At 74.9% G+C, this 49,091-nt stretch carries 41 protein-coding genes and 1 tRNA gene; 24 read left to right on the top strand and 18 right to left on the bottom strand.

The features are described 5' to 3' along the window. Positions 1–175: 175 nt before the first annotated feature. From ACIPW5_RS19510 to ACIPW5_RS19500, 3 genes are read right to left on the bottom strand one after another with little or no spacing between them, the layout of a single operon-like run. Positions 176–1,087 (bottom strand): LysR family transcriptional regulator, encoded by a 912-nt coding sequence (locus ACIPW5_RS19510; protein ID WP_401246177.1) that lies wholly within the window; start codon positions 1,085–1,087, stop codon positions 176–178. A gap of 9 nt (positions 1,088–1,096) precedes the next feature. Then, entirely contained in the window at positions 1,097–2,056 is a 960-nt protein-coding gene (locus ACIPW5_RS19505) for a DMT family transporter (protein ID WP_401246175.1), read from the bottom strand. A gap of 45 nt (positions 2,057–2,101) precedes the next feature. Then, complete coding sequence (locus tag ACIPW5_RS19500; RefSeq protein WP_401246172.1) at positions 2,102–3,100, bottom strand: EamA family transporter; 999 nt, start codon at positions 3,098–3,100, stop codon at positions 2,102–2,104. Positions 3,101–3,268: 168 nt separating this feature from the next. Here ACIPW5_RS19500 and ACIPW5_RS19495 point away from each other — a divergent pair, with 168 nt between their 5' ends. Then, the gene (locus ACIPW5_RS19495) at positions 3,269–3,778 is read left to right on the top strand and encodes a MarR family winged helix-turn-helix transcriptional regulator (RefSeq protein ID WP_401246170.1); all 510 of its coding nucleotides are present in this window, start codon (positions 3,269–3,271) and stop codon (positions 3,776–3,778) included. A gap of 114 nt (positions 3,779–3,892) precedes the next feature. On the opposite strand, the gene ACIPW5_RS19490 is transcribed toward ACIPW5_RS19495, so the two are convergent. The 3 genes from ACIPW5_RS19490 to ACIPW5_RS19480 are packed head-to-tail and all read right to left on the bottom strand — an operon-like array spanning position 3,893 to position 6,372. Next, positions 3,893–4,126 carry a hypothetical protein gene (locus tag ACIPW5_RS19490; RefSeq protein ID WP_401246167.1) on the bottom strand — a complete coding sequence of 78 codons (234 nt, stop codon included), beginning with the start codon at positions 4,124–4,126 and terminating at the stop codon, positions 3,893–3,895. Between the two features lie 20 nt (positions 4,127–4,146). Then, positions 4,147–6,147 (bottom strand): 4-alpha-glucanotransferase, encoded by a 2,001-nt coding sequence (locus ACIPW5_RS19485; protein ID WP_401246165.1) that lies wholly within the window; start codon positions 6,145–6,147, stop codon positions 4,147–4,149. 18 nt (positions 6,148–6,165) lie between these two features. After that, positions 6,166–6,372, bottom strand: coding sequence for a hypothetical protein (locus ACIPW5_RS19480; RefSeq protein ID WP_401246162.1), 207 nt, complete (start codon positions 6,370–6,372; stop codon positions 6,166–6,168). 238 nt (positions 6,373–6,610) lie between these two features. Here ACIPW5_RS19480 and ACIPW5_RS19475 point away from each other — a divergent pair, with 238 nt between their 5' ends. Continuing rightward, positions 6,611–9,616 carry a beta-N-acetylglucosaminidase domain-containing protein gene (locus ACIPW5_RS19475; RefSeq protein ID WP_401246159.1) on the top strand — a complete coding sequence of 1,002 codons (3,006 nt, stop codon included), beginning with the start codon at positions 6,611–6,613 and terminating at the stop codon, positions 9,614–9,616. A gap of 350 nt (positions 9,617–9,966) precedes the next feature. On the opposite strand, the gene ACIPW5_RS19470 is transcribed toward ACIPW5_RS19475, so the two are convergent. Next, a complete protein-coding gene (locus tag ACIPW5_RS19470) occupies positions 9,967–10,521 on the bottom strand; it encodes an HNH endonuclease (protein WP_401246157.1) in 555 nt (184 codons plus the stop codon). Between the two features lie 278 nt (positions 10,522–10,799). On the opposite strand from ACIPW5_RS19470, the gene ACIPW5_RS19465 reads away from it, so the two are divergent. From ACIPW5_RS19465 to ACIPW5_RS19400, 14 genes are all read left to right on the top strand, one after another. Beyond that, positions 10,800–11,873 (top strand): mechanosensitive ion channel family protein, encoded by a 1,074-nt coding sequence (locus ACIPW5_RS19465; RefSeq protein ID WP_401246155.1) that lies wholly within the window; start codon positions 10,800–10,802, stop codon positions 11,871–11,873. A gap of 132 nt (positions 11,874–12,005) precedes the next feature. After that, the gene (locus tag ACIPW5_RS19460) at positions 12,006–13,226 is read left to right on the top strand and encodes an ROK family protein (RefSeq protein ID WP_401246152.1); all 1,221 of its coding nucleotides are present in this window, start codon (positions 12,006–12,008) and stop codon (positions 13,224–13,226) included. A gap of 137 nt (positions 13,227–13,363) precedes the next feature. Then, positions 13,364–14,698 carry an extracellular solute-binding protein gene (locus tag ACIPW5_RS19455; RefSeq protein ID WP_401246149.1) on the top strand — a complete coding sequence of 445 codons (1,335 nt, stop codon included), beginning with the start codon at positions 13,364–13,366 and terminating at the stop codon, positions 14,696–14,698. A gap of 6 nt (positions 14,699–14,704) precedes the next feature. Further along, positions 14,705–15,661, top strand: a complete 957-nt coding sequence (locus ACIPW5_RS19450) for a carbohydrate ABC transporter permease (RefSeq protein WP_401246146.1) — start codon at positions 14,705–14,707, stop codon at positions 15,659–15,661. Beyond that, the gene (locus ACIPW5_RS19445) at positions 15,658–16,506 is read left to right on the top strand and encodes a carbohydrate ABC transporter permease (RefSeq protein ID WP_401246144.1); all 849 of its coding nucleotides are present in this window, start codon (positions 15,658–15,660) and stop codon (positions 16,504–16,506) included. The genes ACIPW5_RS19450 and ACIPW5_RS19445 overlap by 4 nt, the downstream gene beginning before the upstream one ends. A 5-nt stretch (positions 16,507–16,511) precedes the next feature. Further along, positions 16,512–17,777: a 6-phospho-beta-glucosidase gene (locus ACIPW5_RS19440; protein WP_401246141.1), complete on the top strand. Its 1,266-nt coding sequence runs from the start codon at positions 16,512–16,514 to the stop codon at positions 17,775–17,777. Continuing rightward, a complete protein-coding gene (locus ACIPW5_RS19435) occupies positions 17,768–18,769 on the top strand; it encodes an N-acetylglucosamine kinase (RefSeq protein ID WP_401246139.1) in 1,002 nt (333 codons plus the stop codon). The genes ACIPW5_RS19440 and ACIPW5_RS19435 overlap by 10 nt, the downstream gene beginning before the upstream one ends. Before the next feature lie 212 nt (positions 18,770–18,981). After that, positions 18,982–20,388 carry a hypothetical protein gene (locus tag ACIPW5_RS19430; RefSeq protein ID WP_401246138.1) on the top strand — a complete coding sequence of 469 codons (1,407 nt, stop codon included), beginning with the start codon at positions 18,982–18,984 and terminating at the stop codon, positions 20,386–20,388. Further along, complete coding sequence (locus tag ACIPW5_RS19425; RefSeq protein ID WP_401246137.1) at positions 20,385–21,458, top strand: glutamate ABC transporter substrate-binding protein; 1,074 nt, start codon at positions 20,385–20,387, stop codon at positions 21,456–21,458. Before ACIPW5_RS19430 ends, ACIPW5_RS19425 begins: the two co-directional genes overlap by 4 nt. 110 nt (positions 21,459–21,568) lie before the next feature. Beyond that, on the top strand, positions 21,569–22,828 hold the full coding sequence (locus ACIPW5_RS19420) for a hypothetical protein (protein WP_401246213.1): 1,260 nt from the start codon (positions 21,569–21,571) through the stop codon (positions 22,826–22,828). Then, the gene (locus tag ACIPW5_RS19415; protein WP_401246136.1) at positions 22,825–25,632 is read left to right on the top strand and encodes a tetratricopeptide repeat protein; all 2,808 of its coding nucleotides are present in this window, start codon (positions 22,825–22,827) and stop codon (positions 25,630–25,632) included. The genes ACIPW5_RS19420 and ACIPW5_RS19415 overlap by 4 nt, the downstream gene beginning before the upstream one ends. A 294-nt stretch (positions 25,633–25,926) precedes the next feature. Beyond that, positions 25,927–27,192, top strand: coding sequence for a PP2C family protein-serine/threonine phosphatase (locus ACIPW5_RS19410; protein ID WP_401246135.1), 1,266 nt, complete (start codon positions 25,927–25,929; stop codon positions 27,190–27,192). Between the two features lie 41 nt (positions 27,193–27,233). Then, positions 27,234–28,562, top strand: a complete 1,329-nt coding sequence (locus ACIPW5_RS19405; RefSeq protein ID WP_401246134.1) for a VWA domain-containing protein — start codon at positions 27,234–27,236, stop codon at positions 28,560–28,562. 46 nt (positions 28,563–28,608) lie between these two features. Further along, a complete protein-coding gene (locus ACIPW5_RS19400) occupies positions 28,609–29,550 on the top strand; it encodes an FHA domain-containing protein (protein WP_401246133.1) in 942 nt (313 codons plus the stop codon). Here ACIPW5_RS19400 and ACIPW5_RS19395 read toward each other — a convergent pair. Further along, positions 29,547–30,539, bottom strand: coding sequence for a methyltransferase domain-containing protein (locus ACIPW5_RS19395; protein ID WP_401246131.1), 993 nt, complete (start codon positions 30,537–30,539; stop codon positions 29,547–29,549). The two genes, ACIPW5_RS19400 and ACIPW5_RS19395, sit on opposite strands and share 4 nt — an antisense overlap. Before the next feature lie 109 nt (positions 30,540–30,648). On the opposite strand from ACIPW5_RS19395, the gene ACIPW5_RS19390 reads away from it, so the two are divergent. Next, entirely contained in the window at positions 30,649–31,053 is a 405-nt protein-coding gene (locus tag ACIPW5_RS19390; RefSeq protein WP_401246129.1) for a globin, read from the top strand. Between the two features lie 13 nt (positions 31,054–31,066). Here the strand turns inward: ACIPW5_RS19390 and ACIPW5_RS19385 are convergent, their stop codons facing one another. Genes ACIPW5_RS19385 through ettA form a run of 3 tightly spaced genes read right to left on the bottom strand, consistent with a single transcriptional unit; the run spans position 31,067 to position 33,924 of the window. Then, on the bottom strand, positions 31,067–31,786 hold the full coding sequence (locus ACIPW5_RS19385; RefSeq protein WP_401246127.1) for a hypothetical protein: 720 nt from the start codon (positions 31,784–31,786) through the stop codon (positions 31,067–31,069). Next, a complete protein-coding gene (locus ACIPW5_RS19380) occupies positions 31,783–32,250 on the bottom strand; it encodes an acyl-CoA thioesterase (RefSeq protein WP_401246125.1) in 468 nt (155 codons plus the stop codon). Before ACIPW5_RS19380 ends, ACIPW5_RS19385 begins: the two co-directional genes overlap by 4 nt. Before the next feature lie 9 nt (positions 32,251–32,259). Continuing rightward, entirely contained in the window at positions 32,260–33,924 is a 1,665-nt protein-coding gene (gene ettA, locus ACIPW5_RS19375; RefSeq protein ID WP_401246123.1) for an energy-dependent translational throttle protein EttA, read from the bottom strand. Positions 33,925–34,114: 190 nt separating this feature from the next. Between ettA and ACIPW5_RS19370 the strand changes: the two genes are divergently transcribed. Continuing rightward, on the top strand, positions 34,115–34,690 hold the full coding sequence (locus ACIPW5_RS19370) for a hypothetical protein (protein WP_401246121.1): 576 nt from the start codon (positions 34,115–34,117) through the stop codon (positions 34,688–34,690). Here the strand turns inward: ACIPW5_RS19370 and ACIPW5_RS19365 are convergent. The 5 genes from ACIPW5_RS19365 to ACIPW5_RS19345 all read right to left on the bottom strand — a co-directional run bounded on the left by ACIPW5_RS19365 (position 34,675) and on the right by ACIPW5_RS19345 (position 41,887). Then, positions 34,675–36,318 carry a bifunctional phosphatase PAP2/diacylglycerol kinase family protein gene (locus ACIPW5_RS19365; RefSeq protein WP_401246119.1) on the bottom strand — a complete coding sequence of 548 codons (1,644 nt, stop codon included), beginning with the start codon at positions 36,316–36,318 and terminating at the stop codon, positions 34,675–34,677. The two genes, ACIPW5_RS19370 and ACIPW5_RS19365, sit on opposite strands and share 16 nt — an antisense overlap. A 32-nt stretch (positions 36,319–36,350) precedes the next feature. After that, on the bottom strand, positions 36,351–37,532 hold the full coding sequence (locus ACIPW5_RS19360; protein WP_401246118.1) for a TQXA domain-containing protein: 1,182 nt from the start codon (positions 37,530–37,532) through the stop codon (positions 36,351–36,353). 257 nt (positions 37,533–37,789) lie between these two features. Further along, on the bottom strand, positions 37,790–38,197 hold the full coding sequence (locus tag ACIPW5_RS19355) for a single-stranded DNA-binding protein (RefSeq protein WP_401246116.1): 408 nt from the start codon (positions 38,195–38,197) through the stop codon (positions 37,790–37,792). A 98-nt stretch (positions 38,198–38,295) separates the two neighbouring features. Next, complete coding sequence (locus tag ACIPW5_RS19350; RefSeq protein ID WP_401246114.1) at positions 38,296–40,260, bottom strand: GTPase; 1,965 nt, start codon at positions 40,258–40,260, stop codon at positions 38,296–38,298. 4 nt (positions 40,261–40,264) lie between these two features. Then, the gene (locus ACIPW5_RS19345) at positions 40,265–41,887 is read right to left on the bottom strand and encodes a dynamin family protein (protein ID WP_401246112.1); all 1,623 of its coding nucleotides are present in this window, start codon (positions 41,885–41,887) and stop codon (positions 40,265–40,267) included. A gap of 323 nt (positions 41,888–42,210) precedes the next feature. On the opposite strand from ACIPW5_RS19345, the gene ACIPW5_RS19340 reads away from it, so the two are divergent. Next, positions 42,211–42,283, top strand: a tRNA-Arg gene (locus ACIPW5_RS19340). Between the two features lie 237 nt (positions 42,284–42,520). Here the strand turns inward: ACIPW5_RS19340 and ACIPW5_RS19335 are convergent. Then, positions 42,521–43,045 carry a phospholipase gene (locus tag ACIPW5_RS19335; RefSeq protein WP_401246110.1) on the bottom strand — a complete coding sequence of 175 codons (525 nt, stop codon included), beginning with the start codon at positions 43,043–43,045 and terminating at the stop codon, positions 42,521–42,523. Positions 43,046–43,312: 267 nt separating this feature from the next. Between ACIPW5_RS19335 and ACIPW5_RS19330 the strand changes: the two genes are divergently transcribed. Next, complete coding sequence (locus ACIPW5_RS19330; protein ID WP_401246109.1) at positions 43,313–43,855, top strand: hypothetical protein; 543 nt, start codon at positions 43,313–43,315, stop codon at positions 43,853–43,855. Between the two features lie 10 nt (positions 43,856–43,865). Here the strand turns inward: ACIPW5_RS19330 and ACIPW5_RS19325 are convergent, their stop codons facing one another. Further along, positions 43,866–44,642 carry an alpha/beta fold hydrolase gene (locus ACIPW5_RS19325; RefSeq protein ID WP_401246107.1) on the bottom strand — a complete coding sequence of 259 codons (777 nt, stop codon included), beginning with the start codon at positions 44,640–44,642 and terminating at the stop codon, positions 43,866–43,868. An 82-nt stretch (positions 44,643–44,724) separates the two neighbouring features. On the opposite strand from ACIPW5_RS19325, the gene ACIPW5_RS19320 reads away from it, so the two are divergent. The 4 genes from ACIPW5_RS19320 (at position 44,725) to ACIPW5_RS19305 (ending at position 48,959) form a co-directional block, all read left to right on the top strand. Next, complete coding sequence (locus tag ACIPW5_RS19320) at positions 44,725–45,426, top strand: 4'-phosphopantetheinyl transferase family protein (protein ID WP_401246106.1); 702 nt, start codon at positions 44,725–44,727, stop codon at positions 45,424–45,426. Positions 45,427–45,568: 142 nt separating this feature from the next. Continuing rightward, the gene (locus ACIPW5_RS19315; protein ID WP_401246104.1) at positions 45,569–45,988 is read left to right on the top strand and encodes a GNAT family N-acetyltransferase; all 420 of its coding nucleotides are present in this window, start codon (positions 45,569–45,571) and stop codon (positions 45,986–45,988) included. 93 nt (positions 45,989–46,081) lie between these two features. Next, a complete protein-coding gene (locus ACIPW5_RS19310; protein ID WP_401246102.1) occupies positions 46,082–47,461 on the top strand; it encodes a S8 family peptidase in 1,380 nt (459 codons plus the stop codon). Positions 47,462–47,663: 202 nt separating this feature from the next. After that, positions 47,664–48,959 carry a hypothetical protein gene (locus ACIPW5_RS19305; RefSeq protein ID WP_401246100.1) on the top strand — a complete coding sequence of 432 codons (1,296 nt, stop codon included), beginning with the start codon at positions 47,664–47,666 and terminating at the stop codon, positions 48,957–48,959. Positions 48,960–49,091 lie beyond the last annotated feature (132 nt).

Raw genomic sequence — 49,091 nt, 5'->3', positions numbered from 1 at the left:
CAGTCTTTCGGCTTTCCGGGGCGGGTCGGCCTGTCAAGGGTGGCCGAAGGCCATCGCGAAGCGACGCGACGAAGGAGCGCCCTTGACAGGCCGGCCCGACACGGAAGGACGATGGACTGCCGGGAAACCCCCAACCCCTCTCCGAGACCGCCCCAGGGGGCACCGCTTCCTTCCCTCAGGTGAGGGCCGCCGCCGCCCCCACCAGGGCCCCGAGGACCCGGGACACCGCCGGGCCCGCGTCCGCACCGCGCCGGAGGGCGGCGATGACGTGGCGGGTGGGGCGGTCGTGGGTGAGGGTGCGGACGGTGACGCCGGAGGCGCGGGCCGCGACCATGCGGGGGACCAGGGCCACGCCCATGCCCGCCTCCACCATCGCCAGGATCGCGGTCCAGCCCGAGGCGGAGTGGGCCTGTTCCGGGACGAAGCCCGCCGGTTCGCACGCGGAGCGGGTGATCTCCGACCAGGGCCCGCTGCCGCCGTAGATCCACCGGTCCGCCGAGAGGTCCGCCAGGCGGAGCACGGGTGCGGCCGCCAGGGGGTGGTCCGGGGGGAGGGCCACGTCGAGGGGGTCTTCCAGGAGGGTGATCCGGGTGAAGCGGGCGTCGCGGTCGTCGCCGGCCGTCGGGGCGTGAGCGGCGAGGGAGAGGGCGAGGTCCACGGCGCCGGCGGCAAGGAGCTCGTACGATTCGGCCGCCTCGGTCTCGCGGACCCGTACCTCGATCCCCGGGTGGCTGAGGCGGAGGGCGGCGACCGCGGGGACGACCAGGACCGGGACCGCCGTCGAGAATGCTCCCACGCGGACCTCCCCCGCCTCCCCGGCCAGGTAGCCGGTGAGTTCGGCGTCGGCGCGCTCCAGCTGGGCGAAGACGGCTTCGGTGTGGCGCAGGACCAGGTGGGCGGCATCGGTGAGGCGGACCCGGCGGCCCTGGGGTTCCAGGAGCGGCACCCCGAGCTGGCGGGCGAGGTTGGTCAGCTGCTGCGAGACGGCCGAGGGCGTCATGTGCAGCGCCTCGGCCGCCGCGGTCACGGTGCCCCGGTCGGCCAGGGTCCGCAGGATGCGGAGCTTCTTGATGTCCCAGTCGGTCACAGGGGGACGTTACCGGCGGGCCGTGCTGCTCAGGCCGACTCCGCCCAGGATCAGGGCCATGCACAGGAGCTGGGACGGGCCGGTGCGCTCGCCGAGCAGGAGCAGGCCGAGGGCGGCGACGCAGACCGGCTGGAGGTAGTAGACGACTCCCGCGCGGGCCGCGCCGATGAGGGAGATGGCCTTGTTCCAGGCGAAGAAGGCGACGGCGGAGGAGAAGACGCCGACGTAGAGGAGCGGGCCGACGGTCCCGGGGGTCGCCGCGAAGCCGCCCTGGACGGTGAGGGAGACGGCGTAGGCGGGGGCGAGCATCAGGGCGCCGAGGACGAAGGTGCTCAGGAGGAAGGCGAGGCCGCCGATCTCCGTCGGCTTGCGCTTGAGGAGGGCGCTGTACGTGGCGAAGGAGAGGGCGGCGCCGAACATCCACAGGTCGCCGGCGCCGAAGTCGAAGCCGAGGGAGCCGTCGCCGACCAGCAGGAGCACTCCGAAGGCCGCGAGCAGCATCCCGAAGGAGCGCCGGGCGCCGAGCCGTTCACCGCCGAGGCGGGCGTAGAGGGCCATGATGACCGGCGAGGCCGCCATGATCATGCCCATGTTGGAGGCGGAGGTGGTCAGTCCGGCCTGGTGGACCAGGGTGTTGTAGAGGGTGACGCCGAAGAGGGTGGCGAGGCTGACGTAGCCGAGGTGCTTGCGGAGCAGGGCCCGCTGCTGCCAGGCCTGGCGGGCGGCGAAGGGGGTGACCGCGACGGCGGCGATGATCCACCGCCAGAAGACGGCCTGGACGGGCGGGACGGTGTCCGCCATGCCGCGGGTGGCGACGAAGCTGCCGGACCAGACGACCGTGGCGACCAGGGCGAGGAGCACGCCGAGTCCGGCGGCTCCCTTCCTCGCCTTGTTTCCGGCAACGGCGCCGCCGCCGGCGAGGGGGCCGGCGGCGGTGGGTGCGGTGCGGATGCGGTCGGTGACGGTCACTGGTGGTTTCCCCCCGGGTGTGTGGTGTGGGTCGTGGACCCACTCTCACACCTGCGCTTTGCCCAGGTCCATCGAAAGATTCCGACGGGTTTCTTTAGCCGGGCTGAACGATCCCGCCTCGGCGGCCGCTACGGGCTTCGCCTCCTCGGACTCCCCCTCCCCGGCCTTCCCCTCCCCGGCCTTCGCCCCCCGCCCCGGGAGCTGGCCGAAGACCGTGGCGCCGAAGGCGAGGGCCATGCCCGCCAGCTGTACGGGCGACAGGGCCTGGCCGAGCGCGGCCCAGCCGATGACGGCCGCGGTGAGCGGGGACAGCGGACCCAGCAGGGTGACGGAGGTGGCGGTGAGCTGGCCGATGCCGCGGAACCAGAGGAAGTACGCGGCCCCGGTGTTGATCAGCATCATGTAGCCGTAGCCGAGGAAGGCCTTGCCGTCGAGCGCGGGCGGCGCCCCCTCGACCAGGGCGGCGATCGGGATGATGACCAGGCCGCCCGCGGTGAGCTGCCAGCCGGTCACGGCCAGCGGGCCGACGCCCTCGGGGCGCCCCCAGCGCTTGGTCATCACGGTGCCGGCGCCCATGGAGGCGGAGGAGACCACGCCGGCTATGACCCCGATGAGGTCGAGCTTCGCCTCGGCGGTCAGCACGACCATGCTCACGCCGAACGCGGCGACCACGGCCGCGAGCACGGTCCGCAGCCTGGCCCGCTCGCCGAGCAGGAGGGCGGCGAGCCCGACGACGAAGAGCGGTCCGGCCGAGCCCAGCACGGCGGCGACGCCGCCGGGGAGCCGGTAGGCGGAGAGGAAGAGCAGCGGGAAGAAGGCGCCGATGTTGAGGGTGCCGAGGACCGCGGACTTCCACCACCAGGCGCCCTTGGGCAGGACGCGGGAGAGGGCGACCAGGAGCAGGCCGGCGGGCAGGGCCCGCATCGCACCGGTGAAGAGGGGCCGGTCGGCGGGCAGCAGTTCGCTCGCGACGAAGTAGGTCGAGCCCCAGGAGACGGGGGCGAGCGCGGTCAGGATGGTGGTGGTGACGCGGTTCACGGTCACTCCTCGGGCAGATGAGGATGGGCGGGCGGGTGCGGGTTGGCCGCGACCTACCCGGGGGCCCGTCCCCGGACCTCCCCGAGTAGGTCGCTGATAAGTAGCTTACTCCTAAGCTACTTTTCCGCAAGCTACTTTCTTGCGAACGAGAGAGCGGAATCGGATACTTCCGTTATGACCGAGGTGAAGAAGGACGCCCAGCCGGACGCCGTCGACGCGATCACCACCCAGTGGGGCGCCGTACGACCGGACCTGGACACCGCCCCGATGGCCGTCTTCGGCCGGATCTACCGGATCGCCAAGGCGGTCGGCGAGGCCGTGGAGCGGGCCTACAACGGCTACGGCATCGGCCGCGGGGAGTTCGACGTCCTCGCCACGCTGCGCCGCTCCGGGGCCCCGTACACCCTCTCGCCGCGCCAGCTGTCGGCCACGCTGATGCTCACCACCGGCGGGATGACCGGGCGCCTGGACAAGCTGGAGAAGGCCGGGCTGCTCACCCGCAACCCCGACCCGAACGACCGGCGCGGGCTCCAGGTGACCCTCACCGACCGGGGGTTCGCCCTCGCCGACGAGGCGGTCTCCGCCGGCCTGGCCGTGCACCGCGAGGCCCTGGAGGGCTTCGACCCCGACGAGGTCGAGCAGCTCACCGGGATGCTGCGCAAGCTGCTCGCCGACGTGACCTGAAGGGCCTCCCGGCGGGTACGCCGAGGCGCCGGAGGTCGCGCCGGGACCGGCTCACACCGGTTCCGCGGACCTCCGGCGCCCGGAAGTCTTGATGAAGGGACCTGCCCGGTCGGGTCAGGCCTGGTTCTTGCGCGACTTGTCGCCGACCATCACGAGACCCGCGATGACCAGGAACAGCACGATCGGCGCGGCCACGAACAGGCCGAGCGTCTCGCCAACGCTCAGGCCCGGGCCCGGGTCGTCGCCGTCGTCGCGGGTCAGCGCGAGGGCGGGAGACGTCATCAGCAGCATCATCAGCGTCGTTCCGGCCGTGACGGCGCCGGCGCGCAGAGCGTTCTTCTTGTCCACGGTGCAAAAGTAGCGAACACCTAAACGGGGCGCGCGCCCGGGGGTGCCGTACGGGTCTGTGCGCCCTCCCGCACCGCGCTCAGCAGGGCGTTCGCCCGGGGTGAGGCGGTCAGCGCCTCCAGGGTCAGCGGGTGCCCGTCCGCGTCGGCGACCGGCAGCCGCCAGTTGGGGTACTGGTCCCAGGTGCCCGGCAGGTTCTGCGGCCGCCGGTCCCCCACCGCGTCGGGCAGCCACACGCCGACCAGCCGGGCGGGCGTGCGCAGCAGGAAGGCGTACAGGGCCCGTACGGCGGCCTCCTCGCCCTTGGTCTCCAGTCCCAGCCGGTCCAGTACCGCCAGCCACTCGGCGGTGTCGGCGGCGTCCTCGGCGCGCTCCAGGTCCAGAGGGCGGGTCAGCAGGCCCAGCCGGTCGCGCAGTTCCACGTGGGAGCCGGCCAGCTTGGCGGCGGTGGGCGGCAGGTCGTGGGTGGTGGCGGTGGCCAGGCACTGGGACCGCCAGGCCCCGGCCGGCAGCGGTTCGCCGCCGCCCGACCAGTCGCGCTCGAACCACAGCACCGAGGTGCCGAGGATCCCGCGCCGGGCCAGTTCCCGCCGCACCTGCGGCTCCACCGTCCCGAGGTCCTCGCCGACCACCACCGCCCCGGCCCGGTGGGCCTCCAGGACCAGTACGGCCAGCATCGCCTCCCCGTCGTAGGAGACGTACGTGCCCTGCGCGGGCGGGGTGCCCTTCGGGATCCACCAGAGCCGGAACAGGCCCATCACGTGGTCCAGGCGCACCGCCCCGGCGTACCGGAACACCCCGCGCAGCAGGGCCCGGAAGGGGGCGTACGACCGGGCCTCCAGGACGTCGGGCCGCCAGGGCGGCAGTCCCCAGTCCTGGCCGCGCGCGTTGAAGGCGTCCGGCGGGGCGCCGACGGAGATCTCGCGGTGGTGCAGGGGGCCCGTGCGGGCGTCCGATCCCTCGGGGTGCACCCCGACGGCCAGGTCGTGCACGATGCCCACGCTCATCCCGGCCTCCCGCGCGGCCCGCTGGGCGGCGGTCAGCTGGGTGTCCGTCAGCCAGACCAGCCAGCAGTGGAAGTCGGTGCGCTCCCGCGGGTCCTCCCCCGTGACGGCCGCGCACCAGGCGGCGTGCCGGGCCAGCCCCTCCCCCTGGGCGGCGCGGAAGGCCCGGTAGGCGGCCTCCCGCGCGGGGGCGCGCGGGACGGAGTACAGCAGTTCCAGGGCGGCGCGCTTGAGGGCCCATACGGCGTCCCGGTCGATCAGCCCCCCCTTCTCCAGCACCTCGCGGCGCAGCTCCCCACCCCGGGCGGCGAGTCCGGCGAGGGCGTCCCGGTCGGGGCAGTCCGCCCACTCGGGGAGGTCCTCGACGCGCAGGTAGACCGGGTCGGGGAAGCGGCGGGAGGCCGGCCGGTAGGGGGACGGGTCGGTCGGGGTGCCGGGGAAGGCCGCGTGCAGCGGGTTGACCTGCACGAACCCGGCGCCGTGGGTGCGGGCCGCCCAGCGGGCCAGCTCCGCGAGGTCGCCGAGGTCGCCCATGCCCCAGGAGCGCTCCGAGAGCAGGGAGTAGAGCTGGACGAGCAGCCCGTGGGCCCGGTCGGGTGCCTCCGGGGCCCGGTCCGGGGCCACGATCAGGGTGGCGGAGGCGGTGCGCCCGTCGGGCGCCTCGGCCGTGAGCCGGTGCACCCCCAGGGGCAGGCCGGGGTGCCAGTCGGCCTGCCCGGCCCCGTCCTCCAGGGTCACCCGCAGCCGGGTCCCGGCCGGCAGCGCGGCCAGGGCCCCGGGCGCGGGCTCGCCCCGCCAGTGCACCAGCGTCGGCGGGAGCAGCCGCCCGGCCCGCTCCCGTTCGGCACCGGCGGCCGTCACCCGTACGTCCTCGGGGGTGTCGACGGGGACGCCGATCAGGCCCAGCACGGCCCGGACGGTGGCCTCGGGCACCTGGACGGTGACGTCCTCGGAGGGCTGGTAGGAGGTGGCGACACCGTAGAGGGCCGCGAGCCGGGCGAGGTCGTCCATCGTCATCCTTGGCTGGGTGAGGGGTTAGGTCGGCTCGCTGGTGAGGGGGGTCTCGGCCACGAGCGGGGACTCACTGGTCAGGGGCACGTACGCGGCGCCGGCCTGCGGGGGTTCGCTGGTCAGCGGCGGGTGTGCGGCGGCGGCCGGCTCGTCGGCGGGGCCCGCCGGGGCGGGCAGGTGGGCGAGCGGGGCGGGTTTCCTGCGGCTGCCGGACGCCGTCGGGGCGTTCATGGGGGCCTCCCTCTGCGGTGGTTCGGACCGCCGTGCGGTTCTCGGGACCGCGCTGCGGTTCTTCGGACCTCCCATGCAACACCCACGGCGAACACCGCAGCCATACCCAGTCAGGGGCATCGCATTCCTGGCGGATCCCGGTCAGACCACCCCACGCGCATTGACACCCCGGCCGCACGGGTGGTGGGCTCGGGCTCGTTCACACGGTCGGGGGACGACTCGGGACGGGGGAGGCTCCGTGCAGCTCAGGGGCAGGAAGCGGACCACGGCCGCAGCCGTCGCGGTGATCGGATCCCTGCTGGGCGGAGCCGTCGCGTCCGCTCCGCCGCGGATCGGCGGGTCCCCGGGGACTTCGGGCTCCGCGCGCGCCGACAGCGGTTCCGCTCCCGTCTACACCTCGGGGCTCGGGCCCGTCGTCGACCCGGGCTCCGACGTCCCCCGAGCCGCTTCCGAGGGGCCGGCCGTGTGGCCGCGGCCGCAGTCGGCGACCGCCGATCCGGGCCGGGAGCTGCCGGTGCCGGCGGAGGCCGTGCTGGTGATCCCCTTCGACGCGGACCCGTACGCCGCCGAGGTCGTGCGCACCGCCCTGCGCGCGGCGGGCGTGCGCACCCTGCACGAGCGGCCGCCGGGCGCCGCGCTGCCCGAACGGGCCCTCGTCGTACGCCTCCAGGGCGCGGACGCCGAGGAGGCGCTGCTGTCGCTGGGCGCCGCCCCGGCCGGGGACCTGCCGGCCGGCGGGTACCGGCTGGCGGTGGGCCGGGCCGGCGGGCGGGACACGGTCGCACTGGCCGGGGTGGGCGAGGACGGACTGTTCCACGCCGCGCAGACGCTGCGCCAGCTGCTGGCGGCCGGGCACGGCAAGGTGCCCGGGATGCTGGTGCGCGACTGGCCCATCGCGCCCGTGCGCGGGATCACCGAGGGCTTCTACGGGCAGCCCTGGACCCGGGAGCAGCGGCTGGCGCAGCTGGACTTCCTGGGCCGCACCAAGCAGAACCGGATGCTGCTGGCGCCGGGCGACGACGCGTACCGCACCACGGCCTGGCGCGAGGAGTACCCGCGCGAGCGGCAGGAGGAGTTCCGGGCGCTGGCCGAGCGGGCCCGCGCCAACCGGGTGGTGCTGGGCTGGGCGGTGTCGCCGGGTCAGTCGATGTGCCTGGCCTCGGCGGACGACCGGGCGGCGCTGCTGCGCAAGGTGGACGCGATGTGGGAGCTGGGCTTCCGGGCGTTCCAGGTGCAGTTCCAGGACGTCAGCTACACGGAGTGGGGCTGCCGGGCCGACCGGGTGCGGTACGGGACCGGGCCCGCGGCGGCGGCCAAGGCGCACGCCGAGGTGGCGGGCGAGCTGGCCGCGCACCTGGCGGCGCGGCATCCGGGTGCGGTCCCGCTGTCGCTGCTGCCGACGGAGTACTTCCAGGACGGCGCCACCACCTACCGGACGGCGCTGGCCGGGGCCCTGGACCCGCGGGTGGAGGTGGCCTGGACGGGCGTGGGCGTGGTGCCGCGCACCATCACCGGCAAGGAGCTGGCCGGGGCACGGGCGGCGCTCGCGCACCCGCTGGTCACCATGGACAACTACCCGGTCAACGACTGGGACCCGGGCCGCATCTTCCTGGGCCCGTACGCCGGGCGCGATCCGGCGGTGGCGGGCGGTTCGGCGGGGGTGCTGGCCAACGCGATGGCGCAGGGCACCCTGTCGCGGATCCCGCTGTTCACGGCGGCGGACTACGCCTGGAACCCGCGCGGCTACCGGGCCGGGGAGTCCTGGGCCGCGGCGGTGCGGGACCTGTCCGGTCCCGACCCGAAGACCCGGGCCGCGCTGGCGGCGCTGGCCGGGAACACCGCCTCCTCGGGCCTGAAGGTGGAGGAGTCGGCGTATCTGAAGCCGCTGGTGGAGGATTTCTGGCGGGCCCGCGCCGCCGGGGACAAGGCGGCCGGCGAGCGGCTGCGCGCGGCGTTCACGGTGCTGCGGGAGGCTCCCGGGCGCCTCGACGCGCCGGTGGCGGCGGAGGCCGGGCCGTGGCTGGAGCGGCTGTCGCGGTACGGGGCGGCGGGCGAGCTGGCGGTGGACCTGATGCGGGCCGAGGCCCGGGGTGACGGGGCGGCCGCCTGGCAGGCATCGCGGGCCCTCGCGGCGGCGCGGGAGGAGCTGGCGGAACCGGGCGGGGTGCGGGTGGACTCGTCCGTGCTGGACCCCTTCCTGAAGAAGGCCGCCGCGGAGTCGGACGCCTGGACGGGTGCGGCCCGCGAGGACGGCACCGTGCGGCAGGAACCCGGCGCCCACACCGTCCGGCTGGACTCCGCGCGGCCGCTGGCGGCGGTCACGGTGATGACGGACCCGCTGGCGCCGGGCGCCCGGGGCGCGGCGGTGGAGGTGCACGTGCCCGGCGAGGGCTGGCGCCGGCTGGCCGACGCGGCGGTGTCCGGCTGGACGCAGGCCGACGCGGGCGGCGTACGGGCGGACGCGGTCCGGCTGTCGTGGGCGGGCCCGGCCCCCGTGGTGCACAAGGTGGTCCCGTGGTTCGCGGACGGCCCGCGGGCCCGCTTCGAACTGGCCGACGGGGGCCGGGCCGACGTGGAGGCCGGCGGCCCCGCGCGCACGGTGTCGGCGCAGCTGTCCGGGCTGCGCCCCGGGGAGTTCCGGGGGCCGCTGACGGCGGCTCCGCCGGCCGGGATCCAGGTGCGGCTGCCGCAGGACGTGACGGTGCCCCGGGGTGCGACGGTCGCCGTCCCGGTGGAGGTGACGGTCGCGGCGGGCACCCCGTCCGGGGAGTACGCGGTGCCGCTCGCCTTCGACGGGGAGGTGCGGGTGCTCACCGTGCGGGCGGTGCCGCGCACCGCCGGCCCGGACCTGCTGCGCGGGGCCCGCGCCACCTCCTCGGGGGACGAGGCCCCGCAGTTCCCGGCGTCGGCGGCGGTGGACGGCTCCGCCGCGACCCGGTGGTCGTCCCCGGCGGTGGACGGCGCCTGGTGGCAGGCCGAGCTGGCCGCCCCGGCGCGGGTGGGCCTGGTGACCCTGCACTGGCAGGAGGCGTACCCCTCGCAGTTCCGGGTGGAGACCTCCCGCGACGGCGTGACGTGGCGCCCGGGTGCGGTGGTGTCCTCCCGGGGCGGGGTGGACGCGGTCAGGCTGGACGCGCCGGACACGCGGTACGTCCGCGTGACGTGCGAGCGGCGGGCTACGCGGTTCGGCTGCAGCCTGTGGTCTGCGACGGCCCAGGCGGTAGCCGCTGCCGCCTCTTCTTGACGCGCCGCTTGCGCGGTGCGGCCGCGGGCGGCCTTACCGGCTTCGCGCCGCTGCGCCGGACTCCGTCCGGCGGCCTGCGGGGCGGGGCCGGTTCGGGTGGTTGGTGCCGGTGGGCGGGTGCGGGCGGGTGGGCCGCTGCGCGGAGCGGGGGTCCCCTACCCGCCCTTCCACCGTTCCCCGGGCTTCGCCCGGACCCCTACGGCGCTACCGCGCCCGCGCCTCAATCGCCGGCGAGGCTGATTTCAGCCTCGCCGGCGATTGAGGCGCGGGGTCTGGGGCGGAGCCCCCAGGGAACGGGCGAAGGGCGGGTAGGGGACCCGGCCCAGCGCAGCGGAGGAAGCGGCGGCCCGTCAGGAGGCGGCGGCGGCTGCCGTGGTCGGTACTCCGATGCGCTCCAGCGCGTCCTCCGCCCCGTACGGCTGGAGGTACGGCATCCACCGCGGGTCCCGGTGCCCCGTGCCGATGATCCGCCAGGCCAGTCCGGACGGCGGAGCCGGCTGGTGGCGCAGGCGCCAGCCGAGTTCCAGCAGGTGCCGGTCCGCCTTGACGTGGTTGCACCGCCGGCATGCGGCGACCACGTTGTCCCAGGCGTGCTGGCCTCCCCGGCTGCGCGGGATGACGTGGTCCACGCTCGTGGCGACGGCCCCGCAGTACATGCAGCGGCCGCCGTCGCGGGCGAACAGCGCGCGGCGGGTGAGAGGAACGGGCCCCCGGTAGGGGACCCGCACGAAGCGCTTGAGCCGGACCACGCTGGGCGCGGGGACGGCTCGTGTCGCGCTGTGCAGGAAGGCGCCCGATTCCTCCAGGGAGATGGCCTTGTTCTCCAGGACGAGGACGAGCGCGCGGCGGAGCGGTACGACGCCGAGGGGCTCGTACGACGCGTTGAGGACCAGGACGTGCGGCACGGACTGCCTCCTTGTACGCCGGCGGCGCGTGGCTCGCGCCGGGACGATCTGCTCTCAGTCTCCCCTTACGGCTGGTCGAAGCGCCACCACGCGCCGGTAACGGGCCCGGGGTGTTTTCGACCACATTCCCTTTCATCCCCAGGTGAGTCCGGTCTCTCCCTCGAACAACGCAACGAGGTCGGTCCCGTGCCCCGTTAGTGTGGATGGCCTGCCCGCACAGCCAGCACGACCGTACGACCGTTCCGCGGGCGGACCGCTATGCCCTGGAGGTTCCCCCCGTGCCCTCGCCCGCCACCCTGCTACCGCAGGCAGCGTCCACCACCGACGACGCCGCCGAGAGCGTGACGAACGCCGCGAGCTTCGTCGAGGAGAACTGGGCCACCTGGCTGAGCATCGGCCTGCGCATCCTGCTGATCATCGTGATCGCGGTGGCGCTGCGCAGCGTGGTCCGCAAGGCGCTGACCAAGCTGATAAGCCGGATGAACACCAGCGCGGAGGCCGTGGAGGGCACCGCGCTGGGCGGGCTGCTGGTCAACGCCGAGCGGCGCCGCCAGCGGTCGGAGGCCATCGGGTCCGTGCTGCGTTCGGTGTCCTCCTTCCTGATCCTCGGCACGGCCGCGCTGATGGTCCTGGCGGCGCTGAAGATCGATCTGGGGCCGCTGCTGGCGAGTGCCGGTGTGGCGGGTGTGGCGATCGGTTTCGGTGCCCGCAACCTGGTGACGGACTTCCTCTCCGGCGTGTTCATGATCATGGAGGACCAGTACGGCGTCGGCGACAAGATCGACGCCGGGGTGGCCTCCGGCGAGGTGATCGAAGTCGGGCTGCGCGTGACCAAGCTGCGCGGCGACAACGGTGAGATCTGGTACGTCCGCAACGGCGAGATCAAGCGCATCGGGAACCTGAGCCAGGGCTGGGCGACCGCGGGCGTGGACGTGCAGGTCAAGCCGACGGAGAACCTCGCGCACATCCGCGAGGTGGTCCAGGGGGTCGCGGACACCCTGGCGAAGGAGTCGCCGTGGGACGAGCGCCTGTGGGGTCCGGTGGAGGTGCTGGGCCTGGACGAGGTGCTGCTGGCCTCCATGACGGTGAAGGTGTCGGCGAAGACCATGCCGGGCCAGCAGTTCGCGGTGGAGCGCGAGCTGCGCTGGCGGATCAAGGACGCCTTCGACGCGGCCGGCATCCGGATCATCGGCGGTGCGCCGGCCGCAGATGAGGACGAGGCGGCCCCGGCCGACCCGGCGGCGGCCGTCGCGGCGCCCTCGGCGCTGGCCAACCCGTCCTCCCCGCAGTCCCTGGCCACCACCCCGATCCCGCAGGCGCCCGTGCCGGGGGTCCGGCTGCCCAAGCAGTAGGGCGCGCCCCGCCCCCTTCCGTACCGTCCGCTGCCCCGCCGGTCCCTTCCGGCGGGGCAGCGGCATTGACAGGGCTCCGAAGCCAATAGGAAACTTACCTAACAATCACCTCGGTGAAGGAGGGACCCCGCCATGCCCGCCGCCACGCCGGGAACGCCCAGTCTGCTGCGCGCCATGAACGACCGCGCCGCCCTGGAGCTGCTGCTGACGCACGGCCCCCTGTCCCGGACCCGGATCGGGCACCTCACGGGCCTCTCCAAGCCCACCGCCTCCCAGCTGCTCGCCCGCCTGGAGGCCGCCGGGCTCGTCGTCGCCACCGGCACCGACGGCGGCCGCCCCGGCCCGAGCGCCCAGCTGTACGCGCTCAACGCCCGCGCCGCCCACGTCGGCGGACTCGACGTCACCCCCGACCGGGTGCTCGCCGCCGTCGCCGACCTGACCGGCACCGTCGTCGGCGGCTTCGAGCTGCCCTACACCGAGGGCGCCGACGCCGTCGGCCAGGTCACCCGGGCCCTCGGCGGGGCCCTGGCGGACGCCGGGCTGGACCTGTCCGACCTGCACCGCCTGGTCATCGCCACCCCCGGCGCCTTCGACCCCCGCACCGGGCGGCTGCGCTACGCCAGCCACCTCCCCGGCTGGCACTCCCCCACCCTCCTCGACGAACTGGCCGCGGCCCTGCCCCTGCCGGTCGAGTACGAGAACGACGTGAACCTCGCCGCGGTCGCCGAGCAGCACCTCGGCGCGGCCCGCGGCCACGAGGACTTCGTCCTGCTGTGGAACGAGGAGGGCCTCGGCGCCGCCCTCGTCCTCGGCGGGCGGCTGCACCGCGGCTGGACCGGCGGCGCGGGCGAGGTGGGCTTCCTGCCCGTGCCCGGCCACCCCCTGGTGCGCCAGGTCACCCGGGCCAACACCGGCGGCTACCAGGAGCTGGCCGGCGCGCAGGTGCTGCCCGCCCTCGCCGCCGCGGCCGGACTCGACGCCGGCTCCGTCCCCGTCCCGGACGCCCCGCCCGCCGCGCAGGTGGCCGCCGCCGCCGAGCTGCTGCGGCGGGCCGCCGCCGAGCCGGAGGGGGCCCGTCTCGGCTTCCTGCGGTCGTACGCCACCGCGCTCGCGACCGGCCTGGCCTCGCTGGTCGCCGTACTGGACCCGGAGATCGTGGTCCTGTCCGGCGCCCTGATCACCGCGGGCGGCGACCCGCTGCGCGCCCTGCTGGAGGACGAGCTCGCCGAACTGGCCCCCTCCCGGCCGCGGCTGGTCACCGGCGAGGTGCACGAGCGGCCCGTGCTGCGCGGCGCCCTGGAGAGCGCCCTCGCCACCACACGCGAGGAAGTCTTCGACACCTCCCGCCCCTGACACCTCCCCCTGACGCCCCCTCCCGCGACCTGCCCGCCGCCGCCCCCTGCCACCGGAGCGCCCTCCCACCGCGGACCCCCGCGACAGCGCCCCGGCACCCCTCATCCGGAGTTCTCCCCCAGAGAGCGAGCACCCCCATGCCCCGAGCCGCACGCCTGACCACCACCGCGGCCGCCCTTGCCGCCATATCCGTACTCGCCACCGCCTGTACCGGGCAGGGCGGCGCGACGGCCGCCGACGACCCGAAGGCCGACGTCACCATCAGCTTCTGGCACGGCTGGTCCGCCCCCTCCGAGGTCAAGGCCATCCAGGACGGCATCGACCGCTTCGAGAAGGCGCACCCGAACATCAAGGTCAAGGCCACCGGCAACATGACCGACGACAAGATCAACCAGGCGCTGCGCGCGGGCGGGGACAAGGCCCCCGACGTGGTCTCCTCCTTCGCCACCGACAGCGTCGGCAAGTTCTGCAACTCCGGCGCCTTCGCCGACCTGAACCCCTTCCTGAAGAAGTCCGGGATCGACGGTGCGGCGGTCTTCCCCGCGACCCTGCTGGAGTACACGCGGTACAAGGGCAACCAGTGCACCCTGCCGCTGCTGCACGACGCCTACGGCCTCGTCTACAACAAGACCGCGTTCGCCGCCGCCGGGATCACCGAAGCGCCCGTGACGTGGAGCGAGTTCGCCGAGGTCGCGCAGAAGCTCACCAAGCCCAAGGGGGATTCGTACGAGCAGGTGGGCGTGATGCCCACCTTCCACGGCTACGAGACCACCCCGCAGCGGCTGGTCGCCCAGTGGAGCCCCACCTACTTCACCGCCGACGGCAAGTCGAACCTGGCCGGCGACCCGGCCTTCGCGAAGATGCTGACCGCCCAGAAGGACCTGGTGTCCAAGCTCGGCGGCCACGAGAAGCTGGAACGTTTCCGCTCCGGCTTCGGCGACGAGTGGAGCGCCGAACACCCCTTCCACAAGGGGCTCGTCGCCATGCAGGTCGACGGCGAGTGGCGGCCCGCCATGGCCAAGGCCGCCGGGGTCCCCTTCGAGATCGGCACCGCCCCGCTGCCCGTGCCGGACGACCAGCGGGCCGACTACGGCAAGGGCTACCTCTCGGGCACCGTCATGGGCATCTCCGCCACCAGCCGCAAGCAGAACGCCGCCTGGGAACTCGTGCGGTACATGACCACCGACACCGAGGCCGTCGTCGCCTTCGCCAACGCCATCCACAACATCCCGTCCACGCTGGCGGCGCTCCGGTCCCCGCAGCTCCAGGTCACCACCGAGTCGAAGACGTTCCTCGACATCGCCCGGCACCCGAAGTCGAACACCACCCCCGCGCGGGCCGACGGCGGCGCCTACCAGCTGACCTTCCAGGACTTCGCGTACGCCGTCGAGAAGGGCGACGTCCCCGACCTCGCCGCCGGGCTCGCCGCGACCGCCCGGCAGATCGACACGGACATCGCGAAGGCCGAGTAGCCCCAGATGACCCCGGCCACGAACACCGCCGCCCTGCGGGCCCGGCACCGGCGCTCCGCCCTGCGGACCCTCGCCTTCCTGTCACCCTGGCTGATCGGCTTTGCCGTCTTCTTCGCCTACCCCCTGCTGTCCACCGTCTACTTCTCCTTCACCCGCTACGACGGCTTCCGGCCCCCGGTCTTCAACGGCCTGGACAACTGGAGCTACGTCTTCACCGACTATCCGCTCTTCTGGCCGGCCATGCGCAACACCCTGTGGCTCGTCGTGGTCATGGTGAGCTGCCGGGTCGTCTTCGGCCTCGGCGTCGGGCTCCTCGTCACCCGGGTCAAGACCGGCGCCGGGCTCTTCCGGACCCTGTTCTACCTGCCCTACCTGGCCCCGCCGGTGGCCGCGACCCTGGCCTTCGTCTTCCTCCTCAACCCCGGCACGGGCCCGGTCAACACCCTGCTCGACGCCGCCGGGCTGCCCGCGCCCGGCTGGTTCACCGACGCCGGCTGGTCCAAGCCCGCGCTCACCGCGCTCGCCCTGTGGGGGACCGGCGACCTGATGGTGATCTTCATGGCCGCGCTGCTCGACGTACCGAAGGAGCAGTACGAGGCCGCCCAGCTGGACGGGGCCGGGGCCTGGGCCCGCTTCCGGCACATCACCCTGCCGAACATCTCCCCGGTCGTCCTGTTCGCCGTGGTCACCGGGGTCATCCAGGCCATGCAGTACTACACGCAGCCGACGGTGGCCTCGAAGGCCGCCGCCGGGATCATCGGCGGCTCCGGCCAGCAGACCGAACCGGGCTACCCCGACAAGTCCACGCTGACCCTCCCCCAGACCGTCTACCACCTCGGCTTCCAGCGCTTCGACTACGGCTCGGCCTGCGTCCTGGCCCTGGTGCTGTTCGCCCTCTCCATGGCCTTCACCGCGCTCCTGATGCGCCGGCGGGGCGGACTGATCGGAGCCGGTGACCGATGACCGACGCCCGCCGCCACCGCCGCAGGGCCGTGCTGCACTGGGTCGGGGTGCACTCCCTGGCCGTCGCCGCCGCCCTGTTCTTCGTCCTCCCCTTCGTCTTCCTCCTCCTCACCTCCCTGATGGACGACCAGCAGGCGCTCACCCGCGAGCTGTGGCCGCGCACCTGGGAATGGGGCAACTACGCGCAGGTCTGGAACACGCCCGGCTTCCTCACCTGGTGGCGCAACACCCTGCTGTACGCGGGGCTGGGCACCGTACTGACCGTGGTGTCCTCCGTACCCGTCGCCTACGCCCTCGCCAAGTTCCGCTTCCGCGGGCGGCGGCTCGCGCTGCTCCTGGTGATCGCCATGATGATGCTGCCGCCGCAGGTGGTCGTCATCCCCATGTACCTCTTCTGGGCGAAACAGCTCGACCTGTCCGGCACCCTGTGGCCGCTGATCCTGCCGCTGGCCTTCGGCGACGCGTTCGCCGTCTTCCTGCTGCGGCAGTTCCTGCTGACGATCCCCGACGAGTACCTCGACGCGGCCCGCGTCGACGGCTGCGGCGAGGTGCGCACCCTGCTGCGGGTCGTCCTGCCGATGGCGAAGCCGGGGATCGCGGCCGTCGCCCTGTTCCAGTTCTTCTACGCCTGGAACGACTACTTCGGCCCGCAGATCTACGCCTCGGACAACCCGGCCGCCTGGACGCTCAGCTACGGCCTGGAGTCCTTCAAGGGCGCGCACCACACCAACTGGAACCTGACCATGGCGGCGACGGTGCTCGTCATGGCCCCGGTGATCGTCCTCTTCTTCTTCGCCCAGAAGGCGTTCGTCGAGGGAGTCACCCTGACCGGAGTGAAAGGCTGATCCCGATGAAACTCGCAGTGGTGGGCGGCGGTTCCACCTATACGCCCGAACTGGTCGACGGCTTCGCACGGCTGCGCGACACCCTGCCCGTGAGCGAACTCGTCCTGATCGACCCGGCCGCCGAACGGCTGGAGCTGGTCGGCGGCCTGGCCCGGCGGATCTTCGCCCGCCAGGGCCACCCGGGGCGCGTCACCACCACCTCCGACCTGGACGCGGGCGTGGCCGGCGCCGACGCGGTGCTGCTCCAGCTGCGCGTCGGCGGGCAGGCGGCCCGGCTCCAGGACGAGACCTGGCCGCTGGAGTGCGGCTGCGTCGGCCAGGAGACCACCGGCGCGGGCGGGCTCGCCAAGGCCCTGCGGACCGTGCCGGTCGTCCTCGACATCGCCGAACGGGTCCGCCGGGCCGCCCCCGACGCCTGGATCATCGACTTCACCAACCCCGTCGGGATCGTCACCCGGGCCCTGCTCCGGGCCGGGCACAGGGCCGTCGGGCTGTGCAACGTCGCCATCGGCCTCCAGCGCAAGTTCGCGAAGCTGCTGGACGTGGCTCCCGCCGAGGTCCACCTCGACCACGTCGGCCTCAACCACCTGACCTGGGAGCTCGGGGTCCGGCTCGGCGGCCCGGACGGCACCGACGTGCTGCCGCGGCTGCTGGCCGAACACGGGGACGCCGTCGCCGCCGACCTGCGCCTGCCGCGCCCGCTGCTGGACCGCCTCGGCGTGGTCCCCTCGTACTACCTGCGCTACTTCTACGCCCACGACGAGGTGGTCCGGGAGCTCGGCGAGAAGCCCTCGCGGGCCGCCGAGGTCGCCGCGATGGAGCGGGAACTCCTCGCCCTGTACGCGGACCCCGCGCTCGACGAGAAGCCCGCCCTGCTGGCCAAGCGGGGCGGGGCCTTCTACTCCGAGGCGGCCGTGGACCTCGCCGCGGCCCTGCTGGGCGGCGGCGGGCCGTCCGTCCAGGTGGTCAACACCCGCAACGACGGCACCCTGCCGTTCCTGGCGGACGACGCCGTGATCGAGGTGCAGGCGCGGGTCGACGGCGACGGCCCGGTGCCGCTGCCCGTGCCCCGGCTCGACCCCCTGTACGCGGGCCTGGTCGCGCACGTCAGCGCGTACGAGGACCTCGCACTGGACGCGGCCCTGCGCGGCGGGCGCGAGCGGGTCTTCAAGGCCCTCCTGGCCCATCCGCTCGTCGGACAGTACGACCTCGCCGAGGGGCTGGCCGACCGGCTGCTCGCGCACAACAAGGAGCACCTGCCGTGGGCGTAGCCCTCCCGCCCGCCCGCGCCGTCGCCATCGCCGTCGTCGCGATCGACGCGGGCAACAGCAAGACCGACGCCGCGCTGGTCGCCGCCGACGGCACGGTCCTCGGCACCGGGCGCGCCGGGGGCTTCCAGCCGCCGGTGTCCGGTGTGGAGGCGGCCGTGGACGTCCTCGCGGAGGCCGTCGCCAAGGCCGCGGCGGCCGCCGGGCTGCCCGGGGTGCCGCGGGCGGCCCGGGTCTCGGCCTGCCTGGCCAACGCCGACCTGCCGGTGGAGGAGCGCCGGCTCACCGAGGCGGTCGCGGCCCGCGGCTGGGGCGCGGCCACCGAGGTCCGCAACGACACCTTCGCGATCCTGCGGGCGGGCGCGGACGGCCCGCTCGGGGTCGCCGTGGTGTGCGGGGCCGGCATCAACTGCGTGGGCATGCTGCCCGACGGGCGCACCGCCCGCTTCGCCGCCCTCGGCCAGCTCTCCGGGGACTGGGGCGGCGGGGGCGGTCTGGCGCAGGAGGCCCTGTGGTGGGCGGCGCGCGCCGAGGACGGGCGGGGCGGCCCGACGGCCCTGGCGGCGGCGCTGCCGGGGCACTTCGGGCTGGCTTCGATGGCGGCGCTGATCGAGGCGCTGCACCTGGGGCCGCTGGACCGGGGGCGGCTGCACGAGCTGGTGCCGGTGCTGTTCGCGGTGGCGGCGGCGGGCGACCCGGTGGCGGCGTCGCTGGTGGAGCGGCAGGCCGAGGAGGTGGTGGCGCTGGCCTCGGTGGCCCTGGAGCGGCTCGGGCTGCTGGAGGCGGAGGTGCCGGTGCTGCTGGGCGGCAGTGTGCTCGCGGCCCGGCACCCGCAGCTGAACGGCCGGATCGGGGAGCTGCTGGCCGCCCGCGCGCCCCTGGCCCGGGTCTCGGTGGTCACGGCCCCGCCGGTGCTGGGGGCGGCCCTGCTGGGCCTGGACGCGCTGGACGCGCCGGCCGCGGCGATGCGGCGGCTGCGTGCCCGGTTCGGGTGAACCCGGGCCGCCGGGGCGTACGGCTGGAACCACGGGGGCCGCTGCGGCGTATTCACGTTGAAGGGTGGCGGGGGAAGTCGCGGGGGTAGGAGCCGGGGTGGCGGCCGGGCGGTCCGGGAGGGGGATCGTCCAAGATCGGGCACCGGGTGCTGTGGTCGGGCGCCGCTACGGCCATACTGCTGCGGAGCAGAGGGACCGAGGGGGAGGTCACGGTGGCCATCACGACACGCGCGTCCGCGCCCGGGGGCGGTACCTCCGGGGCGCCCGCCGGACCGGCCGGGAGACCGTCCGCGCCGCCGGGGCGCAGTACGGCCTGGGCCGAGGGCGTGGAGCGGGTGCGCTCCGCGGCGACGACCGAGCCGGGCCGGCTGCGGATCATCGGCGCGGTCCTGGCCGCCCTGGTCGTGCTGTTCGGCGCGGTCGCGGTGTGGGAGGTGTCCGGCCGGGTCTCCGCCGCGGAGGACGTGGTGGGCCGCAGCCAGCCGCTGAGCGCGGACGCGGCGAGCATCTACCGCTCCCTGGCCGACGCGGACACGGCCTCCTCCAGCGGCTTCCTCGCGGGTGCCCAGGAGCCCCGGGAGGTCCGCCAGCGCTACGAGAAGGACATCGCGAACGCCTCCCGGCTGCTGGTGAACGCGGCCGCCAACACGGGCGCCGGCGGGGAGTCCCGCAAGGAGATCGCCCTGCTCGGCGAGCAGCTGCCCCGGTACACCGGACTGATCGAGCAGGCCCGCGCCACGAACCGGCAGGGCCTGCCGCTGGGCGGGGCCTACCTGCGCTACGCCAACGAGCAGATGAGCACGGTGCTGCTGCCCGCCGCGCAGCGGCTGTACGAGGCGGAGACCGGCCGGCTGTACACGGACTACGACGAGGCCCGGTCCTGGCCGGTGGCGGCGACGGGTGCGGGTGTGCTCGCGCTGGCCGCCCTGGTGTGGGCGCAGCGGCGCAACTACCGGCGTACCAACCGGGTCTTCAACCACGGGCTGCTGGCGGCGACGGCCGCGGCGGCGGTGGTGCTGCTGTGGCTGACGGTGGGGCAGTCGTTCGCGCGGGCGGGGCTGGGCGAGGCCAGGTCCGACGGCCAGGAGTCCCTGAAGGTGCTCAACGACGCCCGGATCGCCTCGCTCCAGGCGCGGGCGAACGAGAACCTGACGCTGATCGCGCGGGGTGCCGTCCTGGCCGAGGACAAGAAGTCCGACAAGTACGACGTGGACTACGCGAAGAACATGAAGCAGCTGGACGCCGGGCTGGAGCGGGCGCTGCGGCTGGCCGACGACGGGAGCGGCCGGGAGCCGGTCTCGAAGGCCGTCGAGGGCGTGGCGCAGTGGAAGCAGCGGCACGCGGCGGCCCGGGACGCCGACATGAAGGGCGACTACGAGCAGGCCCTCCCCCTGGTCATCGGGGACGAGAAGCACAAGGACAGCAGCGGGGCCTCGTTCGACACGGTGGACGCCTCCCTGGAGCGGGCCGTGGCCCATGAGCAGAAGCAGTTCACCCTGGCCGCCCGGGACGGGCTCGGCGCGCTGGGCGGGCTGGTGACGGGCGCGGCGTTGCTGGCGGTGGCCGGCGCGGCGGCGGCCCTCCTCGGCATCGGTCGCAGGCTTTCGGAGTACAGGTGAGATCGATGCGGATACGTGGCACACGGCCGGAGCGGCAGGAGCCGTACGGGACGGGGACGCCGGAGCGGGCCGCCGGCGGCGCGGCCCGGGTGCGGCGCGCGGCGGGCCGGCTGCGCGGCTGGGGCGGGGTGAGCGCGATGGCCGCGGCCTGCGCGGTGACGGCGGCCGCGGTGCTGCTGCCGCTGGCCGGGTCGGCGCCGTCCGGCGGGTCCGGGGTCGTGCACGATCCCGCGTCGGTGGCGGTGGTCCCGTACGCGCCGGCCGACACCTGCCAGGACCCGGAGGCCAGCCTGCGCCCGTCGGGGCTGGACGGCCCGGCGATCGAGCGGATCCGCAAGGCGGGCAAGCTCGTGGCGGGCGTGGACCAGAACAGCTTCAAGTGGGGCTACCGCAATCCGGACGGCCACCTGGACGGCTTCGACATCGACCTGGTCAAGGCCATAGCGAAGGACATCCTGGGGAACGAGGACCTGGTCATCTACCGGGCGATCCCGACCAGTCAGCGCGTCCCCGCGCTCCAGGAGGGCCGGGTCGACATCGTGGTGCGGACCATGACGATCAACTGCAAGCGCCTGGAGGACGTCGCCTTCTCGACGGCCTACTTCGAGGCGGGCCAGCAGGTGCTGGCCCCCAAGGGTTCGCCGATCACCGGGTACGACGCCTCGCTGAAGGGCCGCCGGATCTGCACGGCCGCCGGTTCCACGGCGGAGGCGGCCCTGAAGTCCCAGTCGTACGGGTCGGTCGGGGTGTCGGTGGCCAACCAGCTGGACTGCCTGGTGCGGCTCCAGCTGGGCGAGGTGGACGGGATCATCACGGACAACGCGCTGGCCGCCGGGCAGGCGGCGCAGGACCCCTCGGTGCAGCTGGTCGGGGCGCCGTTCACCCGCGAGTTCTACGGGGTGGCGATCAACAAGGACGCCCCCGACCTGGTGCGCAGGGTGAACAAGGTGCTGGAGAACTACCGGGCGGGCGGTGACCAGAGCCCGTGGACGACCTCGTACAAGAAGCACTTCGAGGACGTCCTGCCCAAGGCGAGCGTGCCGCCGGCGCCCAAGTACCGGGACGGCTGAGGCCCATGGCGGATTCGGAGCGGTACGTGAGCGAGCGGAGCGGGCTGCATGCGGGCGGCGCCCACGCGGGCGGGTTCCGTGCGGGCGGACCGGGGGCGGGGCCGGCGGTGATGGACCGGGACGACGTGGACCGTGCGCTGGCGCGGCTGGGTGCGGAGCACGAGGCCGTCGAGACCTCCCTGCTCGCGCTCCAGGACCACGCGGGCCGGCGGCTGCTGGAGGGGGCCGCGCTGAGCGGGGTCACCAAGGAGCGGTGGGCCGCCGCCGACGCGTCGGTGACCCGGCTGTGGACGTACTTCGACGCGTACAGCGGGGCCCTCGCCGCGGCCCGGGAGATCCGTGAGCGGCGCCGCTGGCCGAGCCGGGAGGACCTGGCCGAGCTGACGGAACGGCTGCGCGGGCCCGGGGTGACGATCGCCGGGGCCGGGATGGAGGGCGCGGCGCTGGCGGAGCGCTTCTCGCTGGCGGAGCTGGTGGCCCGGATGAACGAGCTGTACGCGGCCTCGCTGGACGTGGTGGTCGCCGCGGACGCGGTGTGGTCGGCGCTGCCCGCGCGGATCGACCTGCTCTCCGCCGAGCTGCACCGGACGCGTTCGCTGGCGCACTCGGTGGGGGTCCGGCCGGGCGAGCACCCCTCGGGGGACGACCTGGAGGAGATCACCGCCGAGCTGGCGGAGCTGCGGGCGGCGGTGATCGCCGACCCGCTGGCCTTCTGGGTCGCGGTGGCGGGGAGTTCCGCCCCGGGCGGGGGGCGTCCGGACACCGCCCGCTACGACCGGGCGGCGCGCGCGCTGGACGACGTACGGCGGGAGGTCGAGGCGGTCCTGACGGTGCGGCAGGACGCGGAGCAGCGGCTGATCGCGGTGCGGGACGTGCTGTCGCGGGCCGACCGGACCCTGTCGGAGGCGCGGACGGCGCGCGGCGAGGTGCTGGCGAAGATCGCGGCGTCGGAGGTGCCGGCGGTCAGCGGTCCGCCGACGGCCCTGCAGGAGCAGCTGGCGGCGGCCGCCGAGTACCGGCGGCAGTCGCAGTGGCACCGGCTTTCTCCGCTGCTCGACGCGCTGGAGGACCGGGCCGAGGAGGAACTGCGCCGGGCCCGTGAATCGTTGACCGCGGTGACGGCGCCGCTGGCGGTCCGGGCCGAACTGCGCGGGCGGCTCGACGCGTACCGGGCGAAGGCGGCCCGGCACGGCCTGGCGGAGGACCCGCTGCTGACCGAGCGGTACGACGCGGCGCGGCGGATGCTGTGGAGCGCGCCCTGCGACCTGCGGGCCGCCGAGCAGGCGGTGTGGCGCTACCAGCAGGCGACGGCGGAGGCGCTGGCGCCGCAGGACCACCGGCCCGAGCGGTCGGGGGAGGAGGAGGCATGAGCCTGATCGGATCGCCCTGCCTTCGTCCCGGCTGCCCTGGGGCGTACGAGGACATGGGCGGCGGCGAGGTGTACTGCGACACCTGCGGGCTCGCTCCGGTGGGCGCGGTCGCGGCGGGCGCGGAGGAACTGGTGTCGCCGCCGACGGGGATGACGAGCGCGGCCCGGCACGGCGACTCCCGGGGGTCGGCGGGTTCGCGCGGCTCGGGGCGCTCGTCGGCGTCGGCCCGCTCCTCGCGGTCCTCGCGGTCCTCCTCCTCGCGGCGCTCGGTGTCGGGGCGGCTGTCGCGTTCGCTGCCCGGGTCCGCGTCCACCCGGTCTGTGTCGGTGCGCAGTTCGGGCTCGGCGGCGTCCTCGTCGGGGCGCAGCCGGCTGGGCGCGGGGCTGGTCAGCGTGCCGGAGGTGCCGCGTCCGGATCCTTCGGCGGCGGTGCTGGAGAACCCGGAGGTGCCGGAGCGCAAGCGGTTCTGCTCGCGCTCGGACTGCGGTGCGCCGGTGGGCCGGTCGCGCGGTGACCGGCCGGGCCGTACGGAGGGCTTCTGCACCAAGTGCGGGCACCCGTACTCCTTCGTGCCGAAGCTGCGCGCCGGGGACGTGGTGCACGGCCAGTACGAGGTGGCGGGCTGCCTCGCGCACGGCGGGCTGGGCTGGGTCTACCTGGCGGTGGACCGGGCGGTGTCGGACCGGTGGGTGGTGCTCAAGGGCCTGCTCGACACCGGGGACCAGGACGCGATGGAGGCGGCGATCTCCGAGCGGCGCTTCCTCGCGGAGATCGAGCACTCGAACATCGTGCGGATCTACAACTTCGTGGAGCACCTGGACCAGCGGACGGGTTCGCTGGACGGGTACATCGTCATGGAGTACGTGGGCGGCAAGTCGCTGAAGGAGATCGCCAACGAGCGGCGGCGGCCGGACGGGCGGCGCGATCCGCTGCCGGTGGAGCAGGCGTGCGCGTACGGCATCGAGGCCCTGGAGGCGCTCGGGCACCTGCACAGCCGCAACCTGCTGTACTGCGACTTCAAGGTCGACAACGCGATCCAGCAGCAGGACCAGCTGAAGCTGATCGACATGGGTGCGGTGCGGCGGATGGACGACGAGGAGTCGGCCATCTACGGCACGGTGGGCTACCAGGCGCCGGAGGTGGCCGAGCTGGGGCCCTCGGTGGCCTCGGACCTGTACACGGTGGCGCGCACCCTGGCGGTGCTGACGTTCGACTTCCAGGGCTACACGAACGTGTTCGTGGACTCGCTGCCGGATCCGGAGCACATCGAGGTGTTCCAGCGGTACGAGTCGTTCTACCGGCTGCTGGTGCGGGCGACGGATCCGGATCCGGGGCGGCGGTTCGCGTCGGCGCAGGAGATGGCGGACCAGCTGACGGGCGTGCTGCGGGAGGTGGTCGCGCTGCAGACGGGCCGGCCCCGGCCGTGGCTGTCGACCCTCTTCGGGCCGGAGCTGCGCGTCCCTGACACCGAGCTGTACGAGGACGCGCCGGGGACGGAGGTGTCCCGGCTGGGCGTGCGCTCCGTGGCCCCCGGGCGGGGCGGGTTCCCCTTCTTCGGCCGGCGCTCCGGCGGTGCGGTGCCCGCGTCGGGCGGTGCTCCGGCGGCCGTACCGGCGGGCGCGGCCGCTCCGGCCGTCCCCGAGGTCGGGGCCGGGGGCGCGGGGGCCGGGGCTCCGGCCGGGGCCGTGGGCCCGGGCGGGACCGGTGCCGCCGCGGTGCCCGGTGCGCCCGGCGGCGGGGCGCTGCCCGCGCTCGGGACCACCGCCACGCACATCGCGGGGGCTCCGGTGCCGGGGCCCCGGCAGGCTCCGGCGGCGGCCGTCGCGCCGGCGTTCGTACCGTTCACCGAGCCCCGGACGCCCGCGCCGGCCGCGGCGGGGCTCGCGGTGCTCGACGCCCGGGACACCGCGCTCGCCCTGCCGGTGCCGCTGGTGGACCCGGCCGACCCCAATGCCGGCTTCCTCGCCGGACTCCTCGCGTCCGCGCCCGCCGACCTGCTGGGCGCGCTGACCGCGGCCCCGGCGGACTCCGCGGAGCTGCGGCTGCGGGAGCTGCGGGCCCGGCTCGAACTGGGCGAACTGGCCGTGGCCGCCGACGCCCTGGCCGAGCTGGAGGCCCGCCATCCGGACGACTGGCGGGTGGTGTGGGCGCGCGGGATCGCCTCCCTGGCCACCGGGGACGACGAGATAGCGGCCCTGTCCTTCGACGCCGTCTACGACGCCTTCCCGGGCGAGCCGGCGCCGAAGCTGGCCCTCGGGCTGTGCGCGGAGGTCCTGGGCCAGCTGGACAACGCCGCCGAGTACTACCGGCTCGTCTGGATCACCGACCCGGGCTTCGTGAGCGCGGCCTTCGGGCTGGCCCGGGTCCAACTGGCCGCCGGCGACCGGGATGCGGCGGTGCGCACCCTGGAATCCGTACCGGAGGCGTCGATCCACTACACCGCCGCTCGGGTGGCGGCGGTACGGGCACGCCTGCGCGACCGGTCCCCGCACGAGGAGCTGCTGGCCGACCTCTCGGCGGCGTCCGACCAGGTGGAGGCGCTGCGGCGGTTCGGCCTGGATCCGGAGCGTCAGGAGCGGCTGGCGACGGAGGTTCTGGGCGCCGCCCTGGACTGGGTACTGTCGGGTAGCCGGGGTGCCGACCCCGGCCGGACCTCGCTGCTCGGCAGTCAACTGGACGAGCGGGGGCTGCGCTTCGGCCTTGAACGCTCCTACCGCGTCCTCGCCCGGCTGGCGCAGCGGGGCGAGGAGCGGATCGAACTGGTGGAACGGGCAAACCGTTTCCGTCCCCGGACGTGGGTGTGAGTGATGTCGATGCATCGGCTGTCGGGCTGCCCCAGCTGCGCGGAGCCCCTGGAGGAGGGTGACCGTTTCTGCGGCGTATGCGGATACGCCCTCTCGGCCGCGCCTCCGGACGCGGATCCCACCCCGACCCTCCCGGTCACGCCGACCGCGGGCGCGGCGGGCCGGACGGGTCACGAGCCCCCGGCGGGCCCCCCGGCGGGCGCGGCCCCGGCCCCGCCGGCCGCGGCTCCGGCCCCGCCTGCTCCGGCCGCAGTCCCTCCGGCCCCGGTGCCGGCTCCCGCCCCGCCGGCTCCCGTGACGGCTCCCGGCTGGGAGGCCGGGTACGCCGCCCCGGCGGCCGGGGGTGCCGAGCCCGCACCCGCGCCCGTCCCGGCGGGGGCCTCGTACTCCGCCCCCGGCTACGGCGGGACCCCGGCCGGGTACGGCGTGCCCGCGCCCGGCTGGGAGGGCGAGCCCGGCCCGGACGCCCCCTGGGCCGCCGCCACCGGCCCCGAAGTGCCCTACCCCGACTCCCCGCGGGGTGACGACGGGGTGCGCCACGACCCGCCCGGCACCGCAGGCGGAGACCCGTACGCGGCCGCCCCGCAGGAGGACCCGTACGCCGCCGCCCCGCAGGGCGACGGCCGGACCTGCGTCGCCTGCCGCGCCGGGCACGTGGACACCGACGGGTACTGCGAGCACTGCGGCCACGCGCAGCCCCGCGAGCGGGACCACCTGGAGGAGGAGCTCTGCAGCGTGGCCGCCGTCAGCGACCGCGGCCTGCGCCACCACCGCAACGAGGACTCCTTCGCCGTGTCGGCCACCGCCCTGCCCGACGGCTCCGCCGCGACCGTGGCGATCGTCTGCGACGGCGTCTCCTCCGCCAGCCGCCCCGACGAGGCCTCGGCGGCCGCCGCCGGTGCCGCCAACGAGGCACTGCTCGACGCCCTCCCGCGCGGCGCCGACCCGGCGGAGGCCATGCACGGGGCGATCCTCGCGGCGGCCGCCGCGGTGACCGCGCTGGCCCCGCCGACCCCCGGCGCGCAGAACGCGCCCGCCTGCACCCTGGTCGGAGCCGTCGTCAGCCGCGGTGTGCTGACCATCGGCTGGGTCGGCGACAGCCGGGCCTACTGGGTGCCGGACGACCGGGCCGCCCTGGCCCAGCGGCTCACCGAGGACGACTCCTGGGCCGCGCAGATGGTCGCGGCGGGCCTGATGGGCGAGGCCGAGGCCTACGCCGACGTCCGGGCCCACGCCATCACCGGCTGGCTCGGGGCCGACGCGTACGACCTCGAACCGCACACCGCCAGCTTCAGACCGGACCACCCCGGCGTGGTGGTCGTCTGCACGGACGGCCTGTGGAACTACGCCGAGTCCGCGCGGGAGATGGCGCAGGTACTGCCCGCGGACGCCGCCGACCGGCCGCTGCACAGCGCGCAGGTCCTGGTCGGGCACGCCCTGGACGGGGGCGGCCATGACAACATCACCGTCGCCGTCGTGCCCTTCGCGGGCCCGGCGCAGGACCCCGCGGAAGCACCGGCGGGACCCGAAGCGGAATCCGAAGCGGAACCGCAGGCCTGACCACCCGACGCCCCAACCGGACCGGAGGAGGAGACCGACCGATGGCGAACTTCGCCAAGCCGAGCGCACCCCGCTTCAGCGTGGAGGTGTACCAGAACGAGTTCCTGCCCGACGGCGGACGGGACGTGCACGCCATCGTGACGGTCACCTCCACCGGCGGGGCCACGGCCACCGCCGCGCAGGCGCCCGGCGGCCAGGACGCCGCCGTCGTGATCATGGTGGACTGCTCCGGCTCCATGGAGTACCCGCCGGACAAGATGCGCGGCGCCCGCGAGGCCACCGCCGCCGCGATCGACACCCTGCGCGACGGCACGGCCTTCGCCGTGATCGCCGGTACGCACGAGGCCAGGGAGGTCTACCCCGGCCAGGGCGGCCTCGCCACCGCCGGGCCCGTCACCCGCGCCCAGGCCAAGGAGGCCCTGCGCGGCCTGCAGGCGCACGGCGGCACGGCCATCGGGACCTGGCTGCGGCTCGCCGACGGCCTGCTGCGCCGGACCCCGGCGTCGATCCGGCACGGCATCCTCCTCACCGACGGCCGCAACGAGCACGAGGACCCGGCCGTGCTGCGCGCCACCCTCGACGCCTGCGCCGGCCGCTTCACCTGCGACGCCCGCGGGGTGGGCACGGACTGGGAGGTGAAGGAGGTGACCGGGATCGCGAGCGCGCTGCTCGGGTCCGCCGACATCGTCGCCGATCCGGCCCGTCTCGCCGAGGACTTCACGCGCATGATGGAGCAGGTCATGGGCAAGGAGGTCGCGGACGTCGCGCTGCGCCTGTGGACCCCGGTCGGCGCGGAGGTCCAGTACGTCAAGCAGGTCTCGCCCTCGATGCACGACCTGACGGGCCGCCGTACCGAGGCGGGCCCGCGGGCCGGGGACTACCCGACCGGGTCGTGGGGCGACGAGTCCCGCGAGTACCACGTGTGCGTCCGGGTGCCCGGCGGCTCCGTGGGCCAGGAGATGCTGGCCGCCCGCGCCTCGCTGGTCCTGCCGGGGCCGGACGGCGAGCCGCGGCCCCCGCTCGCGCAGGGTCTGGTCCGGGCGGTGTGGACCGACGACCTGGCGGCCTCGACCGCCATCAGCCCCCAGGTGGCGCACTACACGGGTCAGGCGGAGCTCGCGGAGGCTATCCAGCAGGGCCTGGAAGCCCGCAAAATGGGCGATGTCGACAGCGCGACGGCGAAGCTGGGCCGGGCCGTGCAGTTGGCGAGCGCCTCCGGGAACGCCGACACCGCCAAACTGCTCGCGAAGGTGGTGGATGTCGTGGACGCGGTGGCGGGTACTGTGCGGCTGAAGGCCAAGGTCGCCGATGCCGACGAGATGACCCTTGAAACGCGTTCGACGCAGACCGTCCGAGTGAAGAAGACCTGAGAAGAAGCCTGACGCGATGACGCAGGAAAAAGGGGGAAACGCCGCGATGCCGACCTGCCCGAACGGCCACCAGTCCGCCTCCGACGACTGGTGCGAGGTCTGCGGCCTCCGCATGACCGCCCCCGCTGCATCCTCCTACGGCTACGGCTTCCCGCCCACCGGCGGGGAGCCGACCGCCCAGGCCGAACTGTGCCCGCAGTGCCGGACCCCGCGCGAGGCGATGGCCCCGTTCTGCGAGGAGTGCCGGTACAACTTCCTCACCCGCTCGGCGACCCCGTACACCACCGAGCCCGTACCGGGCCCCGGCCCGGCCGGCACCGGCGCGGCGGCCGGACCGCCGCCCCCGCCGCCGGCCCCGCCCCAGCCGGTGTTCTCCCAGGACCACTTCGAGTACCAGGGCTCCCGCCCCTCGCGGGTGAACCGCCCGGCGGAGCCGCTCCAGGGCGAGGACGACTGGCTGCTCCAGCCGCCCTCGCAGGAGCAGCCCGTACCGCCGCCGCCGGTGGCACCGCCCGCCCCGCCGCAGCCCGAGCACCGGCAGCCGTCGCAGCCGGAGCCCTTCGCCGCCCCGGACCGCAGCGGCGGCTCCTGGTCGGCGACGATCGGCCCGGACCGCTCGTACTTCATGGCGATGATGCAGCGCAGCGGTCCCGAGGCTGCCGCGCTCAACCTGCCCGCGTACTCCCCGGAGCTGCGCCTCCCGCTCTCCGGCGGCCAGATCACCATCGGCCGCCGCCGCGCCTCCACGGGCGAGTCCCCGGACATCGACCTGTCGGTGCCGCCGGAGGACCCGGGCGTCTCCCACCAGCACGCGGTACTGGTCCAGCAGCCGGACCTGACCTGGGCGGTGGTGGACCAGAACTCCACCAACGGCACCACCATCAACGGCGGCGAGGACCCCATCCAGCCGTACGTGCCCGTGCCCCTCTCCGACGGCGACCGCGTCCACGTCGGCGCCTGGACCACCATCACGGTCCGCCTCGGCTAGTTGCCGCCCTCCCCCAGGGGCCAGACGTAGGGCCCCTGGGGATCGTCGAGCCAGGCCCACTGCCCCTCCGGGGTGACCGTGACCCCGAACCGCTCGCGGGCCGGCCGGCCCTCGCCGCGCCACAGGTCGAGCGCCTCGCGCGGGTGGAGCACGTCCGCGGTCAGGACCAGCAGGAACTGGAAGCGCTCGTTCTCCACCAGTTCGTACGGGATCCCGTGCAGCGGCCCGGTCGCGCCGGGCGGCCCCGGCGCGGCCGTGGCCCCGCGCAGCGGGACGAAGTAGGCGGGGGTGTGCAGGAAGCGGCCCTCGGCGAATCCGGCGTCCCGGACGGTCAGCGCGATCAGCCCGGTCGACAGCGGCGCCAGGATCCGCGCCCCCGGCCGGCACTGCCCGAGCCAGGCGGGCGGGATCAGCGGCAGGGTACAGGTCACCAGGATCCGGTCGAAGGGCGCCCGGGCGGGGCAGCCGCGCGCGCCGTCCCCGGTGACCACGGCGGGCCGGTAGCCGAGCCGGGCCAGGTGGGAGCGCGCCGACTCGGTGATCTCCTCGTCCAGGTCCACCGTGGTGACGAGGCCGTCGCCGAGCCGGTGGCAGAGCAGGGCCGCGTTGTAGCCGGTGCCGGCGCCGATCTCCAGCACGTTGTCCCCGTCGCGGACCCGGAGCGCGTCCAGCATCTTCGCCATCAGGGAGGGCTGGCTGCTGGAGGAGACGAGCTCGCCGTCGCGCAGCCGGGTGGCGAGCGGGGCGTCGGCGTACACCCCGCGCAGCCAGCGGGCCCGCCGCTCGGGGTCCGGGTCCTCGTCCCACAGCCGCTCGTGGCCCGCTCCGCGGCCGGTCCAGAACCACGGCACGAACAGGTGCCGGGGCACGGCGGTGAAGGCCGCCCGCCAGGCCGGGTCCTCCAGCACGCCGGCGGCGGTGAGTTCCCGTACCTGGGCGGCGTGCGCCGTCTCCCGCAGGTCCTTCTCCGCGGCCTTCGCCGTGCCCATGTCTCCACTGTGCTGCGGGCGGGCCCCGGGTGCGACCCCGCGGCCGGGGGCGGGCAGCGGTGGACCTAGGACCGGGGTCCTCCGTCCGGGCGTCTGAGACGATGGTCGGGTGAATGACGACGCGCAGAGCACGGTCCAGGAGACGACCTTCTACGAGCAGGTGGGCGGCGAGGCGACCTTCCGCCGTCTGGTCCACCGCTTCTACCAGGGGGTCGCGGGGGACCCGCTGCTGCGCCCGATGTACCCGGAAGAGGACCTCGGGCCCGCCGAGGAGCGGTTCGCGCTGTTCCTGATGCAGTACTGGGGCGGCCCGACGACGTACAGCGAGAACCGCGGGCACCCGCGCCTGCGCATGCGGCACGCGCCGTTCCAGGTGGACGCGGCGGCGCACGACGCGTGGCTGGCCCACATGCGCGTGGCGGTGGACGAGCTGGGGCTCGCCCCGCAGCACGAGGCGCAGCTGTGGCGGTACCTGACCTACGCGGCCGCCTCGATGATCAACACCGCCGGCTGACCGCCCGGAACCGTCAGACCGGCCGTACCTGGAGGGTGCCGAGCCCTCCGGTGCCGCCGGGGCGGCGCGTGGCGACGGACCCGTACGGGGTGCTGAGCCGCAGCCAGCCGCCGGAGGCGAACAGGGCCACCGGGGCGGGGGCGCCCGCGCCGGGGGCGCCGGCGGGCACGGGGGTGCGTACCGGGCGCAGGAAGCCCAGGGACTGGGCGGCGTGCACGGCGCGCAGCGGCAGCTCGGTGTCGCCCAGGGTCCGCGACCAGATCTCGCGGCCGATGCGGTCCCGCTCGGAGCGGGTCCGGTGCTGCGGGGGCAGGGCCTCGTCGCGGGCGCGGAACTCGGCGACGGCGGCCGCCACGGCCGCGCGCACGGCCTCGGGGGCGGGCAGGCCGGGAACGGGCTGCCAGCCGCCGCGGGGCGGCAGGACCCCGGCCCAGGGCGGGCCGGTGACGGGGCCGGGAACGGTCACCGCGGCGCCGCTCTCGTCGACGGCCTCCAGCAGCTCGCCCGCGGAGACGGTGACGTCCAGCGGGGTCGCGGGGGGCTCGGCGAGGCGTGCCGTGCGGACGGCCAGGACCTCGAAGGAGGGCGGCCGTCCGAAGACGGCGAGCGCGCCGCCGCCCGCCGCCGCCTGGAGGCGTACGGCGGCGGCGCGGTCGTAGTGCACCAGCCGGCCCAGGAAGGCGGCGAGGTCCGCCGCCTCCCCGGAGTCGGCCAGGCGCAGCTGTCCGTTCATGCCGCGATGCGCCCTTCGGCGGCCGCGGGAGCCTTCTCGGGCTGGTCGAGGTACTGCTCCAGGAAGTGCCGTTCCTCGGCGGTGATGCGGCGGGGCCGCCCCTCGGCGAGGTTGTAGGGCACGACGACCGTCTCGGCCCGCACGTAGACGGTCTCCGGTGCGTCCTCGGTCGCCTCGTCCTTGACCTCGTAGCGGATGGTCAGGGACGCGGCACCTATCCGGGTCACCCAGGACTCGATGAGCACCGGCTCGTGCCGGTGCACGAGGGGCAGCTTGTAGTCGATCTCGTGACGGGCCACGACGGAGCCGCCCGTGAAGGACTCGCTGCCCTCTCCCGGCGCCAGGCGGAACATGAAGTCGATGCGCGCCTCCTCCAGGTAGCGGAGGAAGACCACGTTGTTGACGTGCCCGAAGGCATCCATGTCCGCCCAGCGGAGGGGGCACCGGTAGTGGTGTCTGGCCATGACCGTGACCTAGCCCCGGGTGAGCTTCTTGTAGGTGGCGCGGTGCGGACGGGTGGCGTCCGGGCCGAGCCGCTCGACCTTGTTCTTCTCGTAGGACTCGAAGTTGCCCTCGAACCAGAACCACTTGGACTCGCCCTCGTAGGCGAGGATGTGGGTGGCCACTCGGTCCAGGAACCAGCGGTCGTGGGAGACGACCACGGCCGCACCGGGGAACTCCAGCAGCGCGTTCTCCAGGGAGCCCAGGGTCTCGACGTCGAGGTCGTTGGTGGGCTCGTCGAGGAGCAGCAGGTTGCCGCCCTGCTTGAGGGTGAGCGCGAGGTTCAGGCGGTTGCGCTCACCACCGGAGAGGACGCCGGCCGGCTTCTGCTGGTCCGGGCCCTTGAAGCCGAAGGCGCTGACGTAGGCGCGGGACGGCATCTCGACGTTGCCGACGTTGATGTAGTCCAGCTCGTCCGACACGACCGCCCAGAGGGTCTTCTTGGGGTCGATGTTGGCGCGGCCCTGGTCGACGTACGAGATCTTGACGGTCTCGCCGACCTTGATCTCGCCGGAGTCCGGCGTCTCCAGGCCCTGGATCATCTTGAAGAGCGTGGTCTTGCCGGCGCCGTTCGGGCCGATGATGCCGACGATGCCGTTGCGCGGCAGCGTGAAGGACAGGTCGTCGATGAGGACCTTGTCGCCGAACGCCTTGGAGAGGTTGTTGACCTCGACCACGATCGAGCCCAGGCGCGGGCCCGGCGGGATCTGGATCTCCTCGAAGTCGAGCTTGCGCATCTTGTCGGCCTCGGCCGCCATCTCCTCGTAGCGAGCGAGACGGGCCTTGGACTTGGCCTGGCGGCCCTTGGCGTTGGAGCGGACCCACTCCAGCTCTTCCTTGAGGCGCTTGGCGCGCTTCTCGTCCTTCTTGCCCTCGACCTTGAGGCGCTCGGCCTTCTTCTCCAGGTAGGTGGAGTAGTTGCCCTCGTAGGGGTGGGCGCGGCCGCGGTCGAGTTCGAGGATCCACTCCGCGACGTTGTCGAGGAAGTAGCGGTCGTGGGTGACGGCCACGACGGCGCCCTTGTACTGGGCCAGGTGCTGCTCCAGCCAGTTCACGGACTCGGCGTCGAGGTGGTTGGTGGGCTCGTCGAGGAGCAGCAGGTCGGGGGCCTCCAGCAGGAGCTTGCAGAGGGCCACGCGGCGCTTCTCACCACCGGAGAGGTTGGTGACGGGCCAGTCGCCGGGCGGGCAGCCCAGGGCGTCCATGGCCTGCTCCAGCTGGGCGTCGAGGTCCCACGCGTTGGCGTGGTCCAGGTCGTCCTGGAGCTTGCCCATCTCCTCCATCAGCTCGTCGGTGTAGTTCGTCGCCATTTCCTCGGCGATCGCGTTGAACCGGTTGAGCTTCTGCTTGATCGGGCCGACGCCGTCCTCGACGTTCTCCAGGACCGTCTTGGACTCGTCGAGCTTGGGCTCCTGCATGAGGATGCCGACGGAGTAGCCCGGGGAAAGGAAGGCGTCGCCGTTGGACGGCTGCTCGATGCCCGCCATGATCTTCAGGACGGTGGACTTGCCGGCGCCGTTCGGGCCGACCACGCCGATCTTGGCCCCCGGCAGGAAGTTCAGGAAGACGTCGTCGAGGATCACCTTGTCGCCGTGCGCCTTGCGCGTCTTGCGCATGGTGTAGATGAACTCAGCCAAGAGAAACCGTCCGGCAGATCGATGGTGGGCAGATACACCCCATCTTGCCGTACGTCCATCCCCCGGGGGAAACCAGTACGGGTCCCCCGGAGGCCGCGCGGGCCCCCGGCCAGGGCAGGATGACCCTGAGTACCACTGGTATTACGAGTACGCGTACGAGTACGGGCACCACGCTCCGGGGGGAGTCCTTGTGGACGGCTGGCCGCTGCCGCTGGCGATAGCGCTCATGGGAACGGCGGGCACGCTCTTCGCTCCGCTGCTGACGCAGCGGCTCGTGGGCCGGGTCCAGTCCGAGCAGTTCGAGCGGCAGGAGCGGATCGCCGAGGGCCAGTGGCGGCGCGAGCGGCGGGTGGCGGAGCTGGACGTCCGCCGGGCCTGCTATGTCGCGGCGCTGGCCGGGTACCGGCGCTACCGGATCGAGCTCATGAACTTCCTGTGGCTGGTCCACCGGCCGGACACCACCGCGGAGGCCGGGGCGGAGGGCCGGGCCGCCCTGGAGGCCGCCCGGCAGACCATGCACCTGGCGTTCGCGGAGGCGCAGCTGGTCGGCTCCGGGGCGGTCGTGGCCGAGCTGGACGAAACGACCGAGCGGCTCGCCGGGGCCTTCTACCGGGTCCTGCGGCTGGAAGAGGGCGACCCGGCACCCGACGGCTCCTTCGACGCCCTCAAGGCCGAGCTGCTCGGGCTCGGGGAGCGGTGGCGGGAGATGCGCGCCGTGATGCGGGCCGACCTGGGGACGGACACCGCGGTTCAGCGGGGCCGGTAGACGACCAGGGCGTCGGGGAGGGCGTCGAGGACGAGCGCGGCGGGGGCCCGGGCGTACTCGCCGTCGTAGGCGAGCGGGGTTCCGGGCGGGATGTCCGCGACGTGCAGGGTCCGCAGCCGGGTGGCGACGTGAACGGGGGACCGGCTGAGCGGGCCGGCGAACGCGGCGGCCAGCAGCCGGGGGCCGGGGCGGCCGCCACCGTGGACGACGCGCAGGTCGAGCAGGCCCTCGCCGAGGCCGGCCCGGCGGCGGGGGGCGGGGCCGGAGCCCTGGTAGGTGCCGTTGCCCGCGAAGAGCAGCCACGCGCTCCGGGGCCGCCCGGCCAGGGTCAGCCGTACGGGCCGCTCGGCCCGCAGCACCCGCCAGGCGGCCAGCACCGCGGCCGGCCCGCCGCCGATCCGCGGCGCCCACCGCAGCCGGTGCCGCAGCAGCTCGGGATAGGCCCCGATGCTGAAGTTGTTCAGGAAGTACCGGACCCCCTCCCCACCCACCCCGCCGACACCGGAAGCCGGCTCGGTGCCGGTGCCGGAGCCAGTGCCGGAGCCGGTGCCGGAGGCCGGAGCCCCGCCGGAGCCCCCTCTCGCGGCCGGCCCGCGGCCGGGGTCGCCCGCAGGGCCGGGGCCGGTGCCCCGACCCGTGCCGGAGGCCGCGGCCGGGGACGGGGTGATGCGGCCCAGGGAGACGCGGACCGCCTCGCCCCCGGCGACGGCGCGGCAGGTGTCCTCCGGGCCGGCGATGCCGAGGTCCAGCGCGAAGTGGTTGAGGGTGCCGCCGGGGAACACCGCGAGCGGGACCCCGGCCCGCAGGGCGGCGGTCGCCGCGGCGTTGACGGTGCCGTCGCCCCCGAGCACGCCGAGCACCTCGGCCCGGGCGGCGGCCGCCGCCATCGCGGCCTCCACCTCCTCCCCCGCGCACTCCACGACCTCCGCCTCCGGCAGCCGCTCGCGCAGTACGTCGAGCCCCGCGCCGTCGGCCGTGCCGGACGCGGTGTTCACCACGACCGTCAGCCCGGCCCCGTCCGGCAGCGCGGGCGCCCCGGCCGCCGGGCGCTCGTCGCCGGGGACGGCCCGCGCCCGCTCGGCGCGCCGCGCGAGGCCGCGTACGGCGAAGCCCGCCGCGACCCCGAGCGCCGCGCCCGCCAGCACGTCGGACGGGTAGTGCACGCCGGTGTAGACCCGGGAGAAGGCCACCGACGCGGCCACCGGGGCCACCAGGGCCCCCCACCCGGGGGATTCCAGGGCGAGTCCGGTGGCGAAGGCCGCGGCCGAGGCGGAGTGCCCGGACGGGAAGGAGGTCGTCCACGGCGGCACGGCCGGCCGCCGCACCGTGGGCACCCCCTCCAGCAGGGGCCTGGGCCTGCGCACGGACCATTTGCCGACGGTGTTGACGGTCGCCGAGGCCAGCGCCAGCGAGGCGGCGGCGGTCAGCGCCCCCTTGCGGGCCCGGGACGAACCGAGGGCGGTGATCGCGACGGCGGTCCCGCCCCAGAGCACCCCGTGGTTGGCCGCCCGGCCGAGGGCGGGCAGCACCCGTTCGGCCCCGGGCCAGTGCCGCCGGGCCACCAGGTCGAACAGGTGCCGGTCCCATGCCGCGGGGGTGCCCCGCCAGGTCAGTTTCTGATCAGCCACCTCTCGCCACTACCCCGGTCCGCCGCCCGGAATCACCCCTCGCCCTCCTCTCCCTCCAGTGGCCGCTTGCGCAGCAGCAGGACGACCATGCCGCCCAGCACCACGAGCCCGACCGCCAGGGAGGCGATGACCGGGGTGGCCGCGGAGCTGCCGCTGGTCGCCAGCCGCTCCTCGTCCGGGGAGTCCGACCCGGCCGTGGCGGACTCGGCGGCGACGGCCACCTCGGACGCCCCGGCCAGCTGGCCGACGGTGCCCGCCGTGTCCGCCCCGGCCGGCGGCTGCGGCCAGACCGCGGTGGCGGTGGCGGCCGCCGCGGACTCGCTGGAGCCGGCCACGATCTGCGCCTCCGCCGGGATGCCGCTGGTGAAGACCCGTCCGACGGGCACCTTCGTGGAGCCGTGCACGGTCACCGAGGCCGTCCCGTCCGGGGTGCCGGCGGGCACCTCGAAGTACAGCCGGCTGCCGTTGGCCGCGGAGGTCACCGGCTGCCCCTCGGAATCGACGACCCGCACCCCCATGGCGGTGGCGGCCGCGTCCGGGGTGACGGTCACGCTCTGCGCCCCCGTCCGGACGGTGACCGGGCCCAGCCGGGTCCCGGTGGCGCCCGTCAGCGGCCCGGACACCCGGCCGGGGTCCAGCCCCAGCGAGGCCGGCGGCTCCGGCAGCCGCCCGGCCTCCCGCTGGAGGTAGTCGGCGAGCCTTTCCGCCGCCGGGTCGGCCGCCTCCACCTGCGCACCGTCGGCCAGGCGCCAGATCGCCACCTGGGTCCCGGCGGCCGCGCTCTCCGCGGTCAGCGCCCCTGCCCCGGCAGCCTTGGCCAGCCCGGCCAGGTCGTTGTGCTGGGGGTAGGAGTGCTCCAGGACCCAGCGGATCCGGCCGCCCGCCTCGGTGTTGCCCGCGAGCGGGCTGCCGCCCCAGCCGCTCTCCGTGTACCGGGCCTGGGGCTGCGCGTAGCCCGCGACCCCGACTCCGTACGTCTGGAGCATGCCGCCGCCGTCGACCCGCATCTCGTACAGCCCGGCGGGGATCTGGCGGACCGAGCCGTCCCCGCCGCGCAGGACCGCCTGCCCGTACGTCTTGAGGCCGTCGAGCACGGCGCTCGCGCCGCCGCCCGGCCGGCCGGCGGCGGCCGGGCCGGAGTCCGCCGCGGCGCGGGCTCCGGGCGCGGCGGTGAGGGCCGCCGCCAGCAGGGCGGCCGCCAGCGGGCGGCGCACGGAGCCGCGTACGGACCCTGCGGCGCCGGCGGCCGCGCCGGTATCGCCACCGACTGGAAGCGGAACCTCGGGCCGGACCGGTCCGGCCTCGGGTGGGACGGTGGACGCGGAGGCCGGCCCGCCCGCGGACGCGGTGGACGCCGCGCGGGGCTCGGAGGATGCGGAGGATGCGGGAACAGCAATCGACACAGTTCTCCCCTTCGGGCCGGAGACCAAGGTGCCCGTGAGTACCGGGGAATCCTAGCCGCCTCGAACACTCAGACCACCGCCGCCTTCTGAGGGCCCATCAGTGGGGTGTCCGTCTTGACGACCCGGCGGAAGGCCGCCGTTCCACGGTTGAGGTCGTGTCCGACGGCGATCGCGTCGATGTCCGCCGAAAACCAGCGGACTCCCTCGCCGTCGGGCGGGTCCTCCCGCACCCGCAGACGTCCGTGCACCACCAACGGTTCCCCGACCGAGACGGAACTGGCCAGGTTGAGTGCCAGCACCCGGCGCGCCCACACGGTGTAGAAGCTGGTGGCGGCGTCCGTCCAGGTCTCCGTGCGCCGGTCGAAGTACCGGGGGGTCACGGCGAAGCGGAATCTCGCCGACGGTCCGGTCACCGTCTCCTTGAAGTCGATCTGCGTCGCCACGTGTCCCACCAGCGTCACCAGGGTGTCGTTCATCCCGGTCGCCCTCCCCCGAACTCCGTACCCGTGCGGACCATCCGCACGAGGTACGACCATGCTGGCCCCGGGCCCCGCTCCCCGCTCCGGCCTGTGGATTACTGGCGGGTTGTGGACAACTTCGTCCCCCCTGCGGCGACCGCCGCGTACTGTTCGCGCACCTCGCGGTAGCGCAGCAGTTCGGCCGCCACCGGTTCCAGCACCCGGGCCCGGCCGCAGCCGGCCGCGGCCTGCCTCAGCCGCCGTTCGGCGTCCTGGCCGTACCTGCGGGCCGGCCCCCGGGCGGCGATCGAGCAGGCCCACTCCACCAGTGGCCCGCCGACGATGCCGGCCGCCATGAACAGCACGGGCGGCAGCAGCTTCGGTTCGAGCACCCCGACGATCTGCCCGACCAGCCACAGCCCGCCGAAGATCTGAACCAGCGTCATGGCCGCCTGCGCCAGCACCGCGACCGGCCACCAGGCGGGCCTCGGCGGCTTCGCGCCGGGCACGGCGACGGCCGCGCCCAGGGTCACCGCCAGCTCGTCCAGCGCCTCCGGTAGCCGCTCGGCGCCGCGCACCGCGGTCTCCCGCACGGCCTGTGCCCAGGGGTCGGGCAGGCCCGCGACGGCCTCGTCCGCGACGGTCCGCACGGCCTGCTCCACGCGCTGGCGGGCGGTCACCTCCTCCTCGGGAGGAGCCGCGGCGGAGGTGCCCGAGCCGCGGCCCTTGGCCGACATGAGGGCCAGGGAGGCGAGCGAACGCGGGGCGCGCCGGCTCTCGTACCAGCGCCACAGCCGGAGCCAGGGCGTGCCGCAGGCCTTGCCGGCGTTGCGCCGCCAGGCCCGCTCGGCGGCGAGGCCCGCCGCGTACGCCCCGACCGCTTCGGCGAGCCGGTCCTCGAACTCGGCGCGCGCCGCCTCGCCGATCTCGGGTCCGGAGGGTCCGGAGTGCCCGTCGGCGACGTAGAGCGGGCGCAGGCGCCCGGCGGCCCGGTCGACGTCGGCGGAGATCCGCCGGGTCGCGGCGCCCTTCTCCTGGGTGAACTGTCCGAGGAGCTCGCGGAGTTCCCCGACGCCTTCACCCGTCAGGGCGGACAGTCCGAGGACGGTGGCGCCGGGGTCGCCGTGCTCGCCGAGGGCGATCCCGTCGTCGTCCAGCAGCCGCCGCAGGTCGTCGAGCACGAGGTCGGCGGCGTCGCCGGGGAGCCGGTCGACCTGGTTCAGCACGACGAAGGTGACCTCGGCGTGTCCGGCCAGCGGCCGCAGGTACCGCTCGTGGAGGACGGCGTCCGCGTACTTCTCGGGGTCCACCACCCACACCACGGCGTCGACCAGCGCGAGCACCCGGTCGACGTGGTCCCGGTGCGCGCCGACCGCCGAGTCCAGGTCGGGCAGGTCGACGAGGACCATGCCGCGCAGCACCTCGGCCTCGGAGGTCTCGCGGGGCCGGCGGCGCAGCCGTCCGGGGATCTCCAGCCGGTCGAGCAGGCCCGCGGCACCGTCGGACCAGCTGCAGGCGATGGGGGCGGCGGTCGTCGGGCGGCGCAGTCCGGTTTCGGAGATCTGCACTCCGGCGAGTGAATTGAAGAGGGTGGACTTGCCGCTTCCGGTGGCTCCGGCGATGGCGACGACGGTGTGCTGGGGGGACAGGCCGCGGCGTGCGGCGGCCTCGTCCAGGACCCGGCCGGCTTCGGCGAGGGTCTTGCCGTCGAGGCGGGTACGGGAGAGTCCGACCAGCTGGCGCAGGGCGTCGAGGCGGGTCCGCAGGGCCTGGGCCTCGGGGCTGAGCGGGGGTGCGGGGGCCTTGCCGCCGTCGCTCCCGGCGCCGGAGACGGCCCGTACGACGGCCTCGTCGCCGTCGGCGTCCTCGCTGACGTCGCCGTCCCGTCCGCCCTCCGCCTCCTCGTCGAGGTCGTTGGCGAGGAGGGCCGCGTCGAGCAGGGCGTCGTCGATGAGGGCGTCGCCCGCGCGCGTGCCGGTGCCGCGGGGGCCGCCCTTGCGGGTGCTCCGGTGGCGCGAGCGTGCGATGAACCCGTCGTCCCACCGGTCGCCGGTGTGGTCGCGGTCGGTCACGGCGGTCACCGCGTCACCTCTCCTTCTGCAGTACGGACAGCGCGGCGATCAGCTCGGCCTGTGGTTCGGGGGTGACTTCGAGCGCCTGGAGGGGGGCGAGCCTGCGGTCCCGTTCGGCGCGCAGGACCTGGTCGAGATGGTCCCCGACGAGTTCGCCGCCCCGGTCGCGCAGCCGCACGGCGGCCTGTACGCCGATCCGCTCGGCGAGCTTCTCCCCCGCCGGACGGGCCCGCTTGCCGCCGAGGAGGGCGGCGACGAGGAGGGCGGCGACGCCGTCGGGGTCGGGCGCGGGCTGCTTGTCGAGCTTGGCGACCTCCTCCTCGGCGAGCTCCTCCAGCACGCGCCGCCAGCGGCGTACGGCCATGCCGATACGTTCCGCCGCCTCCCGGTCGGGCGCGGGAAGCGGCACCGCCCCGGAGGCGGGCTCGCGCCGCCAGACCTCGGCGATCCGCTCGTCCGCCGCGGCGACGGCGCACTGGAGGAGCGCGGCGAGGGATTCCGCGAGGGAGTCGAGGAGTTCGTCGGCGCTGGTGTCGAGGGGGTAGCCGCGCCACCGGGTGAGGGCGTCGCCGGCGAGCACGGCGCCCTTGTCGAGGCGGTTGCGGACCCTCTTGCCCTCCTGGCGGTACGCGTCCTCGACGGCGGAGGTCAGCCGGACGGCGGCGGCGTGCTGGGCGGCGACGGCGGAGGCCAGTTCCGGCATCCGGCGCTTGAGGGAGTCGAGGGCGCCGAGGGCGGTCCGGCCGACCGCGTACTGCCGGGCGGCCGGGTCGTGGACGTGGTGGGTGAGCCAGGCGAGCAGCGGCGCGACGGCGCTGGCCGGCAGCAGTCCGCCGCCGCCGGCCGACTCGGGCAGCTCGGGCACCGTGAACCGCGGTACGTCGCCCAGCCCGGCGCGGGTGAGCAGCGCCCCGTACTGGCGCGAGACCTCGACGAGCACCTGGTGCGGGACCCGGTCCAGGACGGTGATCAGGGTGGCGTTGTACTGCTTGGCAGTGCGCAGCAGGTGCCAGGGGATGGCGTCGGCGTACCGCGAGGCGGTGGTGACCATGACCCAGACGTCGGCGGCGCAGATCAGCTCGGCGGCGAGGGTGCGGTTCTCGACGACGAGGGAGTCGATGTCGGGGGCGTCGAGGACGGCGAGGCCGCGCGGGAGGGTGGCGACGGTCTCGATCCGCAGCTCACCGGTCGTGGCGGGGCCGCCGGGGGCGCGTACGGGGTTCTTCCGGGAGGAGGGCACCAGCTCCTCGTCCTGCTGGGGTGCCCAGACGCGCATGAGGTCGGGGAGGATCCGCATCCCGGCGAACCAGTGGTGGTCGTCCGGGTGGCAGACGAGCACCGGGGTGCGGGTCGTGGGGCGCAGCACTCCGGCTTCGCTGACCTGGCGGCCGACGAGGGAGTTGACGAGGGTGGACTTGCCGGCCCCCGTGGACCCGCCGACGACGGCGAGGAGCGGCGCCTCGGGCGACTTCAGCCGGGGGACGAGGTAGTCGTCGAGCTGCGCGAGCAGCTCGGCTCTCGTCTGGCGGGCGCGTGGGGCGCCCGCCAGGGGCAGCGGCAGACGCACGGACGCGACCCGGTCGCGCAGGGCGGACAGGGCATCGAGCAGCTGAGGCCGAACATCCAAGGTCACCACATGCGAAGAATGCCCAATTTGGGACCATTTTTGAAGCTTATACGCCCTCTGCGCGCCGACCGCGACTCCGGAGGGACATCATGGACACGGCGGACGAGTGGGACGCAGGCATAACGAGTGCACAACACCCAGGCCGACGCGGCGCAAAAGCGGTGCGAGAATCGCACCTGCCTGCGATTATCGGGACCGCTTCACCGAACCTCCACAACGTGGCACGCGAGTGAAGCAACCGGGACAAGGCAACCGGAGCCCTATCCTTGACCCGGCACGGACCGCAGTCCCACCCCCACCAAGGGGCTCCAGGCCACCACGGTCACCTTCCGGCCCCCGTAGCTCAGTGGATAGAGCAGGCGCCTTCTAAGCGCTTGGCCGCAGGTTCGAGTCCTGCCGGGGGCACTTCCTTCCACCCTCCCGAGGGGTAACCGGGGCCCTCGGGGCTGCCCGGACCGGGGGCGGCGCGGCATCCGCGATTGGCGGAAATTCACTCGACGGGACGCTCGCGGGATCCTTGCACCCGCAAAACCGGAAAGCCGAAAACCGGAAGAGCACCGTCCCGCCCGACGGGGGTCGTTCGGGCGGGACGGAGCGTGCGGGACCGCCCCGGGCGCGGGCGCGGGCGGGGCCGGCCCCGGATCAGGAGGCCGGGACGGCCGGAGTGGACTCGGCGGGGGTGGACTCGGCGGGGGCCGAGCCGGCCGGCGCGTCCTGCGGGGAGACGCCGAAGGCCTTGACCGCCTGGTAGTACGTCCAGGCCGTGCTGTCGCAGGAGCCCTTCTTGACGCCCGAGTACTGCGAGCAGACCCGCTTCAGGTCGGCGTAGAAGGCGTCGTCCAGCCGGGACTTGCTGGCGGGGAACGCGCCGGCCGCCTTGTAGTTCCGGTAGCCGAAGTCGTGGCGGGCACAGGCCGTCTGGAAGGGGAAGCCGAAGGGGTTGTCGGGGGACGAGGAGCAGTAGTCCGTCGACCAGTCGAAGGCGTACGAAGCCCAGTTGCCCTGGCTGCCGCGGGCCGCGACCCAGGCGTTGTAGCTGGAGGCGCTGGTCTGCGTCCAGCCGCTCAGCACCTGCGGCTTGTCCGCCGGGACCGCCGAGGCCGGGGTGGCGAGGGCCAGCAGGCCGGCGGAGACGGACGCGAGCAGGGGGACGAGGCGGCGACGCATGGCATTCCTCCGAGTGGGGGCGGCGGGGCGGGCGGGCGACGGGGCCGACCGGTCAACTCCCGGTGCGGCGTCGGGATTCACCCTCGGAGCACGCCATATCCCCGACCCCTACCGCCCCTATAACGCGGCCCGGACCCGCAGGTGCCGACCCGGTGCGCACTCGACCGCACCCCTCTCAGGTATGACTCCCTGTCCGCCTTCCGGCAGATTCGAGGTTGATACCAGGGAGGGACGCGCGCGTGACGCCCGCCACGAACACTTGTGGGTATGAACCGCCGTCCGCTCGTCATCGCCGCCGCCGTCGCGGGAGTCCTCGCCCTGGCCGCCTTCGCGCTGCCCAACCTGCCGCCCAACCCGGTCACGGACGCCCTGGAGAAGCAGGTCCTGCGGGAGAAGGGCAAGCGGTACGCCAGTGCCGCCGACGCCCCGAAGAAGGGCGACCGGGCGTTCGTCCTGCCCAGCTGGATACCGGGGGACGCCACCGACATACGGATCCGCGCGCGCGGCGAAGGCGGGGCCCGGCTCATCCGGTTCACCCTGGGCAAGACCCCGCTCGACGGCCCGCAGTGCGCCGCCGGGACGCCGAAGAAGGCGGGCGGTCCCCACATGGGCGCCCGCTGGTGGCCCGGCGACACCCGGCGCGAGGAGCGCCCCGAGTGCCGGGACCGCTACCAGTACCAGGTCTCCGTGCGCGGCCGGCAGGTCTACGCCTGGACCGACGGAACGCCCTCCCCCGGATCCCGAGTACCGGACGGCGGCGCCCCGGCCGTCGCGCCCGCCGCGGCATCCGGCGGGAACTCCGGCAGGTAGCGGGAGCCCCTCAGGCGGTGTCGCGGGCGAGGAGCGCCGCCGCGGCCCGGGCGAAGCCCTCCGGGTTGTCGAGCATGATGTTGTGCCCGCAGTCCGGTACCGCCACCACGGCGACTCCGGCGGCCTCCAGGGCTTCGGCGCCGGCGGGCGGTCCATCCGGCTCCGGGAAGAGGAAACCGCGCGGGACCTCCAGCTCCAGCAGCAGCTCCCGCATGGTGGGCGTGGTGCCCGCGGCGAGGTTCACGGCACTGCGGTACAGGGCGGTGCGGCCGGCCAGCCGCATGGTCGACCACCAGTGCGCGCCGACCCGGTCGCGGACCTCAGCCCAGCCTCCGGCCAGGAACTCCTCTTCCGTGTAGGAGGCGAGGCCGCTGCTGCCGGCCGCACCCGGGGCGGGCGGCTGCGGGTCCAGGTTGGCGTCCACCAGGACGAGGCGGGAGACCAGCCGGGGGTGCCGGGACGCCAGCACGATGGCCACCGCTCCGCCCATGCTGTGGGCGATCACCTCGGCGCCTTCGGCACCGGCCGCGTCCATGGCCTCCGCCACGGCGTCGGCGTGCGCCTCCAGGGTGTATGAGAAGGCCTCGGGACGGTCGCTGTGGCCGTGTCCCAGCATGTCGAGCAGCAGCGAGCGCCGCCCGGCCAGCAGCGGGTGCACGGCGCTCGCGGCGAAGTAGGCGGGGGAGGTCGAACCGAGCCCGTGCAGGTAGACGCGGGGCGCTCCGCCTCCCGGGAGTTCGACCCAGCGGATCCGGTCGCCTTCGGGCGTCACGACGGCACTGTGCACGGTGTACTCCCCCTCGAGTGATGATCAACAAGTCCGGGACGAGGGTAGCCGGGGCTCCGACCGGCTCGTCTACCCTCGTCGGATGACCTTGTACGTGAACCAGCTCGACGGCACCGCGCCCCTGACCGGACCGCCCCCGGCCGGGACCGGAGTGGCGGTGTGGTCGCTGGACACCACGCGCGGGGCGATCGGCGGCCACGAGGCCGGCGGGGCGCGGGCGCTGCTGGACGCGGCCGAACGGGAGCGGGCCTCCCGGCTACTGCGCCCGGCCGACCAGCGCAGCTATCTCGCCTCGCACCTGGGGCTGCGCGTGCTGCTCGGCGGGTACCTGGGAATGCGGCCGCAGGAGGTCGTGCTGGTCCGCGAGGACTGCCCGGGGTGCGGGGAGCCGCACGGCCGTCCCGCAGTGGCCGGGGGTGGGGTGCACTTCTCGCTCTCCCACAGCGACGACGTGGCGTACTTCGCCTTCTCGGGGGTGCCGGTGGGCGTCGACGTGGAGGCGGTGCCGAGGGCGAGCGCGGTGGCCGACGTCCTGAGCAGCCTGCATCCGGCGGAGGCTGGCGAGATCACCGCGCTCCCGGAGGCGGACCGGCGGGCGGCGCTGGCCCGCGTGTGGGCCCGCAAGGAGGCCTGTCTGAAGGGCACCGGCATGGGGGTCGCCTTCGGCCTCGCCGAGCCGTACGTGGGCTCGGCACCCGCCCCCGCCCCGGTCCCCGGCTGGACCCTGCGCGACCTCCCCGCCCCGGACTCCTACGCCGCCGCGGTCGCGGTCCGCGCCGCCTGACCGGACCCCCGGCAGCGGCGGCCCGGCAGCACCGGCCCGGCTGCGGCGCCGGTCCCGTCGGCCGGGCCGGTTCGGGCCGGCCGCTCCCGTGCACCGCCGTATCCGCGTGCCCGTGCACCGCCCCGGCCCTACCCTGGCCGCCATGGACATCCGCCGCGCCCGCAGTACCGCCGAACTCTCCGCCGCCGAGGGCCTCTTCGACGGGCCCGTCCGCCCCGAGTGGTCCGAGCGCTTCCTCGCCGGGAGCGGCCACCTGATGCTCATCGCCTACGTCGACGGCGTGCCCGCCGGCATGGTCTCCGGCGTCGAGATGACCCACCCCGACAAGGGCACCGAGATGTGCCTGTACGAGCTGTCCGTGGACGAGGGGTACCGCCGGCGCGGCATCGGCCGGGCCCTGACCCTGGCCCTCGCCGACGAGGCCGAGGCCCGCGGCTGCTACGGCATGTGGGTGGGCGTCGACACGGACAACGCGGAGGCGCTGGCCACGTACGCGTCGGCGGGCGCCGAGGACGAGGGCCTGTTCGCCATGCGCGGCTGGCCGCTGGGCGAGGCGGCGTAGGAGGGGCCGGGCCGACCCTTCCGGCGGCGTGTCGTGGGGCCACTCGGCGCACCCTCCGCGCGGGGCCGCGCGCGCTGGCCGAGCATCGGCCGCATGACCGCCTTGACCTCCCTGCTGCCGGCCGCCGCCCTCCTCGCGGCGGCCGCCGCCCTGCCGCCGCACCCCGCCTCCGCCGCCGGCGGCGACGCCCCCGCCGCGTACGTCGTCATGCTGAAGGACACCACCTCGCGCGCCCCGACCCGGGCCCTGGCCGCCGAGGCCGCCCGGTCGGGGGACGAGGTCGGAGCGGTCTACGACACCGTCCTCAACGGGTTCGCGGTGCGCACCACGGCGGCCCGCGCAGCCGCCCTCGCCTCGGATCCCCGGGTCGCCTCCGTGGAGCCGGACGCGCCGTTCCGGATCTCCGGCAGCGGGGCGCCGCTCGCGCCCGAGCCCCCGGTCGGCGTCCCGCAGCCCCCGCCCGCGGACCCCCCACCGGCCGCCCCCGCACCAGCCGTTCCGGCGCCCGCCGTCCCCTCGCCCGCCGTGACCTCGCCGGCCGTTCCCCCGCCGGCCGTCACCGTTCCCGTCCCGGTGCCCGCCCCCGCCCCCGCCCCCGTCGCCGCCGTGACCCAGCGGCCGGCCCCCTGGGCCCTCGACCGGATCGACCAGCGCGAGCTGCCGCTCGACGGCGCGTACACGTACTCCGGGAAGAAGGGCCGGGGCGTCACCGTCTACGTGGTCGACACCGGGATCAACACCCTCCACCAGGAGTTCGGCGGCCGCGCCCGCACCGGCTACAACGGCTACACCGGCTTGTTCCAGGGCGGTGCCCAGGACTGCAACGGCCACGGGACGCACGTCGCCGCCACCGTCGGCGGGGCGACGTACGGGGTCGCGAAGGAGGTCTCGCTGGTCGGCGTGAAGGTGGCCGACTGCCGGGGCGACGGGAGCCTGTCGGTCATCCTGCGCGGCCTCGACTGGATGGTGAAGGACCACCTCAGGAACCCGTCGCGGGGTCCGGCCGTCGCCAACATGAGCATGGGCGGCACCCGCAGCCACTCCATGGAGGCGGCGGTGATCCGCGCGGTCGCCTACGGGATCACCTTCACCGTCGCCGCCGGCAACGAGGCCGGGGACGCCTGCGCCGGCTCCCCGGCCGCCGTCCCGCAGGCCCTGACGGTCGGCGCGACCGACGACGCGGACCGGCGTCCGGCCTTCTCCAACCACGGCCGCTGCGTGGACATCTCGGCGCCGGGACAGGGCGTCACCTCGGCCTGGAAGGGCTCCCCGACCGCCCTCGCACGGGCCTCGGGGACCTCGATGGCCGCCCCGCACGTCGCGGGCGCCGCCGCGCTGCTCCTGGCGGACGGCGTGGCCGGGACCCCCGAGGAGGTGGGCCGGCGGCTCGTCCGCGACGCCGTCCCGGACCGGATCACGAACCTGCCCGCCGGGACCCCGAACCTGCTCCTGCACCTCCCCGCGGCCCCGTAGCCCGGCGGCACCGACCAGTCGGTATCCGATGTCCCATCAGACCGAGTCTGATGGGACATCAATGTGTGTGCGCTTCGGGCGAAAACAATCCATTGACTTCTCAACACGGCGACGCGTCAATGACGGCCATCCGCACCGGCTCGGCCTTCCCCACACAGCGGGTGGGGGGAGGGGTTCGTCATGACGAAGGAGTCGCGACCCTGTGAGTACGAGAACGCTCAGACGAAGAGTGCTGGCCGGGGCGGGCGCCCTGTCCCTGGCCCTGACGGGCGGCGTCGTGGCCCTGACCGGACCGGCGCAGGCCGCGACCAAGACCACGCCCGTGCCGGTGAAGTGCGTCGCCCCCGCGCCGCAGCCGGGCGCCAACGGCAACCAGGACTACACGGTCACGGTGCCGGACACCGCCAAGGCGGGCGAGACCGTGCCGATCACCATCGACCCCGGCGAGACGCCGGTCGTCCCGATGTTCACCATCGACACGGTCAACACCATCAAGGCGAAGCTGCTCGTCGGCGGGGTCGCGCAGACCGTCACCAGCCCGCCCGTGAACAGCCACCAGGAAGCCGGCAAGAAGGCGGATCCGCCCGCCTTCAACGGCACGGTCAAGATCCCGGACGGCACCGAGGGCACCACGGTCCAGATCACGATCGACCAGGTGGTCACGGACGCCGACCTCGGCGGCACGGTCTACACGACGACCTGTACGCCGGACCCGCGCCCGAGCGCCCCGGTCGCCTCGATCGCCGTCGAGGCCCTGCCGAAGGACCCGGTCACCACCAAGCTGACGCCGAACAGCGGCAAGGCGGGCACGCCCGTCGCCGTCACCGGTGCCAACTTCCCGGCCGGCCCGGTCACCTGTTCCGCGCAGCTCGCGGGCGCGGCGACCGGTGACACCGGTACCGGCACGGCGGACGCGTCCGGCGCCGCCACCTGCAACATCACGATCACCAAGAAGGCCGACACGATCAAGATCGACGGGTCGGCCGGCGCCGCCAAGCCCTTCGTGTTCATCGAGGAGCAGGTCGGCGTGCAGAACCCGGTGGACATCGAGGTGCTGCCCGGACCGCTGGCCCTCGGCCCGAAGGACGGCCAGCCGGCCGTCAGCTTCGGGGCGGTGACCATCAACGGCAAGGCCCAGTCGGTGTTCGGCGCGTTCAACGCCGCCACCGTCCAGGACTTCCGCGGCGGCAGCCTCGGCTGGGACGTGACGGCGACCCGTACGCCGTTCCTGAACCAGGCCACGGGCCACTCGATGGCCAAGGCGCAGCTCGGCATCCAGCCGTCCTGCACCGTGACCAACCCGGACAGCCCGAGCACCTGCACGGCCGGTGCCCCGGGCGCGATCTCGGGCACGCCGATGAAGGTCGCCTCCCAGGCGGCCGGCGGTGAGGAGCTGACCGGCGGCGAGTTCGCCGTGGGCGGCGCGGCGATGATCCAGCTGCCGCCGTTCATGTTCGCCGACACCTACCGGTCGGTCGTGACCTTCTCCATCGCCTGACGGACCCCCGTCCCCGGGTGGTGGGGGGGGGGGGGGGGGGGCCCCCCCCCCCCCCCCCCCCCCCCCCCCCCCCCCCCCCCCCCCCCCCCCCCCCCCCCCGGCCGCGCCCCCCCCCCCCCCCCGCCCCCCCCC

It is taken from the genome of Streptomyces sp. NPDC090077 (assembly GCF_044747545.1).
GTDB lineage: Bacteria > Actinomycetota > Actinomycetes > Streptomycetales > Streptomycetaceae > Streptomyces.
This window is presented reverse-complemented; position numbering and strand designations above follow the sequence as displayed.

Bases quoted from the DNA above. Each gene is read 5' to 3' on its own strand.
- ACIPW5_RS19495 (WP_401246170.1), top strand. From the start codon at position 3,269: ATGACCGAGGTGAAGAAGGACGCCCAGCCGGACGCCGTCGACGCGATC.
- ACIPW5_RS19310 (WP_401246102.1), top strand. From the start codon at position 46,082: ATGACCGCCTTGACCTCCCTGCTGCCGGCCGCCGCCCTCCTCGCGGCG.
- ACIPW5_RS19315 (WP_401246104.1), top strand. From the start codon at position 45,569: ATGGACATCCGCCGCGCCCGCAGTACCGCCGAACTCTCCGCCGCCGAG.
- ACIPW5_RS19450 (WP_401246146.1), top strand. From the start codon at position 14,705: ATGACCCCGGCCACGAACACCGCCGCCCTGCGGGCCCGGCACCGGCGC.
- ACIPW5_RS19385 (WP_401246127.1), bottom strand. From the start codon at position 31,786: ATGAACGGACAGCTGCGCCTGGCCGACTCCGGGGAGGCGGCGGACCTC.
- ACIPW5_RS19455 (WP_401246149.1), top strand. From the start codon at position 13,364: ATGCCCCGAGCCGCACGCCTGACCACCACCGCGGCCGCCCTTGCCGCC.
- ACIPW5_RS19440 (WP_401246141.1), top strand. From the start codon at position 16,512: ATGAAACTCGCAGTGGTGGGCGGCGGTTCCACCTATACGCCCGAACTG.
- ACIPW5_RS19380 (WP_401246125.1), bottom strand. From the start codon at position 32,250: ATGGCCAGACACCACTACCGGTGCCCCCTCCGCTGGGCGGACATGGAT.
- ACIPW5_RS19415 (WP_401246136.1), top strand. From the start codon at position 22,825: ATGAGCCTGATCGGATCGCCCTGCCTTCGTCCCGGCTGCCCTGGGGCG.
- ACIPW5_RS19330 (WP_401246109.1), top strand. From the start codon at position 43,313: ATGAACCGCCGTCCGCTCGTCATCGCCGCCGCCGTCGCGGGAGTCCTC.
- ACIPW5_RS19335 (WP_401246110.1), bottom strand. From the start codon at position 43,045: ATGCGTCGCCGCCTCGTCCCCCTGCTCGCGTCCGTCTCCGCCGGCCTG.
- ACIPW5_RS19445 (WP_401246144.1), top strand. From the start codon at position 15,658: ATGACCGACGCCCGCCGCCACCGCCGCAGGGCCGTGCTGCACTGGGTC.
- ACIPW5_RS19480 (WP_401246162.1), bottom strand. From the start codon at position 6,372: ATGAACGCCCCGACGGCGTCCGGCAGCCGCAGGAAACCCGCCCCGCTC.
- ACIPW5_RS19420 (WP_401246213.1), top strand. From the start codon at position 21,569: ATGGACCGGGACGACGTGGACCGTGCGCTGGCGCGGCTGGGTGCGGAG.
- ACIPW5_RS19460 (WP_401246152.1), top strand. From the start codon at position 12,006: ATGCCCGCCGCCACGCCGGGAACGCCCAGTCTGCTGCGCGCCATGAAC.
- ACIPW5_RS19405 (WP_401246134.1), top strand. From the start codon at position 27,234: ATGGCGAACTTCGCCAAGCCGAGCGCACCCCGCTTCAGCGTGGAGGTG.
- ACIPW5_RS19355 (WP_401246116.1), bottom strand. From the start codon at position 38,197: ATGAACGACACCCTGGTGACGCTGGTGGGACACGTGGCGACGCAGATC.
- ACIPW5_RS19400 (WP_401246133.1), top strand. From the start codon at position 28,609: ATGCCGACCTGCCCGAACGGCCACCAGTCCGCCTCCGACGACTGGTGC.
- ACIPW5_RS19395 (WP_401246131.1), bottom strand. From the start codon at position 30,539: ATGGGCACGGCGAAGGCCGCGGAGAAGGACCTGCGGGAGACGGCGCAC.
- ACIPW5_RS19485 (WP_401246165.1), bottom strand. From the start codon at position 6,147: ATGACGATGGACGACCTCGCCCGGCTCGCGGCCCTCTACGGTGTCGCC.
- ACIPW5_RS19320 (WP_401246106.1), top strand. From the start codon at position 44,725: ATGACCTTGTACGTGAACCAGCTCGACGGCACCGCGCCCCTGACCGGA.